Raw genomic sequence first — 55,916 nt, 5'->3', positions numbered from 1 at the left:
GCGAGCAAGCTTTGCTCCCACAGCCCAGTGTCCGAGCGCCATTCTGAAAAATTCTGTCCAGGATCCATTTAGCCCGCACCGCAACGACATACTCCCCCTCGACCACGGCCAAAACCGCCACCGTCCATGACGCTGGCGGTTTTTTTGTCGCTGGATTTGTTGCAGCACTCTGCTGTACTCAGCCCAGGTTCTGGAGATGAACCTGTCGTAATACTGCTGGATGCATAACCGATTATCACGACTGTTTTATCAAGGAAGCTTATGTCTTTACTCAAACGTTCAACGACTGAGTTGTTGGGTACGTTCTGGCTGGTATTGGGCGGCTGCGGCAGCGCGGTATTGGCCGCCTCCGGGATTGGCGTGCTGGGGGTTGCCCTGGCGTTCGGCCTGACGGTGTTGACCATGGCATTCGCCATCGGGCATATCTCGGGTTGCCACCTGAACCCGGCGGTGTCGGTGGGCTTGTACGTGGGCGGGCGGTTTCCGGCCAGGGAGTTGCCTGCCTACATCGTTGCCCAAGTCATAGGGGGTGTACTGGCCGCCGCATTGATCTACTTCATCGCCAGCGGCAAGGAAGGCTTTGACCTGGCCGCGTCCGGCCTGGCAGCGAACGGTTATGGCGAGCATTCGCCGGGTGGGTATTCGATGGCGACCGGTTTTGTCACCGAGCTGGTCATGACGGCAATGTTCATCCTGATCATCCTCGGCGCCACCGATAAACGCGCGCCCGCCGGGCTGGCACCGATTGCCATCGGCCTGGCCCTGACGCTCATTCACCTGATCTCGATTCCGGTCACCAACACGTCCGTCAACCCGGCCCGCAGTACCGGTCCGGCGCTGATTGTCGGTGGCTGGGCCATCGAGCAACTGTGGCTGTTCTGGGTAGCGCCGCTGCTGGGTGCCGTCATCGGCGGTGTCTCGTACCGCTGGCTGGGCCAGGAAAACCGCTGAGTCACACCCGCGAAAATCAGCACTGCCGATAAGGCAGTGCTGTTTTCGCCTCTTCGGCATACGCCAGCACACCCTCCTGTTCCCGGGCGAGAAAATCTTCGACCGCCGCTTTCAAACCAGGGTGGCGCAGGTAATGCCATGAGCGGGTAATCACCGGCTCGAACCCGCGAATCAATTTGTGCTCACCCTGGGCACCGGCGTCAAAACGCTGCAAGCCATGGGCAATCGCGTAGTCCATGCCTTGATAGAAACAGGTCTCGAAGTGCAGGCGGTCGAACTCCGCCAGACAGCCCCAATAACGTCCGTAGAAACTGTCGCCACCCACCAGGCTGAACGCCATCGCCACCGGCCGCGAACCTTGCTTGGCCAGCACCACGCGAATGGCCTCGGGCATGCGTTCGGCCAGCAGGCTGAAAAACGCTCGGGTCAAGTAAGGCGCCTGCCGTCGTATCGCGTAGGTGTTGGCGTAACAGGCGTAGACAAAATCCCACTGCGCCTCGTCCAACTGATGACCTTCGAGCCATTCGAACGCGATGCCCTGCCCCGCCACTTGCTCACGCTCCTTGCGCATCTGCTTGCGCTTGCGGGAACTGAGCGCATCGAGAAAATCCTGGAAGTCGCGATAACCGCGATTCTGCCAGTGATACTGGCAGCCGATCCGCTGCAGCCAGCCTTCTTGCCCGGCAAGCGCCGCGTCGGTGAAGGCATCGGTGAAGTTGATGTGGGCACTGGAAAGCCCTTCGATCTCCAGGTACCCCGGCAAGCTGCCCAGCAGCTCCAGGCCATCTTCCCCGCGCGCCGCCAGCAACCGCGGGCCACTGACCGGGCTGAACGGCACCGCCGTCAACAGCTTGGGGTAATAGTCGATGCCAGCGCGGGCGCAAGCGTCGGCCCAGGCGTGGTCGAACACGTATTCGCCGTAGGAATGCCACTTGCGGTAACTGGGCAAGGCCGCCAGCAGATGACCGTCTTCAATGTGCAGCAAATGCTCGGCTTGCCAACCGGATTGCGGGCCCAGGCTGGCACTGTCTTCCAGGGTGCTCAGGAAGGCGTGGCGCAGGAACGGTTGATTGGCGGGCACCAGCGCGTCCCACTCGGGCGGCGCGATGGCGGACAGGCTGTCCAAGACGTGAAGCGGCATGCGATTCCTCGATAGCCAGACGACGGATGGAGCGAGTATCGCCGATCCTGACCGGGCGCACATAAAAAAACCCCGCCAGAGGCGGGGTTCAAAGGAGCGCTTTAACGGATGAAGTCAGAGCGGTGTATCAAGTCAACGCGATTTAGAACACGTACTGGGCACGCATCACAAAACCGTCGCCATCGTCGTCGCCATTGGCGTTGGTGACTTTGTCGGTCTTGGCCTTGATGTAGGCAGCGGAGATTTTCACCGCTTCGTTGGCGTACCAGTTCACGCCCAGGTTGTGCACCTTGGCTTCGGCATCGCCTACTTCACGAGTCGCCGAGGCAGTGGTGATGTTGTCGTCTTCGACGGTCATGCTGTCGAAGCGGTAGAACACTTCCCAGGCGCCGATGGATTTGTTCTGAGGCTTGATCGCGTCAAACTTGCCGACTTTATAGCCGCGGGATTCACCGGTGAGGGTGTAGGCACCCTGGACGTAGAAGCCGTGGCCTTTGATGTCTTCGAAGGCGGCGCTGTCAGCCTTGGTCTTGCGGGAGATGTACTCACCCTGGATCGACGCAGGACCCATGGCGAAAGCGGCTTCCAGGCCGAAGGCGGTGTCAGTGTCGTACGAACCGGCCGGCGAGTTGTTGGCGCCGCCCAGGACCGGACGGTTGCCGTTAGGGCCGGCGTCGTTGCCACCCAGGGTTTCAACGCCACGCATGCCCAGGCGGGAGCGGTAACGTGCGTCGAACGCGGTGTCCGAAACGTCACGCGAGGCCACGTTCAAACCGAAGTGCAGCACGTTGCCGGCTTCGTGCATCGGTGCGAATACAAAGCGACCGTTGACTTGCTTGACGCTGTCGCCGTCGGTGTCGTCGGTGTCCTTGCTGAACACGCCAGCCGAGGCATAGAACGAATCGGCGAAGGTGCTGGAAGCCTGGATGCCCAGGCCGTTCTGATGGCTGTTGGCCCAGTCGATCAGGTCGTAGGCGGCGTTACGCTCAGGTGCAGTCACCCACTTGGAGCTGGTGGCTTTTTCCAGGCCGAAATCGGGGTCAAAACGACCGACCTTGATCGAGACCGGCTTGAAGCCGTTATAGGCCAGGGACGCTTCGTCGAAGTAGCCGTTATCGGAGTCGCCACTGTTGTGGGACATGTCGTAGTTGATGGTGTAGGCCCAATCCGTGTACAGCACGCCGGACAGTTCCAGGAAGGCGCGACGGATGTAAGCGGCGTCGGCCGATTTACCGTTGTCGGTGTAGATACCATCGAACTGGCTGTAGTCAGCCTGCAGACGACCACCGAGCTTGAAGCTGAACTCTTTGTCAGTGGTAGCGACCTCAAGGCCGCCCTTGGTTTTGACTACGATATCGGCGCCATCGGTAGTGACGGTGCCGGCGAAAGCCTGGGCGGTTACTGCCATTGCCAGTGCGCTGGCGGCAACACCTGCGAAGTGCTTGCGGATCATCGAAGAATTCCCCTGTTGGTAGTCTATGCGTTAGAAAACACGCGGAACTGGGCCCGCTGGTGTTGGGAGGGGATCTTGGCGATGGGTTGTGTCAGGCGAGTTGCTATCACATAAAGATTTTATGACAGCGGAACTTTTTACTTCGAATGGGAATAACAAATCCAGCCATGGAGAACCTGTGGGAGCGAGCTTGCTCGCTCCCACAGGGGGTTGGTGTATATCGCGGTTTAGCGGATGTTTCTGCGGCGCTCGGCGGCGAGTTTCTCGGCGAGGTGATCCAGGTCGGGGATCGGCGGTTGCGGCAGTTTCCTGAGGGTCGCCTGCATCAGGCGCATCTGGCGGATAAAACGCCGGCAGTTGGGGCAGAACATCAGGTGATGACGCACCATCAGGCGTTCACGAAAACTTAACTGGCCGTCGAGATAATCGCTGGAGCGCGCCACTTGTTCCTTGCAGGTCAGCATTCGCCGGTTTCCTCGAAATGTTCAACGGTCGCGAAGACTTTCAGCCGGGCGCGATGCAACAGCACTCGCACATTGGAGAGCGAAATATCCAGAAGATTACAGATTTCTTCCAGCTCCAGCCCCTGGCGTTCCCGCAGGTTCAGCACGCTGCCTTGCAGTTCCGACAGGCTGAGCAATGTGTGCTCCAGGCAATCGCGTAATTCCTCCATCGTGAGCAGCGCCTCAGGCGTGTCCTGGTGCCAGGCGAACGGCGCCAGCAGCCAATGACCATCGGCGGCGAAACGATCATCGCCGAGGATGCCATGGGGTGACGGCAGATCGTCGAGCAACACCTCCCGACGGTTCTGCTTGTAGCGCCCCTTGGCGGCGTTGGCGGTGATGGTCAGCAGCCAGGTCTTGAGGCTGGAACGCCCCTGGAACCCACTGAGATTGCGCACCACCGACAGCCACGCGTCCTGCACCACTTCGTCGACATGGCGACTGCCGACGATGGCATAGGCCACGGCGCGCATCGGGCTCTGGTAGGCGCTGACCAGTTCCCTGTAGGCCTGCTGCTCACCGGCCAGGAGACGTTGGAGCAGGAGGCTGTCATCGGTGACCGTCATTCAATGCCCTATTGCTGGATAGATCGCGGTTGTGGCGGGGACTTATGTGGGAGCAAGGCTTGCCCGCGATGAAGGTGACGCGGTCTTCCGGGAAACCGAGGCGCCTGCATCGCGAGCAAGCTTTGCTCCCACAGGTTCCACAAGCCATAGGCCATAGGCCAGCAGGAATAAATCCTCTGGCCGCTAAAGTGGATCAACGCTTGCGCAAAATCACGCTGCCAATCGAATAACCGGCGCCGAACGAACTGAGCACGGCGACCGAGCCGCTGGGCAGGTCATCCTGGTATTTGTGGAACGCAATCACCGAACCGGCCGAACTGGTGTTGGCGTAGCGGTCGAGGATCACCGGTGCTTCCTCTTCGGTGGCTTCGCGCCCCAGCAGTTTGCGCACGATCAAGTGGTTCATGCTCAGGTTGGCCTGGTGCAGCCAGAAGCGCTTCACCTCGCCTACGTTCAGCTGGTTTTCTTCCAGGTGAGCGCCGATCAGCTCGGCCACCATCGGGCAGACGTCGCGGAACACCTTGCGGCCTTCCTGGACGAACAACTTGTCGCGGCTACCGGCGCCCTCTTGCGAGGCGCGGTTGAGGAAGCCGAAGTTGTTGCGGATGTTGTTGGAGAACTTGGTCAGCAGCTTGGTGCTGACCACGTCGAACTGGTACGGCGAAGTCGCCAGGTCCGCCCGCTCGATGATCACGGCGGTGGCCGCGTCGCCGAAGATGAAGTGGCTGTCGCGATCGCGGAAGTTCAGGTGACCGGTGCACACTTCCGGGTTGACCATCAGGATCGCCCGGGCCTGGCCCAGTTGCACGCTGTTGGCCGCTGCCTGGATGCCGAAAGTGGCCGAGGAACAGGCCACGTTCATGTCGAAACCGAAACCTTCGATACCCAGGGCTTCCTGGACCTCGATGGCGATGGCCGGATACGGGCGCTGCAGGTTGGAACAGGCGACGATCACCCCGTCGATGTCGGCGACGGTGCGGCCGGCGCGCTCCAGGGCCTGCTTCGCGGCACCGATGGCCATTTCGCACAGCACCGACCACTCGTCGTTGGAGCGCTCGGGCAAGCGTGGGGTCATGCGTTGTGGATCGAGAATACCGTCCTTGTCCATGACAAAGCGGCTCTTGATGCCGGAGGCCTTTTCGATGAACGCCGCGTTGGATTCGGTCAAGGCCTCGACTTCACCGCGCGCGATGGCGTCGGCGTTGTCGGCGTTGAATTGCGCGACATAGGTATTGAAAGATTGCACCAGCTCTTCGTTGGAGATGCTGTTGGCCGGGGTGTACAGGCCGGTGCCGCTGATGACGACGTTATGCATGGTCGTGTCTCTGATCTGTTCAGGCAGAAAGCATTGGCACCGACGTACCAATACACAAAGGGACTTTTCCCATCCGGGGAAGCAGCCCTGGCATCGCTTTATTCCGATCCGCCCGGGGCATTGAAGCTCAAAACCACGGGACCGGCATTTATAGCCGCGAAGTTTGCCATAAACGCTGGCGTTTGGCCCATTCTCCCTTCACTACAACACCATACCCTGTGGGAGCGAGCTTGCTCGCGATAGCGCTGGTTCAGCCAGCATTGATGTTGACTGATACACCGCTATCGCGAGCAAGCTCGCTCCCACAGGGGTTTCACAGGAGTTGACGGGTTTTGCCATCAACCCTCCACCTGCCCCCACTGCTTGCCCAGGCGCTTGTCCGAGATCGGCACCTTGGTCCCCAGTTGCTGGGCGAACAGCGACACCCGGTATTCCTCCAGCCACCAGCGGTACAGCTCCAGTTGCGGATCGCGCTTGCCTTCCTGGGCATGTTTGCTGGCGCGGGCCTGGTATTGAGCCCAGAGGTTCGACAGCTCGCCGCTCCAGACCCGGTCCTTCTGCACCTGGCTACCGAGCTTCTCGAAGCGTTGCTCGATGGCCTTGAGGTAGCGCGGCAGTTCCTTGAGCCATTGATGTGGGGTTTCGCGGACGAAGCCCGGGTACACCAGGTGGCTGAGTTGCTGCTTGATGTCGTTCAGCGCCACGGCCTGGGCCAGGTCGATCTTGCCCTTGAAGCGTTTTTGCAGGCCATGCCAGAGCTTGAGGATGTCCAGGGTCAGCTTCGCCAGGCGTTCGGCGTGCTCGGTCCAGCCGCCGCGCTTGCGCTCGGCCAGGGTGGCCAGCGCGGCGCCGTCACGGGGCAGGCTCGCTTCGCCTTCAAGCACACAACTGTCGAGGCTGGCGAGCAGGATGTCTTCCACCAGGCTGTCGATGCGGCCCAGGTCGCGGTACAGCAGGCCCAGCTCCGTCAGCCCCGGCAGCTTGCCGCGCAGGAACTTGGCCGACTCGGCCAATTGCTGCATCAACAAGCGCTGCAAGGCGCGGCGATGCTGGAACTCGGCTTCGGCCGGCGTCGGGAAACGCCCTTCCTTGACCACGCCGCCCTCTTCCACCAGCGCCGGGTAGACCGTCATCGACAGCCCGGCGATCTTCTGTTGGGTTTTCTCGGCCACCGGGGCGAAGACCTTCGCCTCCACCGGTGCCTGGCTTTTCGCCGTTTGCGGTACGGCCAGGGCGGCCTGGCTGGCTTCGGCAAAACGCGCCGTCAGCTCGGCCAGGTCACGACCCTCGCCGAGGAACTTGCCTTGGCCGTCGACGATTTCCAGGTTCATGCGCAGGTGGCTTTCCACCTGCTGGGCCGCTTCGGTCCAGGCTTCGTCACTGACCCGCGCCCCGGTCATGCGCAGCAGCTCACGGCCCAGGGACTGCGGCAAAGAGCCCTCGGCGAAGGTGATGCGCTGCAGCGCCGCCTTGACGAAATCCGGCACCGGCACGAAGTTCTTGCGCAAGGCCTTGGGCAGGTTGCGCACCAGGGCGATGCACTTGGCTTCGATCACCCCCGGCACCAGCCATTCCAGGCGTTCCGGCGGCAGCATCGGCAGCAGTGGCGCCGGCACTCGCAGGGTCACGCCATCGCGGGGATGGTTGGGCTCGAAGTGATAACTCAGCGGCAAGGTCAGGTCGCCGACGCGCAAGGTGTCCGGGTAATGCGCGGCGGTGACTTCACTGGCTTCGCGGGCCAGCACGTCTTCTTCGCGCATGATCAGCAGTTGCGGGTCTTTCTGGCTGTTGATCCGGTACCAGCTGTCGAACGTCGCGGTCTGGTGGATCTCTGCCGGCAAGCGCGCGTCGTAGAAGGCAAACAGGGTATCCTCGTCCGCCAGGATGTCGCGGCGACGGGCCTTGGCCTCCAGCTCGTCGAGTTGTTCCAGCAGTTTGGTATTGGCACTCAGGCACTTGGCCCTGGACTGGATCTCGCCGCGCACCAACGCCTCGCGGATGAACAGTTCACGGGAGACCACCGGGTCCACCGGCCCGTAATGCACTGGCCGGCGACCGACGACGATGAGCCCGAACAGGGTGATTTGCTCATAGGCCACCACCTGCCCGCGCTTCTTCTCCCAATGGGGTTCGAAGTGGTTTTTCTTGATCAGGTGCCCGGCCAGCGGTTCGATCCAGTCCGGTTCGATCTTGGCGACCATGCGCGCATACAGCTTGGTGGTTTCCACCAACTCGGCGGTCATCAGCCATTGCGGACGCTTCTTGCCCAGGCCCGACGAGGGGTGGACCCAGAACCGCCGCTGGCGAGCACCGAGGTAGTCGCCATCTTCGGTTTTCTGGCCGATCTGGCTCAACAGGCCCGAGAGCACCGCCTTGTGCAATTTCGGGAAGTCGGCCGGTTCTTTGTTGAGGCTCAGCTGCATGTCGCGGCAGATCAGGCTCAACTGCCGATGGGAATCACGCCACTCGCGCAGGCGCAGGTAATTGAGGAAGTTCTTGCGGCACCAGTTGCGCAGCGGGCTGGCGGTCAGGGCCTGGCGCTGCTCTTCGAAACCGCGCCACAGGTTGACCAGCCCGGCGAAGTCCGAATCCGCGTCCTTCCACTGGGCGTGGGCCTGGTCCGCCGCCTGTTGGCGCTCCGGCGGACGCTCGCGCGGGTCCTGGATCGACATGGCGCTGGCGACGATCAGCACTTCCTGCAAACTGCCCAGCTTCGCCGCTTCCAACAGCATGCGGCCCATGCGCGGGTCCACCGGCAGGCGCGCCAACTGGCGACCGAGCGGGGTCAACTGGCTGTTGCGGTCCACCGCCGACAATTCTTGCAGCAGGTTGAAACCGTCACTGATGGCCTTGCCATCCGGCGGCTCGATGAACGGGAAATCGGTGATCTCGCCGAGACGCAGGTGCAGCATCTGCAGGATCACCGCCGCCAAGTTGGTGCGCAGGATTTCCGGGTCGGTGAATTCCGGCCGTCCAAGAAAATCTTCTTCGCTGTACAACCGCACGCAGATCCCCGGCTCGACCCGCCCGCAGCGGCCCTTGCGCTGGTTGGCGCTGGCCTGGGAAATGGCTTCGATGGGCAAGCGCTGGACCTTGGCCCGATAGCTGTAGCGGCTGATGCGCGCGGTGCCGCTGTCAATCACGTAGCGGATGCCCGGCACGGTCAGCGAGGTTTCGGCGACGTTGGTCGCCAGCACCACGCGACGGCCCGGATGGGACTGAAAGATCCGCTGCTGTTCAGCCGGCGACAGGCGCGCATACAGCGGCAGAATCTCGGTGTGCTTGAGCTGGGCCTTGCGCAGCATCTCCGCCGCGTCGCGAATTTCCCGCTCGCCCGGCAGGAACACCAGCACGTCCCCAGGGCTGCGCCGCTCGCTGCGCTCGTAGGCGGCGATTTCGTCGAGGGTGGCGAGGATTGCCTGGTCGACGGTCAAGTCGTCTTCGACCCGGTTGCCTTCCTCGTCTTGCTCCAGGGTCAGCGGGCGATACCAGGTTTCCACCGGGAAGGTGCGGCCCGAGACTTCCACGATCGGCGCGTCATCGAAATGCTTGGAGAAGCGCTCCAGGTCGATGGTCGCCGAGGTGATGATGACTTTCAGGTCCGGACGGCGCGGCAGCAGGGTCTTGAGGTAGCCGAGCAGGAAGTCGATGTTCAGGCTGCGTTCGTGGGCTTCGTCGACGATGATCGTGTCGTAGCGCTCGAGGTAGCGGTCGTTCTGGGTCTCGGCCAGCAGGATGCCGTCGGTCATCAGCTTGATCAGGGTGTTGGCGTCGCTCTGGTCCTCGAACCGCACCTGATAACCCACCAGCGCGCCCAACGGCGTGGCCAGTTCCTCGGCCACTCGGCTCGCCACACTGCGCGCGGCAATCCGCCGCGGTTGGGTGTGGCCGATCAAGCCATGCTGGCCGCGACCGATTTCCAGGCAGATCTTCGGCAACTGCGTGGTTTTGCCCGAGCCGGTTTCGCCGGCAATGATCAGCACCTGGTGCTTGAGCAGCGCGTCCTTGATTTCGTCGCGCTTGGCGGCAATCGGCAAATTATCGTCGTAGCGAATCACCGGCAGGCTCGCCTTGCGCGCCAGCACCTGATCGCACGACGCCTGCATGCGCGTCACCCACTGGGCCAGCTTGGCCTCGTCGGGTTTCTTGCGCAGCTCGAGCAACTGGCGCCGCAACCGGTGACGGTCGGCGAGCATGGCGTGGTCGAGGTTTTTCAGCAGCTTGTCGATAGCAGGGGCTTGGTCAGTCATCAGGTACGCAAGGGTCGTCGGTTTGAGCAGGGGGCGATTGTCGCAGATTTGCGTACATGTGGGAGCAAGGCTTGCCCGCGATGAAGATGACGCGGTCTCCCGGGGGACCGAGGCGCCTGTATCGCGAGCAAGCTTTGCTCCCACAGGTGTTGGCTTGTTCCCACGCTCCGCGTGGGAATTCCTCAACGGACACTCTGCGTTCGGCCCTTTGGGACGCGGAGCGTCCCAAAGGGTTATTCGTTGTCCAGGTCCTTGCGCCGATACGGGAACACATCGATCACCTTCCCCGCCCGGATCGCCTCTTGCAGGCCTTTCCAATAGTCGGCGTTGTACAACTCGCCGTGCAACTGGTCGAACAGCTTGCGCTGCCCGGCGTCGGCGAACAGGAACGGCGGGAACTCTTCGGGGAAGACGTCCAGCGGGCCGATGGAATACCAGGGCTCGGAGGCCATTTCGTCTTCCGGTGTACGGGGTTGGGGGATGTGGCGGAAGTTGGCTTCGGTCAGGAAGCAGATTTCATCGTAGTCGTAGAACACCACGCGGCCGTGGCGGGTCACGCCGAAGTTCTTGAGCAGCATGTCGCCGGGGAAGATATTGGCCGCCGCCAGTTGCTTGATGGCCAGGCCATAGTCTTCCAGCGCCTCGCGCACCTGGTCCTGGTTGGCGTTTTCCAGGTACAGGTTCAGCGGCGTCATGCGCCGTTCGGTCCAGCAGTGACGAATCAGCACCGTGTCGCCTTCCACCGACACCGTGGACGGCGCCACGTCCAGCAGTTCCTCCAGGCACGCCGGCTCGAACTTGCTCAGGGGAAAACGAAAATCGGCGAATTCCTGGGTATCGGCCATGCGCCCGACCCGGTCGACGCTCTTCACCAGGCGGTACTTCTCGATCACCGTGGCCCGGTCGACGTTTTTCGACGGCGAGAAACGGTCCTTGATGATCTTGAACACCGTGTTGAAGCCCGGCAGGGTGAACACGCTCATGACCATGCCGCGCACACCCGGGGCCATGATGAACTGGTCGTCGGTGTTCGCCAGGTGGTTGATCAACGCTCGGTAGAACTCGGACTTGCCATGCTTGTAGAAACCGATGGAGGTGTACAACTCGGCGATGTGCTTGCCCGGCAGGATGCGCTTGAGAAAGCCGATGAATTCCGCCGGCACTGGCACGTCCACCATGAAGTACGAGCGGGTGAACGAGAAGATGATCGACACCTGCGCCTCGTCGGTAATCAGCGCATCGATCTGGATACCCCGGCCCTCGCGGTGCAACAGCGGAATCACCAACGGCCATTGGTCCTCACGGGTATAGATCCGGCCCACCAGGTAGGCGCCCTTGTTGCGATAGAGCACTGAAGAAAACAACTCCACCGTCAGCTCAGGGTCCTTGCAGACCCAGTCCGGCAGGTTCTCGCGCAACTGCGCTTCGAGGCGCTGCAGGTCACCCGGCAAGTCGGCGTAGTCCTCGCTGAAACGGTAATCGGCGAACACGCTCGCCAGCATCCGATCCAACTGCCCCTGGGGTTTGTAGGTGCGGGTCTGGGCGGCACGGGCCCGGCGCAGGCTGGGCCGGGTGGTATGGATGAACATGGTGCCGTCGCTGATCAGGTCGTGGCTGAACAACCCGCAGAAGATCGAGTTGTACCAGGTTTCCGACAGCTCATCGTCGAAGCGCAGGTCGATCAGGCTGATGTAGGCGCTCTTGACCAGCGGCCAGCAGCTCACGTCCATCAGGGTTTCGTCATCGAAGGCCTTGTGCAGCCTGGCAACGGTTTCGAAGACTTTTTCTTCATACAAGTTGATGCGCGCCGCCGAAGCCGCTTGCGCCTCCAGCCACAGCGCCTGCTCGAACCGGGCGCGGGCGCCGTCGGTGATCTGCCGGAAATGCTCACGATAATCGTCGAAGCCGTCGAGTATCGAACGGGCGATTTCGATGGCGGGCCATGGCTGCGGCATAGGGTAAACCTCGGCGGGTCATGCTTGTTATTGGCGATTGAGCTTAGAGGCCAATCACGCGGCAACGCAACCATTGCCATCGCTATTCAGGGCGGCGACACTTGCCGCCCAATCAAGGAAGGAATGACTCGTGAACCTCGTCGATATCCTGCGTTTACTGTCACTGGCCGCTATCTGGGGCGCCAGTTTCCTGTTCATGCGCATTATCGCCCCCGTCATTGGCACAATCCCCACTGCTTTTTTTCGCGTGTCCATCGCCTTCGTCGGGCTGTTGGTGATCCTGGCCCTGATGCGCGTCGACTGGAATTTTCGCGGCAAGCTCAAAGTCGTGATGGGGCTGGGCCTGATCAACTCGGGCATTCCGGCCACGTTCTATTCGTTGGCGGCCCAGGTGCTGCCGGCCGGTTACTCGGCGATCTTCAACGCCACCACGCCGTTGATGGGGGTGTTGATCGGCGGCTTGTTCTTCAGCGAAAAACTCACCCCAGCCAAGGTCAGCGGTGTCTGCCTGGGCCTGCTCGGCGTCGGCATCCTGACCCGCGCCGGCCCGGTAGCGTTCGACCTGCAACTGCTGATGGGCGCCCTTGCCTGCCTGCTGGCCACGACCTGCTACGGCTTTGCCGGTTTCCTCACCCGGCGCTGGCTCGATCAGCAAGGTGGCTTGGACAGCCGTCTCTCGGCCCTGGGCAGCATGTTCGGCGCCACGGTGTTCTTGCTGCCGCTGTTTGGCTACAGCGTCATCAGCCAACCACCGGCCAGCTGGGGTGGCTGGAGCGTCTGGTTGTCGCTGCTGGGGCTGGGTCTGGTGTGTACTGCGCTGGCGTACATCCTTTATTTCCGCCTGCTCAGTTCCATCGGCCCGGTCAAATCCATGACCGTGACCTTCCTGATTCCGCCGTTCGGCGTGCTGTGGGGGGCGTTGTTGCTGGATGAGCCGTTGGGGATGGCGCATCTGTATGGCGGGGTGTTGATTGCGGCGGCGTTGTGGTTGGTGCTCAAGCCTGGGGTGGTGAAACCGGCTGAGGTGTCTGCCCGGTAATTCATCGGCGCGGCGCAAGATGCCATCGCGGGCAAGCCTTGCTCCCACAAGGACTACACATAACCTGTGGGAGCAAGGCTTGCCCGCGATGGCGGTTGCTCAGTCAACGAGCAGCCAAAGCTCAGCGACTTTTACGAAACACAAACACCAACCCCACGATGATCAGCACCATCCCCAGTAAGCTCAACAACGCCAGCCGGTTGCCAAACACCAGGTAATCCATGATCGCCGTCACCGCCGGCACCAGGTAGAACAGGCTGGTGACATTCACCAGGTTGCCGCGGGCGATCAGTCGGTACAGCAGCAATGTCGCCAGCACCGACACCACCAGCCCCATCCACAACACCGGCACGAAAAACCCCGTGCTGTACTCGAAGTGAAACGGTTGGAACGGCACGAACACCGCGCACAGCACCAGCCCGGCCAGGTACTGCACCGGCAGCGTGCCCAGGGGGTTGTCGGTGATGCGCTTCTGCATGATCGAACCAGCCGTCATGCTCACCAGCGCCAGCAACCCGCAGATCATCCCGGCCAGGGACATGCCGGCCAGGCCGATGCCCTGGTACACCACCATGATCAACCCGACCAACCCCAGCATCAGGCCGAACATCCGCGACCAGGAACGCTGCCGTTCCATGAGCACCACGGTCAGGATCGGTTGCACGCCCATCAGGGTTGCCATGACCCCCGGCGTGACACTCATTTGCAGCGCCAGCAGATAAAAAATCTGATAGGCGCCCAGCAGCACCAACCCGGTGGTCGCCGCGTACAGCATCGGCTTGCCGGTCTTGGGCAGCTTGAACTTGAGCAACGGAATCAACAGCACCAGCGCCGACAGCGCAATGGCAAAACGGATCAGCAAAAAGGCGAAGGGAGAAGCGTGGGCCAGGCCCAGCTTGGAAAAGATCGCCCCACTGCTCCACAGCAAAACGAACAGGCTCGTGGAAGCCGCCGCCAACAAGGCGTTTTTGGAAAGGGAAAACATGGATACCACCTGTAGTCAGGCAAAAAGCCAACTCAGCCGAGGCTGAAGTCCAGTAGTTTTTTCAGGCGGGCACAGGGGATAGGCAACCGTTGCCGATCAGCCCTGAATGCCAACACCCGGCGGTGATACGACGGCGTACACCGATGAGCTACGGACAGGTGGAGGGTATTGACCGATCTGCGCAGGCTGCTGGCTCCCACACGGCACGACGCCAGCGTTGAACGCTGGAACCACGACCGCGATGACAGGGGATGCAGGCATGAGCCGATCTCTTGAAGAGGTGGGTTCGAAAACCCGAAGAGCGCTGACTATAACCAGCGCCCGATGGACAACGCAATATTTAACCGAACAACCAATAGCCAAGCGCCGTCAGCACCACCACTGCCAACACGGGCCGCATCACCCGGTAGGCCTTGGGATGCTTGCGTTTGAATTGCTTGACCCGGCCACTGATGCCGTCGCTGAACGATTTGCTCCAGGCATAGGCCCGGTTGATGCCACCGACGTGTTCATCATCCAGATTCTGTGGCGCGGTGGCGCGGCCGAGGAACGCGCTGATGGTGCGGTTGAGACGGGTCATCAACCGGCTTTTCAAGGGCCGCTCGACATCACAGAACAGGATCACGCGGGTCTGCGGGGTTTCGTTCTTGACCCAGTGCACATAGGTTTCATCGAACATGACGTCTTCGCCGTCGCGCCAGGCGTAGATCTGACCATCGACGAAGATCCGGCAGTCGTCGGAATTGGGAGTGGACAGCCCCAGGTGATAACGCAACGAACCGGCGAAAGGGTCTCGGTGGGGATTCAGATGGCTGTCACCCGGCAGCAGGGCAAACATGGCGCCCCGGACATTGGGGATCTGGCTGACCAGCGCGACCGTCCTGGGGCACAGCAACTCGGCCGATGGCAGCGGTTTGTCGTACCACTTGAGGTAAAAACGCTTCCAGCCCTTCTTGAAGAACGAGCCGAAACCCGCGTCGTTGTTCTTCTCGGCAGCGCGAATGTAACCCTCGTCGAACAGGTGCATGGCCTCATCGCGGATGACTTGCCAGTTGTCCTTGAGCACATCCAGTTCGGGGAACTTGCTGCGGTCCAGGTAAGGTCTCGAGGGCACGCCAGAGAACAGGTACATCAAGGTGTTATAGGGGGCGAACAGCGCCGAGTGGTTGACGAACTGACGCAACACCGGCAAACGCGCCTTGCCACGCAAATGCACATACAGCGTACTGCCCAAAAACAGCAGCAACACCGAGGCCTTGGCGACGAACGAAACGGTCATTTTATAACTCCTTGTCCAAAAACACCTTACGTAACACCATCAGCCCAGCGCAGCGGCCGGCCATGTTATAGATCATGGCCTGGCCAGGAAACCGTCTGGCGCAACATTCACTGTTGAGGATTACGCAATAATTCCCTTCTTACCATGCGTGACCTGAACTGTGGCTGACGCCCGTCAACACCCCTTTCCAAATGCGATTTAAGCGCCTGCCACATCCTGCAGACAGTTACTGCTGGATCTCCTGCTCGGTAAACAGATCACTGAACAACATGCTCGACAAGTACCGCTCGCCCGAATCCGGCAGGATCACGACGATGGTCTTGCCCTGCATCTCCGGTTTTTCCGCCAGGCGCACGGCCACGGCCATCGCCGCGCCACAAGAGATCCCGCAGAGGATGCCCTCCTCCTGCATCAAGCGCAGGGCCATGGCCTTGGACTCGTCGTCAGAAACCCGCTCGACCAGGTCAACGATCGACAGGTCAAGGTTCTTCGGCACGAACCCGGCGCCGATCCCCTGGATCTTGTGGGGGCTGGGCTTGATCTCCTGGCCCGCCATCGCCTGGGTAATCACCGGCGAAACCTCGGGCTCGACCGCCACCGACAGGATCGGTTTGCCACAGGTGTTCTTGATGTACCGCGAAACGCCGGTGATGGTGCCGCCGGTGCCCACGCCGGCCACCAGCACGTCCACCGCGCCGTCGGTGTCGTTCCAGATTTCCGGGCCGGTGGTTTTTTCGTGGATCGCCGGGTTCGCCGGGTTATCGAACTGCTGCGGCATGAAGTATTTGGCTGGATCGCTGGCCATGATCTCGGTGGCTTTGTCGATGGCCCCTTTCATGCCCTTCGCCGGCTCGGTGAGCACCAGCTCCGCGCCCAGGGCCTTGAGCACCTTGCGTCGCTCAATACTCATGGAGGCGGGCATGGTCAGCATCAGCTTGTAGCCACGGGCGGCGGCGACGAACGCCAGGCCGATCCCGGTGTTGCCAGAAGTCGGTTCGACAATGGTCATGCCCGGCTTGAGTTTGCCCGAGCTTTCAGCGTCCCAGATCATGTTCGCGCCGATCCGGCACTTGACCGAATACCCTGGGTTACGCCCCTCGATCTTGGCCAGGATGGTCACACCGCGCGGGGCAATGCGGTTGATCTGCACCAGCGGCGTATTACCGATGGAATGGGCGTTGTCAGCGAATATACGGCTCATGGCTGGGTCCTTGATGCAGCGGGAATGTAAGCCTTTAAAGGTATGCCTGTTGCCCATGGGCGTCCAGTTGCACCGAACGTTCCCGTTGTTGCAGCAGTCAATGGCATTAGAAGGCGCTCCCTCAACAAACGCTGGAGACTGACTGACATGAAGCGTCGATACCGTTGGCCATTGTGGGTTTTCGCCGCCATCGCCGCGGTGCTGGTGGCCCTGCATTTCACCTTGCCTTATCTGGTACGCGACTACCTGAACGACAAACTCGCCGACATGGGCGATTATCGCGGCCGGATCACCGACGTGGACCTGGCCCTGTGGCGCGGTGCCTACCGGATCAATGGCCTGGAAATCGTCAAGGTCGACGGCAAGGTCCCGGTGCCGTTCGTCAGCGCACTGCGGGTGGACCTGTCTGTGAGCTGGCACTCGCTGTGGTATGACCATGCGGTGGTCGCCGAGGTTGAATTCGCCCGCGCCGAAGTGAACTTCGTTGACGGCGGCGCCAACCGCCAGAACTCCCAGACCGGCCAGGGCACCAACTGGCGCGAGCAGTTGGGCAAATTGCTGCCCATTACCCTCAACGAAGTGCGCATCCGGGATGGCAAGGTCACCTTTCGCAATTTCAACTCCAAGCCATCGGTCAACCTGCGGGCCACCGAGGTCAACGCCAGCTTCTACAACCTGACCAACGTGGTCGACACCAAAGGCAAGCGCGACGCCCGTTTCGAGGGCAAGGCCCTGGTGGCCGAACACGCGCCATTGGAAATGCAGGCCACCTTCGACCCCTTGAGCAACTTCGAGGAGTTCGATTTCCGCCTGCGGGCCAGGAACATCGAACTCAAGCGCCTGAACGACTTCGCCGCGGCTTATGGCAAGTTCGATTTCAATGCCGGCCACGGCGACCTGGTGATCGAGGCGCAAGCCGACAACGGCAAGCTCAGCGGCTACATCAAGCCATTGCTGCGCGATGTCGATGTGTTCGACTGGCAGCAGGACGTGGAAAACCAGAACAAGAACATCTTCCGCTCGGTCTGGGAAGCGCTAGTCGGCACGGGCGAAACGGCCCTCAAGAACCAACGCAAGAACCAGTTCGCCACCCGGGTGGAACTCAGCGGCAATGTTCACCAGCAGGACATCAGCGCCTTCGAAGCCTTCCTGCAGATCCTGCGCAATGGTTTCGTCGAGGCCTTCAATGCCCGTTATGAACAACCGCCGCCGACGACCGATTAGGGCTTGCGCGTGACGGTGTAGCGGCCGGGCGCTTCTGCTGCCGCTATTCCCGCTCCATGCTGCAATGAGTCCCAGCCCAGGCATGCCAAGGCCAGCGAACGCGGCACAGCCTCGCGACCGCTGCTGTAGCGAGTGATGCTGCGAGCGCTGACCCCAAGCGCTTCGGCGGCCTTGTTCAAAGACAAGCCGGTGCGGGCGCGCCAATTGATGAAGATGCGGGTATTTTCATCCACGGCGTTCTGCGCCAGTGCATCCAGATAAAGGGTATCGGCACCGATCTGGATATCCGGTTCGGGCCATTCCACGCTCCAGCCATCGTCCCCCAGACTCGCGCCTCCAAACGCGCCCTCTTCAAGCAAAGGCTGCAAGCCCGGATAACGTTGCACATCGGCGCTCATGTCCAGCGTCAGCCGCTGCCCATCAATGAACGTCAATTCGAGACTGAACGGTAATAAGACCTGCACAGCCGACAGCCGCGGCCGTTTCATGGGTAGCATCGTTGCCAATCCTCCAGCAGTTGCGCTTGATGGGCGCTGACCTAGTCCAGCGCTTCCTTGATGATCAATGTCGGCGCCCGGCCCGTCATCACTTCGACGGGGTCCAGCCTCAGGACTACGTCCAGCCCGCCACCGGTGAGGTGGACATGGGGCGGAGGATGGTCCCTTTCGCGCAATTGAATGCGGTAGGTATCTCTGAATCGATATTTAGTAGACATACGCCAAACATATAGCCAATTTGGCCATATGCAATACTGGCAAGGCGCCGAGACTGAGTCAACATGTGACGCCCCATTCAGAGACTGAATACAGCGTCTGCGTTCACAGTCGGCGGGGCGCCGCGTTATAGTCGGGCACGATATTTATTTAGCGCGCCCCGCCTCGCCAGGCCGGCGACACCGTTCGAGGAATTGCAGATGAAGTTCGAAGGCACCAGCGCCTATGTGGCCACCGATGACCTGAAACTGGCCGTGAACGCCGCCATCACCCTGGAGCGACCATTGCTGGTCAAGGGCGAACCGGGCACCGGCAAGACCATGCTGGCCGAACAACTGGCCGAGTCCTTTGGCGCGCGCCTGATTACCTGGCACATCAAGTCCACCACCAAGGCCCACCAGGGCCTCTACGAGTACGACGCGGTCAGCCGTCTGCGGGACTCGCAGCTGGGCGTGGACAAGGTCCACGACGTGCGCAACTACCTGAAGAAGGGCAAGCTCTGGGAAGCGTTCGAGTCCGAGGAGCGGGTGATCCTGCTGATCGATGAAATCGACAAGGCCGACATCGAGTTCCCCAACGACCTGCTGCAGGAACTCGACAAGATGGAGTTCTACGTCTACGAGACCGACGAAACCATCAAGGCCAAGCAACGGCCGATCATCATCATTACCTCCAACAACGAAAAGGAACTGCCGGACGCGTTCCTGCGCCGCTGCTTCTTCCACTACATCGCCTTCCCCGACCGCGTCACCCTGCAGAAAATCGTCGATGTGCATTACCCGGACATCAAAAAGGACCTGGTCAGCGAAGCGCTGGACGTGTTCTTCGACGTGCGCAAGGTACCAGGCCTGAAGAAAAAGCCTTCCACCTCCGAACTGGTGGACTGGCTCAAGCTGCTGATGGCCGACAACATCGGCGAAGCGGTGCTGCGCGAACGTGATCCGACCAAGGCCATCCCGCCGCTGGCCGGCGCCCTGGTCAAGAACGAACAGGACGTGCAATTGCTCGAGCGCCTGGCGTTCATGAGCCGTCGCGGCACTCGCTGATCCTCTTCGTCTAACAAGAGCGAGGGCGATTGCCATGCTGCTTAACCTGTTCAATGAGATGCGCGCCGCCAAGGTGCCCGTGTCGGTGCGCGAACTGCTGGACCTGATCAACGCGCTGAAACAGCGGGTGATCTTCGCCGACATGGACGAGTTCTATTACCTGTCCCGGGCGATCCTGGTGAAGGACGAACGGCATTTCGACAAGTTCGACCGGGCGTTCGCCGCCTACTTCAACGGCCTGGAGAAACTCGACGATCACCTCCAGGCGCTGATTCCCGAAGACTGGTTGCGCAAGGAATTCGAGCGTTCGCTGACCGACGAAGAGCGGGCGCAGATCCAGTCCCTCGGTGGCCTGGACAAGCTGATCGAAGAGTTCAAGAAGCGCCTGGAAGAGCAGAAGGAACGCCATGCCGGCGGCAACAAGTGGATCGGCACCGGCGGGACCAGCCCGTTCGGCTCCGGCGGCTTCAACCCCGAAGGTATCCGGGTCGGCGACGCCGGCAAGCGCCAGGGCAAGGCCGTGAAGGTCTGGGACCAGCGCGAGTACAAGAACCTCGACGACCAGGTGGAATTGGGCACCCGCAACATCAAGATCGCCCTGCGCCGCCTGCGCAAGTTCGCTCGCCAGGGTGCGGCCGAAGAGCTGGACATCGACGGCACCATCGACCACACCGCCCGCGATGCCGGCCTTTTGAACATCCAGATGCGCCCGGAACGACGCAACACCGTCAAGTTGTTGCTGCTGTTCGACATTGGTGGCTCGATGGATGCCCACGTGAAGATCTGCGAAGAACTGTTCTCGGCCTGCAAGACCGAGTTCAAGCACCTGGAGTATTTCTACTTCCACAACTTCGTCTATGAATCGGTGTGGAAGAACAACCTGCGCCGCACCTCGGAGCGCACTTCGACCCAGGACTTGCTGCACAAGTACGGCGCCGACTATAAAGTGATCTTCATCGGCGATGCCGCCATGGCGCCTTATGAAATCACCCAGGCCGGCGGCAGCGTCGAACACTGGAACGAAGAAGCCGGTTATGTGTGGATGCAGCGCTTCATGGAAAAGTACAAGAAGCTCATCTGGATCAATCCGTACCCCAAGGACACCTGGGGCTATACCGCCTCGACCAACATCGTCCGCGAGTTGGTCGAGGACCGGATGTACCCGCTGACCTTGCGGGGGTTGGAGGAAGGAATGCGGTTTCTTTCCAAGTGATCTTTGGTGCCCTTTAGGGCCTCATCGCGAGCAAGCCCGCTCCCACACTGGATCTTCGTCACACTGAGATTCCCTGTGGGAGCGAGCTTGCTCCGAGCGGCGCTCCGACGAAGCTTCTAGCTGTGATGAAAATACCGCAGGCACTCAACCTGCTGCCGATGCGCAACCTCCTGCACCACCGGCCGCAACCGCACCTGCGCCCCCGGCAGGCATTGCGCCAGCCGGGCCAGGGCCAACGGGGTCAAGGCGCCCAGGCGTGGATAACCACCAATGGTTTGCCGGTCGTTGAGCAGCACAATCGGCTGGCCATCCGGCGGCACCTGCACGGCACCGAGCGGGATGCCCTCGGAAATCATCGCCGGCCCCTGGTACTCCAACGCCGTGCCCAGCAAGCGCATGCCCATGCGGTCGGCGCGACTGTCCAGCGTCCATGGGGTGTTGAACGCGTCGAACAGACTCTGCCCGCTGAACGCACCGTTCTGTGCTCCCAGGATCAAGTCCAGCGGCTGCGCTTGCTGGAAGTCCGGAATCCGCGTGTGCGGCATGGGCCGAGGCGTCACCGCGCCTGAATAGCTCAGGTGCTCGCCGCGACTCAGCGCCCGCCCTCGCCCGTCCAGGCCACCGAGTTCCTCACGCACCACCGTCGCCCGGCTGCCCAGCACCGCAGGCGCATTGAAACCGCCGGGGGCTGCCAGGTAGGCCCGGGCACCGAGCACGGGCTGGGTGAGCGCCAGCACCTGACCTTTGCGCAAGCTGAAGAAGCGCCACGACGCCACCCCCTGGCCGTCTATCCGTGCGCCCAGGTCCGCCCCGGCCAGCGCCAGCACGCAATCCTCTTCGGCCATCACGGTGAAACCACCGAGGGTAATCTCCACCACCGCGGCTCCCAGGACATTGCCGAGCATCCAATTGGCCCAGGCCATCGACAACCAGTCCGCCGCGCCACCTTGGGTCACGCCCAGATGCCTCACGCCGAAACGGCCGGCGTCCTGCAACAGGCACAGCGGGGTGCTGGCCTCGATCAACAACCGGCTCATGCCTGGGCCTCCAACGGTGTGTCGTCGCCACCCAGCGCGATGAATTCGGCATGGTCCACGGGAGCAAAACGCACCGTGTCCCCCGGCTGCATCAGGCTGTAGCCATCGCGCTCGCGATCAAACAGTTTGGTCGGGGTGCGACCGATCAGGTTCCAGCCACCGGGCGATATCACCGGATACGCCGCGGTCTGGCGCTCGGCAATACCAACGCTGCCCGCTGCCACGCGCTTGCGTGGCGTGTCGAGGCGCGGTGCGGCCAGTTCCTCGTCCACCAGCCCCATGAAGGCGAAGCCGGGAGCGAAGCCCAGGGCAAACACCTGGTACTCGCGTTCGCTATGGCGGCGGATCACCTGGGCGACCGTCAACCCGCTGCGGCTCGCCAGCAGCTCCAGCTCCGGCCCGACACGGAGGTCGTACCACACCGGCAGCACGTGGCATTGGCCGGCGGACCGGGCATCCGGTGAAAGGTTATTCAACGCCTCGTCGATCAACTCACGAGCCTGCACCGGGTTCAGGGCGAGCAAATCGTAGTGCACCATCAACGTGGTATAGGACGGCACCAGGTCAATCAGATGCTCGGCAAACACCGCTCGCAAACGCTCGCTGGCGGCGAGCATCCAGGGCATGTTGGCCTCGGCGATCTCATCGAACAGGCGCACCATCAAGCAGTCCACCGCCACCACTTCCAAGCGTGGTCTCATGGCGCACTCTGCCGGTCCAGGGCTTCGCGGATGCGTTGCACGGCCGCCACGGAGCTGGCGTTGTCGCCGTGTACGCACAAGGTGTTGGCCATAAGGCTCAAGGCGCTGCCGTCACTGGCGGTCAACGCATCGCCGCGGGCGATGGTCAGGGCCTGCCCGATAATCACCTCGGGATCGTGGTGCACCGCACCCGGCGCTTGCCGCGAAACCAGGCGACCGGCACTGTCATAGGCGCGGTCGGCAAAGGCTTCGAACCACAGGGTCAGGCCGTACTCGTCGCCCAAGGCCTGGGCGGCGCTGTTGTCCCGGGTCGCCATGAGCATCAGCGGCAGTTGCCGATCATAGGCCGCGACGGCCTGGATCACCGCGCGCAGTTGCGCCGGATTGGCCATCATGTCGTTGTACATCGCGCCATGGGGCTTGACGTAGCTGACCCGCCCGCCTTGCGCCCGGCAGATGCCGTCGAGGGCGCCGATCTGGTAGTGCAGCAAGTCCTGCAATTCCTGGGCACCGTAGGCCATGGAACGCCGGCCGAAGCCCGCCAGGTCCTGATACGCCGGATGCGCGCCGATTCGTACGCCGTGGCTCAGGGCCAGGCTGACGGTCTTGCGCATGATGCTCGGGTCGCCGGCATGAAAGCCGCAGGCGATGTTGGCGCAATCGATGAAGGGCATGACCTCGGCGTCCAGACCCATGGTCCAGCTGCCGAAGCTTTCGCCAATGTCGCAGTTCAATAGCAGGCGGCTCACGGTGAACGCTCCTGTAGGTTCTTTCTTCGTTTAACTGTGGGACACGTGCCCGCAGGTTATCAGTTACTCAGCTTCCAATTGCTTGCCTTGGGTTTCCGGCAGGCTCAACGCCGCGAGGATCACCACGCCATAGGACACTGCGGCGAACGCTCCGATACCCACGCTCAGCGGCACTTTCTGGCTCAGCAGGCCGATCAATAGCGGGAACGTTGCCGCCAACGCGCGACCGATGTTGTAGCAAAAACCCTGGCCCGAACCCCGAATGCGGGTCGGGAACAGCTCGGTGAGGAAGGAGCCCATGCCGCTGAACATGCCCGAAGCGAAGAAACCCAGGGGAAAGCCCAGCCAGAGCATCACGTTATTGCTCACATGCAGTTGGGTATACAGCAGCACGATGGTGAAGGAGCCGATGGCGTACAGGACGAAGTTCTTTTTCCGACCCAGGATATCCGACAGGTACGCGCTGATGACGTAACCAACGTAGGAACCGACGATCACCATCGCCAGGTAGCCACCGGTGCTCAACACGCTCAAGCCACGCTCATTCTTGAGGAACGTTGGCAACCAGGAGGTGATGGCGTAGTAACCGCCCAAGGCACCGGTGGTCAGCAACGAGGCACGAAGGGTGGTGAAGAGTATGCCGGGGGCGAAGATCTCGTAGAACTTCGCCGGATTGCTCGGCGTTTGCCGGGCCTTGGCCTGGCTATAGACTTCCGGGTCCTTGACCAGGCGCCGGACGAATATCACGAATATCGCCGGGACAATACCCAGGATAAACAAGGCGCGCCAGGCGTCTTCCGGCGGCAATACCGAGAACAGCAGCGCATACAGGATCGCCGTCATGCCCCAGCCCAGGGCCCAACCCGACTGCACCATGCCCACCGCCTTGCCGCGGTCCTTGGCGCGGATCACCTCGCCCATCAACACCGCGCCGGCAGTCCACTCGCCGCCGAAGCCAAAGCCCATCAGTGTGCGGGAGATCAACAGTTGTTCGTAATTCTGGGCAAAGCCGCACAGGAAGGTGAAGAAGGCGAACCACAGCACCGTCAGTTGCAGGGTGCGCACCCGACCGATGCGGTCCGAGAGAATGCCCGCCACCCAGCCGCCAATGGCCGAAGCGATCAAGGTACTGGTGTGGATCAGGCCTGCCTGGCCAGTGGTGATGCCCCACATCGCGATCAGGGTCGGCACCACGAAACTGAGCATCTGCGTGTCCATGCCGTCCAGGGCGTAGCCGATCTTGCAGCTCCAGAAGGTGCGGCGTTCCTGCTGGTTGATGTTGCGATACCAGTCAAATGGGCCGGAACGGGCCTGGGGTTGGGGGACGCCGAGCGTGTCGGGTGCACTCATGGTGGTTCTCCGCAGTTTTATTGTTGTAAGTCTCGACGACGCTGACGTGGAGACCGATGCGTCGATTCTTGAGCGCGCGGCCGATCCCGTCCAACGAATAAAACCTTGGCTGGGTCATAAGAAAAACTTGATTGGGTGGGATTGAGGGCCTGGCTGAACGCCGTTGTGACAACCGCGATCGATTGTTCCCACGCTCCCGCGTGGGAACACCGCCAGGGACGCTCCGCGTTCCGCTTCTGGAAGGTGACGCAGAGCGTCACGGGATGCATCCCTTTGCTGCGCGTGGGAACGATCAGTCGTGCGGTCAGAGCCCGCGCAGGTCGCGCTCTTCAATCGGCCGGCCCTGGCGCAGGCGCTTGCCGCCCAGCACCACCCAGTCGATCAGGCGGAACAGGCATTCCAGGCCGAACGACAGCAACAACGCACCGCTGATGCCCCAGATCATGGCCTCGGGGGTCAACAGGATCTGGTAGCTGTAGCCATTCCAGGTTTCCTTGCGGATGTCCGGATCGGCGGCCAGTGCCACTTGCAGCATGCGGATGTACCACGGGCCTTGCATCGCCTGGAATTGCTTGTCCAGAGCCTGCTGGCGCATGAGCAAGGTGTTCAGGCTGTCGGCGTCGCTGCGAAAGATCGGGTCTTCGCTGGCGCGGTAATGGGCCACCAGGGCTTGCATGTCGCCCTTGAAGAACTGGTTGGCGGTGCCCTGGAACCCTTGCAGGCCGGTCTGCGCCTCGATCAGGTGCGCCTCGACCCGCTTGGCGTAATCATTGATGAAGCCCGGCACCTGGACCCCAACCAACAGGCCCACCGCGAACAACACCAGCCGTAGATAACTGAGCAACATAACGTGACGTCCTTATTCGGTCCGGCCGTGGCTGACGCATTCACCGCGTCGCCACAGGCTCCATTGACCAGGTTCGTAGCGGGTCCAGGTTTCGTTTTCGGTCAACGGTTCGGTGGCGATCACCGTGACCACGTCGTTGGGCGTGGTTTCAGCCTGGAAATCGACAATCACATCCACATCCTTGAGCCGCGCCGGGCCGAACGGCGCGCGACGGGTGATCTGGGCCAGTTTGGTCGAGCAATAGCAGAACAGCCAGTCACCATCGCTGAGCAAGCAGTTGAACACGCCTTTGCTGCGGTATTCGGCGCAGGCCTCGATCAGCGACGGGAGCAATTGTTCCACCTCCACCGGTTCGGGGAAGGCCTGGCGCACGCGGTTGAGCAGATCGCAGAAAGCCGCTTCGCTGTCGGTATCGCCCACCGGGCGGTAGAAGCTCACGCCCGGCTGGAAATCGGCGAGCTGGCCGTTGTGGGCAAAACACCAGTTGCGGCCCCACAACTCACGCACGAACGGGTGCGTGTTGGACAGGCAGACCTTGCCGACGTTGGCCTGGCGAATATGCCCGATCACCACTTCGCTCTTGATCGGATAGCGCTGCACCAGGTTCGCCACTTCCGATTCGCTGCTGGCGGCCGGGTCCTGGAACAGGCGCAGGCCACGACCCTCATAGAAGGCGATGCCCCAGCCGTCCCGGTGCGGCCCGGTCTTGCCGCCGCGTTGCATCAGCCCGGTGAAGCTGAACACGATGTCGGTCGGCACATTGGCGCTCATGCCCAATAACTCACACATGCTCGAACTCTCGCTTCAAGGGGCAGGCCCGGTTACAGGCGCGGTTCGATACGCGAACGCTGGGGGTTGCTCGGCACGGGCGGGCGACCGTAACGGTCATCACCGGCCACGCCGAACGGTGGCTCGTCCTCCGGCTCATCGGCCGCGGCGGCGGCTTTTGCGGCGGCGGCCCGTTCCTTGCGCGCGTTGGTGGCGCGCTCGATGGGGAAGCGGATCAGCACGATCACCAGGTAGAGGCCGAAGGCGATCATGCCGTACATGAGCAGATCGGACGCCGCCCGCCAGACGTTGTTGCCGACTTTGAACAACACGTCCAGGGCAACAATGGCCAAGGCCGGGGCGGCCCTGTCCTTCACCGGATCAACGATGGTAGGGCAAAACAGCAGCACCGCCATCAGCAACCGCAGCGGTTCGCGCAACCAGCGCCACATCCAGCGGGTCATGCGCATCCACACCAGCAGGCAGCCCAGGGCGGCAAAGGCGTAGAGGCCCCAGGCGATCAGATAGTCATTCTCGGTCATGGTGTCCATGGCAAGGCAGGCAAAGAGACGCTTATAGTAACGGCTTTTCGCTCGTCAGGCTGCCCCGGCGTCTGGCGAATGGCCCGCGTGGTTGATTCTGTCCGGGCCACGTGTCCCTTTTCGTACAACGTTCGAGAGCCTTTCATGTCCCTATCTGCCCACGTTTCCAACGCCCCGATTGCCCGCAGGGACCCCGGTGTTGACCCATACGCCTGGCTGCAGGAACGCGACACCGACGCCGTGCTCGACTACCTCAAGGCGGAAAACAGCTATCAGGAAGCGCAACTCGCCGACCAGGCCGAACTGCGCGAAACCCTGTTCCAGGAGATCAAGGGCCGGATCCTCGAGACCGACCTGTCGCTGCCCTCGCCCTGGGGCCCGTACCTGTATTACACCCGTACCACGGCCGGTGACGAATACCCGCGCCACTACCGCTGCCCGCGTCCGGCCGATGACAGCCTGAGCGTGGATGAAAGCCGCGAACAACTGCTGCTGGACCCGAACGTGCTGGCCGGCGGTGGTTTCTTTTCCCTGGGCGCCTTCAGTATCAGCCCCGACCACCAGCGCCTGGCCTACAGCCTGGACACCACGGGCGACGAGATCTACACCCTGTTCGTGAAGGAATTGTCCAACGACAAGGTCAGCGAACTGTCCTTCGCCGATTGCGACGGCAGCATGACCTGGGCCAATGACAGCCTGACGCTGTTTTTCGGCGAGTTGGACGACACTCACCGCCCCCACAAACTCTGGCGCTATCGCTTGGACGGCACTGCCGCCGAGGAAGTGTTCCATGAGCCGGACGGGCGTTTCTTCCTGCACTGCTACCGTTCAAGCTCGGAAAAGCAGTTGATCCTGTCCCTGGGCAGCAAGACCACCAGTGAAGTCTGGGTGCTGGACGCCGCGCAACCGCAGCGCCCCTTTACCTGCCTGGCGCCCCGCGTGGAAAACCATGAATACGACGTCGACCACGGCCTGCTCGATGGCCAATGGACCTGGTTGATCCGCAGCAACCGCGACGGGATCAACTTCGCCCTGTACCAGGCCGCCGACACGGGTGTGGCGCCGACCGAGACCGACTGGCAGAACCTGATCCCCCACAGCGACACGGTGATGATCGACGGCCTGAGCCTGAACGCCGGAGCCATGACCTTGAGCCTGCGCGAAGGCGGCCTGCCGATCATCGAGGTTCACCCGCAAGGCTTGCCGGCCTATCGAGTGCAACTGCCGGATGCAGCCTATAGCCTACATGTGCAGAACAGCCTGGAGTTCGTCAGCGACCGCATCCGCCTGCGCTACGAGGCCCTGAACCGTCCGGCGCAGATCCGTCAGTTGGACCTGGCCAGCGGCGCACAGATAGTGCTCAAGCAAACCCCGGTACTGGGCCCGTTCGACGCCGATGCCTACGTCAGCCAGCGGCTTTGGGCTACAGCACCGGACGGCACCCAAGTGCCCATCAGCCTGGTGGTCAAGCGCGAAGCCCTCGGCCAGCCGGTACCGCTGTACCTGTACGGCTACGGTGCCTATGGCGAAAGCCTCGACCCGTGGTTCTCCCATTCGCGGCTGAGCCTGCTTGACCGCGGCGTAGCATTTGCCATCGCCCATGTGCGCGGCGGCGGCGAGTTGGGGGAAGCCTGGTATCGCGCCGGCAAGCAGGAACACAAGCACAACACGTTCAGCGACTTCATCGCCTGCGCCGAACATTTGATCAGCAACGGTTTCACCACCGCCGAGCAACTGGCAATCAGCGGCGGCAGCGCCGGTGGCCTGCTGATCGGTGCGGTGCTCAATCAACGCCCGGAGCTGTTCAAGGTTGCGATTGCCGAGGTGCCGTTCGTCGACGTGCTCAACACCATGCTCGACCCGGACTTGCCGCTGACCGTCACCGAATACGACGAATGGGGCAATCCGGAGGAGCCGGACGTTTATGATCGGATCCGGGCCTACGCCCCGTACGAAAACGTCAGCGCCCAGGCCTACCCGGCGCTGCTGGTGATCGCCGGTTACAACGACAGCCGTGTGCAGTACTGGGAAGCGGCCAAGTGGGTGGCGAAATTGCGTGCCACCAAAACCGACGACAACCCCCTGCTGCTCAAGACCGAACTGGGCGCCGGCCATGGCGGAATGAGTGGGCGCTACCAGGGATTGCGTGACGTAGCGCTCGAATATGCATTTGTCTTGAAGGTTTTGAGGGTGGCCTGAGGAACTCTGTGGGATGGCCGGGTCTTAGCTGCATGCGCCGGGCCTTGCTGTAACCCAGCCCAATGTGGGAAAGGCCTTGCTCCCACAAGAGCCTGTCCCACGGATCTCTTACACCCGGGCCAGCCCGAACCTGTAGAAAACACAAGAAAAAGACCGTGCCGACATGTCAGAACCAACCTTACTGAATAAAGAAATCCGCGACTGGTTGATGGACTGCGGTCTGTTCGACCAGTTGCTGCCTGTCGACTTCGCCGCGGCGTCGGGCTATTTCAGCATCAGCGCCATCGCCGCGGGTGAAGCGATTTTCCGCGAGGGCGATGCCGGCAGCTTCATGTGCATCATCCACACCGGCCAGGTGGCCGTGCAGAAAACCGGCCCCGACGGCCAGCCCGTGACCATCGCCACGCTGCGCAGTGGCCGGGCATTCGGCGAAATGGCCGTGCTCGACGGCGAACGGCGCTCGGCCAGTTGCATCGCCGCCAGTGATTGTCAGTTGCTGAACCTGGGCAAGGATTCCCTGGAAAAAATGCTCAACGATGCTCCCAAGATCGCCGCCAAGATCATCCGCGCCCTCGCCGTCTCCCTGTCCAAGCGCCTGCGCATGGCTGATGGGCAGTTGTTGTCGCAGCAGGTCTGACCTCCCTCTGTCAGTTGAAACACAGAACCTGTGGGGAGCCTGTGGGAGCAAAGCTTGCTCGCGATAGCGGTGTTGCATATGTCGACGTCATCGCGAGCAAGCTTTGCTCCCACAGAGTCCACCTCAATGCCCTAACTCACAGGTTTTTACCATTCAGTTGTTTCACCGACGGGCTTCAGGTCTACCCCCCCGGCGACTTGGCCTTCACCGGCTTGGGCTCCATACCCGGTATCGACTGGTCCTTGGGCGGCTTGGGCATTTCGATGGGGGGCAGCAAGGGCGGCCCGCCGCTTCCGGGGCCAGCCTTGGGCACACCGTTGGGCGTAACCGGCGGATAGGGCATGGGAGTGGCGGTGCCAGGCGACCCGGGAATGCTAGGCGGGTTGACCGGAATCGTCGGTTGTTGAGCCTGGGCGCAACTAATTGAGAGCGCCGCCAGGGCAATGGCCGTTAGAATGATGCACTTCATCAATGGCTCCGTGGCTATTGTCTGCTTTAAGGCTAGTCGTTACCGCGCGGTTTGCCCTCCTACGAGATTTCCATGAAACGTTTCGTTCTGCTCGACACCACACCCATCCCTGATAACGGCGGTGCCCTGTGCCTGTTCGAGTACGGCGAAGACTTCGTCATCAAGATCCAGGGCGGTGACGGCGGGCAGTTGATGAACACCCGCATGCACGGTTCCGAAGACGCCCTGGCAGAGATCCCCTGCCGCAAGGTCGCCGGTCGTCCTGGCTCGCGCGTGCTGATCGGCGGCCTCGGCATGGGGTTCACCCTCGCCTCGGCCCTCAAGCACCTGGGCAAGACCGCCGAAGTGGTGGTGGCCGAACTGGTGCCCGGCGTGGTGGAGTGGAACCGTGGCCCACTGGGTGAAAAAGCCGGGCGGCCGCTGTCGGACCCGCGCACAGTTATCCGCATGGAAGACGTGGCCAAGGTGCTGCAAGCCGAACCCCAGGGTTTCGACGCGATCATGCTCGATGTCGACAACGGCCCGGAAGGCCTGACCCAGAAAGCCAACAGTTGGCTGTATTCGGCGGGAGGCTTGGCCGCCTGCGCCAAGGCCCTGCGACCCAAGGGCGTGCTGGCGGTCTGGTCGGCCAGCGCTGACCGGCAGTTTTCCGACAAGCTGAAGAAGGCCGGTTTCAAGGCCGAAGAGGTGCAAGTGTTCGCCCATGGCAACAAAGGCACCCGCCACACCATCTGGATTGCCGAGAAGCTCAAGGGCTGAGCTAAACTCTGTCCAACCGTCATCCGTCTTGTCTACAAAGGTGAACCCATGAGTTCGTCAACGCCACCGTCCAACACCGCCAAGCTGGACCGCATCCTCGCCGATGCCCAGCGCGACCGGGAGATGGGCTACCGCGACAAAGCCCTGAAAATGTACCCCCATGTCTGTGGCCGCTGCGCCCGTGAGTTTTCCGGCAAGCGCCTGAGCGAACTGACCGTTCACCACCGCGACCACAACCACGACAACAACCCGCAGGACGGTTCCAACTGGGAACTGCTGTGCCTGTACTGCCACGACAACGAACACTCGCGCTACACCGACCAGCAATATTTCGGCGACGGCTCCCTGAGCACCCCGAAAATCGCCAAGGCGACCCACAACCCCTTCGCCGCACTGGCCGGGTTGATGAAGAAAGACGAGTAACTGGCCGTTGTGGCGAACCGGTCTATCTTGCGCTGCAAAGTGTTGCTCCACAGATCCAATCCTCTCACCCGACTGTGGAGCGGCTGCCTGGGCCGCTTCATGGCCCCGCTGACAAATCTGCAATGCCCCCGTCAGGTCGCTGACAGCTTCGCACCTTTAGCATGCCCGCTACTTCCCTCATTTGCAGGTGAAGTAAGCCAAGGTTGATGAATATCAATCTGCCAGAGCCCTCCCTGCCTATTCTGTGGTTATCGGTGGCGGTGGCTCGCCCGGCCTGAAGGAGCGAAACCATGAGCACTCATCAACCCTCAGCGGGCGCAACGCCATTCTGGCGGGGCAAGACCGGCATTGTCTTGATCATGTTGTTGGCCATTGGCCTCTTCTATCTGGCGCGAGAACACTTCAGCCACATCGCGGCGAATTGGCCGTACCTGATTCTCCTGATATGTCCCTTGATGCATATCTTCGGACACGGACACGGCCATGGCGGTCATGGACGACATGGCGAACCACCCGTCAACCGCAGGGATCAGGAAGGTTCCTAGCCATGCCCGACACTCCAGCGCACGTTCACCACAGTGCTTCAGCGCCCAGCGGCGACATGGCGACTGAATACACCTGTCCCATGCACCCGGAAATACGCCAACCCAGCCCCGGCATCTGCCCCAAGTGCGGCATGACGCTGGAGCCGGTGATGCCCGCGCTGGAAGAAGAGGACAATCCAGAACTCAAGGACTTCACCCGCCGCTTCTGGTGGTCCCTGCCGTTGACGGTCATCGTCACCGTGCTCGCCATGGCGGGGCACGCCTTGTCGCTGTTTCACGGTGCAACACAAAATTTCGTCGAGTTTTTCCTGGCGACACCCGTGGTCCTGTGGGCAGGCTGGCCGTTCTTTGTGCGGGCAGTGGCCTCTGTTCGCCAGCGTAGCCCGAACATGTGGACCCTGATTGGCCTGGGCACCGCGGCGGCCTATCTCTACAGTGTCGCAGCCACGTTTTGGCCCGGAGCTTTTCCCGCCACGTTCATGCAGGAGGGGCGGATCGGCGTCTACTTTGAAGCCGCCGCGGTGATCATCTCTCTTACCTTGCTGGGGCAGATGCTGGAGCTCAAGGCACGCTCGCAGACGTCGGCCGCCATCAAGTCGCTGCTGGGGCTGTCACCCAAAACCGCGCGCCGGATCAATGCCGACGGCCAGGAACAGGACATCCCCCTGACCCACGTCCATCAGGGTGACCGCCTGCGGATCAGGCCCGGTGAAAAGGTCCCGGTCGACGGTGCGGTGCTCGAAGGTGAAAGTGCCGTTGACGAGTCGATGCTCACTGGCGAGCCGGTTCCGGTGATCAAACGCGCCGGGGACAGCCTGATCGGCGCCACGATCAACACCCACGGCAGCTTGGTGATGACGGCGCAGAAGGTCGGCGCCGAGACCGTCCTGGCGCAAATTGTCCAGATGGTCGCCCGGGCCCAGCGCTCGAAAGCTCCTATGCAGCGCATGGCCGACGTGATCGCTGGCTATTTCGTCATGGGCGTGATTGCCATCGCCGTACTGACCTTTTTCGGCTGGGGGCTGTTAGGTCCCGAACCCGGCTGGGTCTTCGGGCTGATCAATGCCGTCGCCGTGCTGATCATCGCCTGCCCCTGTGCGCTGGGGCTCGCAACCCCCATGTCGATCATGGTGTCCACCGGCAAGGCTGCCAGCCTGGGCGTGCTTTTCCGGGACGCCAGCGCCATCGAGAACTTGTGCAGGATCGACACGCTGATCGTCGATAAGACCGGCACCCTGACCGAAGGGCGCCCGGCCTTTCACAGCGTGAAAGCCACCCAGGGCTTCGACGACCGCCAGGTGCTGCTGTTGGCCGCCAGCCTCGACCAGGGCAGCGAGCATCCCCTGGCCCACGCCATCGTCGATCACGCACGAGCCGAACATCTTGAATTGATCAAGCCGGCTTCATTTGAGTCCGGCAGCGGCATCGGTGTCAGTGGCCAGGTGGACGGCAAGCAGGTCCACTTGGGCAATACCGCCCTGATGAAAGCCGCCAGCATCAGCGTCAGCCCACTGCAACAACAGGCCGAGCAGCTACGCGCGCAAGGCATCAGCATTATCTACATGGCAGTCGACGGTGTACTGGCCGGGTTGCTGGCCGTCTCGGACCCGATCAAGCCGACCTCCAGAGAAGCGGTCAGCCGGCTCAAGGCTCACGACATAAAAATCATCATGGCCACCGGCGACGGCCTCACCACTGCACGCGCCGTGGCCAGGGAGATGGGCATTGAGGAGGTCCATGGCGAAGTCAAACCCGAGGACAAGGAGCGCCTGGTGGCGGACCTGCAGCGCGATGGCCGCCAGGTTGCGATGGCGGGTGACGGAATAAACGATGCGCCCGCCCTGGCTCGGGCGAACGTAGGCATTGCCATGGGAACAGGTACGGACGTGGCGATGAACAGCGCCCAACTGACCTTGATAAAAGGCGATTTGATGGGGATCTTGCGGGCCCGCACCCTTTCGGTGGCAACCGTTAGAAACATGCGCCAGAACCTCGGCTTTGCCTTCCTCTACAACTCGATGGGTATTCCGCTGGCTGCCGGCCTGCTGTATCCCCTGACCGGTCACTTGCTTTCGCCCATGATTGCCGCCATCGCCATGAGTGTGAGTTCGGCATCGGTGGTGTTCAATGCCTTGAGGTTGCGTAACACGCCAACACAATAATCCGCGCAAAAAACAGGCGCCTCCAGGGCGCCTGACCGTCTCAAAACCAAAGGAGAACAAACGAGACGGTAATCAACCGCCATTCGGACAGTTATCACCCAGGAGCCTATATTCCACGGTATTGAGCTTGCCGTTCGAGTCTTCGTAAGTCATGCGCGACGGTCCGACACCACAGCCTTTATTGGCCGGCGTAATGCTCACCACTTTTTTTACATCGAGGTTCATGCCGTATTCGTAATGAACGATTTCGGCGACGGCTTTGCCGTTTTCTGCGGCGTATCGCGCCATGGCCAGTTGATTGTTCTGGATCATCTGGCCATAAACCCGGTCACCTCCGCCTTCCGCCAAGGCAAGGGAAGAAAGAGACAGGATCGAAACGGCGAGCAAGGCATCAAGGGTCTTCATGAGGAACTCCGGCAGTCATTTGTCAGGCAAACCATAACGACTGGTGCCTTTCACGACGCTGGCGGGGACGTTACCGATTGGTCAGGTTCGTGAATGGGTAACCAACCATCAGCCCCACTCACAAACTGAACACACAGCCCCATTCCCCGTATAATCGCGCCTTTTCCCCAAAGGCACCCCGCCCGTGGCCAACAAACGCTATAGCTGCATCGGTCTGTTCAACCCCAAGTCACCGGAAAACGTCGGTTCGGTCATGCGTGCCGCCGGCTGCTACGGCGTGGCGTCGGTGTTCTACACCGGCAAGCGCTATGAGCGTGCCGCCGACTTCGTCACCGACACCAAGAAAGTCCACTACGACATCCCGCTGATCGGTATCGACGACCTGAAGAAAATCCTGCCCCTGGGCTGTGTGCCAGTGGCCGTGGAACTGGTGGAGGGCGCTCGCCCACTGCCCGAATACACTCACCCGGACCGGGCGCTGTATATCTTCGGCCCGGAAGACGGTTCGCTGGACAAGGACATTCGCGACTGGTGCGAAGACGTGGTGTACATCCCCACCACCGGCTGCATGAACCTGGCCGCCACCGTCAACGTCGTGCTGTATGACCGCATGGCCAAAGGCAACAACACCCGTTCGGGGCCGCAATTCCGCTGATCGGTGCAACATTCGATTGAACAAGGCAATCGCTCGGGCAGTCAGTTTTATACCAATTCCCACACTGGAGACAGATCATGAGCGATAACAATCCGTTCGAGCCGATTGAGACCACCCCTTTCCAATCCCATCCGCCACAAAACGTGCATGGCTGGGAACGCATTGGCTCACTGGCTGGCGGTGTGCTGATGATCGGCAAGGGCTTGCGCCGTGGCGGTGTGCTCGGCCTGGCTCAACTGGCGATCGGCGGCATGGCGCTGGCGCGGGGGATCACCGGGCATTGCTCGGCCAAGGCCTTGTTGGAAAAGAACCGGCAGAACCTCAGCAACGCCCGCGCTCGCATCGAACAGGCCGGTGATGAGCTGAGTCGCCTGAAGGCCAATGCCGAGGCGGCGACTGGTACGGCTACGGTGACGGGGAATGATTCGCTGGATTCGCCGAAGGTTGGGCTCTGATTTTTTTGTGGTGAGGCTGATGGCCTCATCGCGGGCAAGCCTTGCTCCCACACTGGATCTTCGCCGGATGAGATATTTGGTACGACTCAATCCTGTGGGAGCAAGACTTGCCCGCGATAGCGGTATTACTGAATTAACTTGGTATCCAGCACAGTAGAGCTCCCATCCAGGACACTTTCACTGAGCTGAACGAACTCCTTGGTATCCACTGTCTCCAGCCGCATCGCCCCCTGCAGCACATCATCCAGCGAACGCTTGTTACGGGTTTTCAGGCGAATCTCGCGGTCCAGTTCCTGCAATAGCAACACCGCCTTGGCCACTGCCCCGGGGCTGATCTGTTCGCCGCGCAAGGTGGTGACGCCCTTGCTGTCGCGGGCGAGCCGGTCATTGAGGGTCTGATAGCGCTCATCACTCAGGCCACCGGCGCGGCGCAGCAGTTCGATGGCGTAGTACTCGGTCAGCCCCTCGCTGATCCAGTCGCTGCGATCATGATCATTGACCCGAGCCAGCGCCTGCACCAACTCCCGCAACAACGGGCTACTGCCCCGCTCGCTGACCAGCGGCGGACGGCTGTGCAGGTAGATCGAATCGTGACCGGCCTGGGCGCCACGCCACAACGGATCACCGGCACCGACAATCAGCAACTTGGCCGGATGGCGCGGCACCAGCGCTTGTACCTGCGGCCAGACGAATGTCAGCAGCGTCAGCACATCCATCCGGCGCATGCCCTGGCCTTGGGGCGAGGCCACCGTCACCTCCGTTTCGCCCAGGCGGGTGCGGCGGCTGCCCAGTTTGCCGGCGAGCATCCAGCCCGTGGGGCGGTCGAACAGGCGCGAGGGGTTGTCGATGCGAAAACGTTGCTTGCCGATGCGCGGCCAGGGCGTCTCGATGCTTTTCCAGCCATTGGGCAATTCAACTTCAAGACGGGCTACCAGTTCGACGCCGTCCTGCTGGTCGAGCTTGGCCGACGGGACCAGGTCGTCGCCGCGCAGTAACGCCCACGTCGGGGTCATGCGGGTTTCGAAGGTGGCGTTCTTGCGCGCATGGCTGATGTGCACGCGGTAGCTCAGGCTGGCCTTGTCGGCTGCCGGCCGCCAGACACCTCGCGCCTCTTTGCCGGGGGTGAGTTGCCACTGGCCGTCGGCCTTGAAATCGCTGTAGCGACTGCCGTCGCCGAGGTCGAAATCCAGGCTGCGCACCGCCGCTCCCCGGGCCAGTGTCAGGCGTACTTCGGCCTGATCGCTCTGGGGCAACAGGTGCACGTGATAATCCAGATCGACTTTCTGCGCCGCCCACAGCGGCCCGCACATCGCCAGCAGCCCGGCGGCCAGCATCCGTTTCAATCCTGCAGCCATGGGTTCTCCCTGGGGCGCGCCGCCCGGCGGCTCAGCCGGCGCGGAAAATCAGATGATCTTCCCAATCGTCTTCCGGCACGCTGCCTTCGGCCAGCATACGCCCGGACTGGGAAATGCGTTCGTGGTGCACGGCATCGCGATCACCGCAGACCAGGTGGTGCCACAACGGCAAGTCCTTGCCCTCGCTGACCAGCCGATAACCGCAGGTCGGCGGCAGCCATTTGAACTCATCGGCCTTGCCCGGCGTGAGCTGGATGCAGTCGGGGACAAAGTCGCGGCGGTTGGGGTAGTCGGTGCACTGGCAGGTTTTCAGGTCCAGCAGTTTGCAGGCGATGCGCGTGTAGTAGACGCTGTTGTCGTCTTCGTCTTCGAGTTTTTGCAGGCAGCACAGGCCACAGCCGTCGCACAGCGATTCCCACTCCTGCGGATCGAGCTGATCGAGGGTTTTGCGTTTCCAGAACGGTTCGACTTTGGCGGCCATGGCTCAAGCATCAACATCAGGTGGTGAAAAGGCCGACAGTCTAGTGCCCGGGCCTCTTCAGGCCAAGCATTGGCGACTGTCGGTAGGCAGGGACTTGTCAGGCCGGGCGGCGGGACGTAGGTTGCTTCATTGAGTTTCCAAACCCCAGCCAGGTAAGCCCATGAGTGCCAATCCCCGCATTGCCGATTACGCGATTCACCCTCAATTCATCGAGCGCTGGTCGCCCCGCGCCTTTACCGGCGAGACCATTGCCGAAGAAACCCTGCTGGGCTTCTTCGAGGCCGCACGCTGGGCGCCGTCGGCGTACAACTCCCAGCCGTGGCGTTTCCTGTATGCGCGCCGCGACACGCCGAATTGGGAGCGTTTCCTGGGCCTGCTCAATGAATTCAACCGCGGCTGGGCCCAACACGCCTCGGCACTGGTGATCATTGTTTCGAAAACCACCTTCGCCGTGCCCGGCGCCACCGAAGAAACCCCAGCGCAGTCCCACACCTTCGATACAGGCGCGGCCTGGGGCCACCTGGCGCTGCAAGCCAGCCTCAGCGGCTGGCATACCCACGGCATGGCCGGTTTCGACCAGGAACTGACCCGCAAGGAACTGAAGATCCCGGAAGGCTACGCCCTGCACGCCGCCGTGGCGATTGGCAAGCTAGGGGACAAATCGACACTGGCCGAATACCTCCAGGCCCGCGAAACCCCAAGCCCGCGCCGGCCGTTGAGCGAACTGGTGGCAGAAGGCGATTTCAGCCTGTAACCCTGTTTTGTGATCACTGAAATAACCACCGTGGGAGCGAGCTTGCTCGCGATGGCGTCAGGTCTGCCAACATTGATGTCGACTGATGCACCGCTATCGCGAGCAAGCTCGCTCCCACAGTTTGATCGGGGATGGCTTCAGTAGCCCCGGGTGAAGTCCACTTCACCGCGCAGCGCGTCGCCCGCCTGGTAGGCCCGCAGGTTTTCCAGGAACAACTGCACCATCATCGGCGGCGAGGTCGGTGCCGAGCTGTGGCCAGTCAACAGCAGGCCCCAGGCGGTCCAGAAGGGGTGGCGCTGCGGCAGCGGCTCCTGGCGGCAGACGTCGATCACCGCACCGGCCAGGTGCCCTTCCTTCAGGGCTTGCACCAGGTCCGCATCCACCACCGCGACGCCACGGCCGACGTTGATGAACAAGCCGGTCGGCTTGAATTGCTTGAACAGCGCCGCGTCGTACACATCATGGGTATCGGGTGTGTTGGGCAGCAGATTGATCACGTAATCCGCCTCGCCCACCAGGCGTGGCAGATCCTTCAGCGCCCCGACCTCGATGAACGGCGCCAACGCCCGGGCTTCGCGGGCAACGCCATACAACTGCACACCGAACGGCACGAGGAACTGCGCCACACGCTGGCCGATATCCCCTGTCCCGACGATCAACACCTTGCGCCCGGCCAGGCCTTGCCCCTGGCGGTTGTCCCACTTGCGCTCGACCTGGCTGACCAGACGTGCCAGCACCTCGCGCTCATGGCCGAGCATGTAGGTCAGCACGTACTCGGCCATCACCTGGCCGAAAATGCCCACCGCACGGGTCAGACGGTAATTGCGCGTCAAACCCTCGGCCAGCAACGGCGTGATGCCTGCCCAGGTCGATTGCAGCCAGCTGGGTCTATGGCCCTGACGCAACAGGGTGGCCAACAGATCAGGCTGGCCGAGCCAGACCGGGCAATCGGTGGCCAGTCGCGACAGTTCGGCGGAGTCGCCGCTGGTCAGGACTTCAATATCGGGTGCCGCCTGACGCAGAAGCTGGGCGTACACCGGGTGGTCGTGTTCGGCAATCAGAACGCGCATGAATCAAACCTTTCAAAAACAGTGCAGACAATCGCCGACAGAGTGTCGCTCCATCCCTGCGATCGTCGTCAATAAACCATTCCAGTGTGTTTAAGGAGGCACCCAGGACAGATGCCTCCAATAGCGTCAGACCGGGTCGTTGCGGCGCAGCAACTCTTCGGGCAAATGCTCGATGTACTCGTCTTCGGCCGGCGGCATCTGCAAGTGATAGCCCTGGGTGTCGAGGTTTTCCAGCACTTTGTTGATGTCTTCCCGGGACAGCGCCCGCTCGGGGCTCAGCACCAGGTCGAAGGCATGGATCGCCTTGCCAAAGGCGGCCATCAACGGCTCAGGTACACGCTCCAAGGCATCGCTCTTGAGCACATACAGGTACATCTCGTTTTTCTTCGAGCTTCGGTAGATGGAGCAGATACGTTTCAAGGCTGTTCTCCGGCAGTGGCCAGGCTGTCGAGCAGCGCCTGGCCCATCAATTCGCGGCGCCAGCCACGCAACGAATCGGGCAATTGGTAAGGGCCCTCGGGGAAGCCGCTCTTGATCAGCGCTTCGAGGGTTTTCTTGCGCAGCATCAGCTCCGGGGCAATTTCCAGGCGCTCGGCTTCAGCCTGCCCCAGCGCCCGCAGACGCTTGACCAGGGCCGCGGCCTCGATGGGCAAAGGCTCGGCCACCGCCGGCGGCCATTGCTCGGGCGGCACGCTGGCGGCGCGCTGGATCAGGTCCAGCAGAAACTGGCCGTCCTGGCGCACGGTGCGCGGGTGCATGTCTTCGATCTTCGCCAACGCGCCGAGGTTATCCGGCTGGGTACGGGCCAGGGGCCACAGCGAATGCTCGCGAATGATGCGATTGCGCGGCAGGTCACGGGCCCGCGCCTCGCGTTCGCGCCAGGCGCACAGCTCGCGCAGCACGGCCAATTGGGCGCGGGACAGTTTCCAGGCGAGCTTGGCCTCGCGGTAGACCTCGTACGGGTCGACTTCGCGACGCAGGTTGGCCACCAGTTCGGCGCCGTCTTCCAGGACCCAACGGTATTTTTCGTCGGAAAGCTTCGGGCGCAGCAGTACGAAAACTTCTGCCAGGTGCACGGCATCCTCTGCCGCGTAGCTGATCTGTGTCTCGGACAGGGGCCGTTGCAGCCAGTCGGAACGGGTCTCACCCTTGGGCAACTCGATACCCAGCACTTCCTGCACCAGCCGCGAATAGCCCATGGAGAAACCCAGGTTCAGGTAGGCAGCGGCCAATTGAGTATCGAACAGCGGCGCAGGCAGGCTGCCGGTCAGGCGCAGCAGCACTTCAAGGTCTTCGCTGCAGGCGTGCAAAACCTTGAGCACCGCCGGGTTTTCCAGCAGTGCGGCCAAGGGTTGCCAATTGTCGATGGTCAAGGGGTCGATCAGGTAGGCGCGCTTGCCGTCGCCGATCTGCAATAAACCGGCAATCGGGTAAAAAGTGTCGACCCGCATGAATTCGGTGTCGAGGGCGACGAATGGCAACTGCTGCCACTCGGCGCAAAACTGACCGAGGCTATCGTTGTCGCGAATCCAGTGAATATCGATGGCCACACGGCTCTCCCTTGAAGAATGGCGCGCAGTATATATCGCCGCCGGCGATTGCGAGCATCCATAGAGCAGCAGCCTAAGAGAAATCGCCTGCGAAAAAGCAAGAATAGTCCTACATCAGGACTTAACCGGTCTTACGCAATACATAAACACGCGTCAGCGCGAAACCGGGCAGGAAATCCTGATGCCAGAGCACGTTAAAACCGGTCTGGCGAAACTCGGCTTCGAGATTGGCCTTATCGGCCAGGCTCCGTTGCGGCGCCTGGCCGATCTTGAGACGTCCTTCGATTTGCACCGAAATGATCACCGTGTCGCGACTGACCCGATGAAATTCGCGCAACAGCGCCAGGCGATGCTCGCTGGCGCTGACGTGGCGAAACAGTTGCAGACAACAAATACAATCCACCGCGTTGGCCGACAGCCCGATGGTGAACGCTGAACTCGGGAAGGTCTTGACCCGTTGGAGCAACGCGCCGCCATGGTGGGTGAGCGCATGGTCGAGCATGTCCGGCGACGGGTCCGCCGCCAGGATCACCCGGTTGGCGTGCTCGGCCAGCACCGGCCAGAACCGCCCCGCGCCACAGGCTACATCCAGCACCAACCCGGGTTCGCCCGCCACCTTCAGGGCGTTACGCACCATGTGTTCGTCGCGCCAGAACGCCAGGCGCAACCGACGAGGCGTCGGCCGACAGCAGACCTGAGCATGCTCCTGGTCATGCTGCCTGGCGAACTCAAGCTCGACGGTGGATGGGGGTAGCCCGGACATACGAACGGCTCTTGGGATTGGATGGATGACAGGTTAAACAACGCTGCGTGAAAAAAAGGTCCAGGCCGTCACTCCCGCGCCAGGACACCGTCAATCACCGCACCGCGGCAGTTGGCGAACAGGTCCAGATCCCGGTTGTAGACCTGGCTGTTGACTTCCAGCAGCCCGAGCATCGAGTGAAACAGGTTGTCCTGGCTCAATGGCTTTTGCCGACTCATTTGCAGGCAATGGGTGTCGACCGAAAAAGACTTCTGATAACTGTCGGAAAACCAGGCAAGCATCGCCACGTGCTTCTGTTGCTCCGGGGCGAGCATGTAGGGCGTGCCGTGGAGAAACAGGTTGTATTCGCCCAGGGACTCGCCATGGTCCGACAGGTACAGCATGGCCGTATCGACCTTGTCCTGGTTGGCCCGCAGCAGATCGATCAGGGTCGAAAGCACATGGTCGGTGTACACCAGCGTGTTGTCGTAGCCGTTGACGATGCTCTCGCGGCTGCAATTGTTCAGCGCGTTGCTTTCGCAGACCGGGGTGAAATGCTCGTACTCCTTGGGATAGCGCTTGAAGTATTCCGGCCCGTGGCTGCCCATCTGGTGCAGCACCAGCACCGTGTCCTTATCGAGGGTGTCGATGAAATGCTGCAGCCCCTGGAGCAGGATTTCGTCACGACATTCGCTGCTCGCACACAGGGTTGGATCCTTCAGATTGCTCACATCCTGCACGGTTACCCGGTCGCAGGTGCCCTTGCAGCCAGACTGGTTGTCCCGCCAGATCACCTCCAGCCCGGCGCGCTTGAGCACATCCAGCAACCCCTCTTCATTCTTGGCGACGCTGGCGTCGTAGTTCTTGCGCCCCATGTTGGAAAACATGCAAGGCACCGACACGGCGGTTTCAGTGCCGCAGGACTGCACGTCGGTGAAGGCGATCAGGCCGGCCTCTTTGTCCAGTGTCGGTGTGGTGTCGCGGTTATAGCCGAGGATGCCGAAGTTCTCGGCCCGGGCACTCTCGCCCACCACCAGCACGGTCAGGGATTTGCGGCCGTGGGTTTGCCAGGCGGGGTTGCGGCTCGCGTCCTCGCCCAGGGTGATGAACGGCTGCTTGGCCGACGCGACCTGCTCACGCAAGTAGCCGAACGAAGCACCGATGTAATTGCTCGGCACGACCATCAAGCGCAACTCGTGGTGGTTGCGAAACAACGAAGACAGGCCTTGGTAGTTGGCCAGGGCGACCATGCCAATCACCGCGGCCGAGGCCACACCGACCAGCAACTTACTTAATAACTCTTTGGGCCAGCGACGGTAGCTGATCGGGGTCTTGAACAATAACCAGCAAGGCAGCACCCCCAATAATCCGAGATACATGAATAACTTCAGCGACAATAGGTCGCGGACTTCCGTGGCATTGGTTTCAGCAAAGTTGCGCAACATGCCCGCATCGATCAATACGCCGTATTGGGCCATGAAATACGCCACGCCAGCACTGATCAGGAACAACAGCATCAGCACGGGCTTGAGCAGCGGACGGAAGGCCACGAGCGTCAACACCAGGTTGAACGCGCAGAAAATCATCAGGCCAAACGCCAGGCACATCAGCAGGCCACGAGCATCAGCCGTGGTGATCGCCAGCAGGTGTTGCCAGAGAACGATGTTGAAACCCACTAACAAAAAGGCACTGGCGGCCAGTGTCACCCACTCGGGGCGCACGGCTTTAATGGTCAGCATGATGGTTGACGATTTCCTGAAAGTTGCTCTTTGAAAAAGAAGTGCCGCAGGAAAATGTGAAAAATTCATTTCCTACGGCAGCACAAACTTTAGGTAGCCCACCATCAATTTTTCGTGAAAAAGTTGCTACTAAATAATTATTTAAGAAACCGCTGGCCAGCCGTCTTCACGCCTGGTTCAGATACCAGCGCCAGTCCTGCTCCCCGACTTCCCCAATGAATTGACGGTATTCGGCGCGCTTGACCGCCAGATAAACGCCAAGAAACTCATCGCCAAACGCTTTCCGCGCCCAGGCCGATGCCTCAAGGGCACGCAGGGTGGTGAGCCAGTCGGTGGGCAGCAACTCGGTCGCCTGGGCGTAGCCGTTGCCTTCGACAGGCTTCCCGGGATCGCACTGTTCACGCAGGCCGCGATGAATGCCGGCCAATATCGCCGCCGCAGCCAGGTAAGGGTTGGCATCGGCGCCGCAGATACGATGCTCGATGTGCCGCGAGAACGCCGGGCCACCCGGCACCCTCAGGCTCACCGTACGGTTGTCCACACCCCAGGTCGCCGCCAGCGGTGCGTAGCTGTTGCTTTGGAAGCGCCGGTAGGAGTTGGCGTTCGGACAAAACATCAACAGCGAATCGAGCAAGGTGTCGAGCATCCCACCCACTGCCTGGCGCAACAGCGGCGTACCATCGGCGGCTTCACTGGCAAACAAATTGTGGCCATCGCGGTCCGCCAGGCTGACATGCATGTGCATTCCGGAGCCCGCCAAGTGATCGAACGGCTTGGCCATGAAGCAGGCCTGCATGCCGTGCTTGTGGGCCACGCCCTTGACCAGTCGCTTGTAGCGCACCGCTTCATCCATGGCTTGCAAGGCATCACTGCGGTGTTCGAGGGTGATCTCCACTTGTCCGGGTGCGTATTCGGAAATGGCGGTCCGGGCCGGAATGCCTTGCAGCTTGCACGCAGCGTACAGGTCGACCAGGAACGGCTCGATCTGCTCCAGCTCGCGCAAACCGTAGACCTGGGTAGCACGCGGTCGGCCACCGTCGGCATCGCGCGCCGGTTGTGGCCGGCCTTGGCTGTCGCGTTGCGCGTCCAGCAGATAAAACTCCAGCTCCGCCGCCATCACCGGGTAATAACCGTCGGCCTGCAAGGCCTCGATCACCTGACTGAGCAGATAACGTGGATCGGCGATTGTCGCCGGCATTCCTTCCCGGGGATGCATGCTGACCTGCACGGCGGCCGTGGGAATCAGTCGCCACGGCATGCGCTGCAAGCTGCCGCTGAGGGGATAGGCACGGCAATCGATGTCACCGACGTCCCACACCAGCCCGGAATTTTCCACATCATCGCCATTGACGGTCAGCCCGAGAATCGTACTGGGCAGTGGCCGACCACTTTCGAAGACCGCCAGCAACTCGTCCCGATGCAACAACTTGCCCCGGGGCACGCCGTTGTTGTCGAGAATGAACAGCTCGAACAGTTCGATATCAGGGTTCTGCGCGAGGAACGCCTGGGCGTGTTGCACGGGGGCGAAAGAAATCTTGGCAAGGCTCATGGGAAGGCTCGTATTTCCATGTCGGACGGGCGACAAGGCACCGTCAGTCTGTGCTCGCCATTGAGCGAGCACTGCGAATGATCAACAGGTAATACGAGTATCTGGAGGACGGGCGTGACGGCAATGCCAGAGCGCCCAAAAGGCTAGCTCGGAAGGCAACGCACTAAGAGTTGGGGCCATGGCAGGCGTGAACCGGCCGACCGGATCGACCGCGGCAGATGAAGGGTATTGGAATGCCAGGAGCCAACCGTCCATGAGCGCATCACAGGAAACACATCGAGCAAGCGTCCCACGGCACCCCGGGAGGTTAAACCTGGATTTGATGGAGCTTGGATCGCAGCGAACTAAACATAGGCAAACCAAACAGTCGTTGATCGACACGTCGTGTTCCCTACATTATCTGTCCCGTTCCCGACCATGAAAGCGCCTGCCCGGCATTCTCTTGGCACGATCGTTCCGTTAGGATCGTCAGCCTGGTTTGCGCAAAATCGCGCAAGGAGCACAGCGAGAGACAGAACGGATGCTGAACAGTAACTCCCTCAGAAAGCTCGACATGCAAGACCTCATGGTGTTTAGCGCCGTGTACGAGCAAAGCAGTGTCACCGGCGTGTCCGAGGCATTGTGCGTCAGTCAGTCAACCGTCAGTTATTGCCTCAAGAAACTGCGAACCTGTTTCGAAGACGAGCTATTCATCAACACCCGCACCGGCATGCGCCCCACCTATAAGGCCGAGGGCATGTACGACCATGTGCGCGCCATTTTGCAAAGCATCAACCTGTGCCATGCCGGTACACCCACCTTCGATCCGACCCGGCAAGCCATTACCTTCAATATCTGCGCACCGGAATATTTCGAACAACTGATCCTGCCGCAACTGCTGCAAGGCTTCGATTACGCCAATCTGCCGGTGGTGGTGAACGTGCACAAGCTCGAAGCCGACATCCCCGCCGAAGAGTTGCGCGACGGCAGCCTGGACCTGGTGATCTGCTTCGGCCCGAACTTCCACAGCAACCATGCCGATTTCAAATCCCGGCAGTTGCTGGAGGAAGACCTGGTTTGTGTCGTGGATAAACGGGCGACGCCACTTGAGCCGCAACTGAGCCTTCAGTCTTTCGTACGGCGTCGACACGTGTTTCCGACACCCTGGTCGTCAGCGACCAACATGGTGGACGGCTGGCTGTCGCAGCAGGCGCATCAACGCCAGATTGCCGCCCGCGCCAACAGCTACAGTGCCGCACTGAAGATGATCACCGGCACCGACTTCATCCTGACCCTGCCCCGCCGTATCCAGAAACTGCTGGCCAACGAGGCGATCTTCAATCATCACGAAGTGCCCCAGGGCCTGCCGGGGTTCACCCTGAACATGCAGTGGAGCCTGGCCGTCGATCAGGACAGTGCCAACACCTGGCTGCGCGAACAGATCATCAAGGCCTGCGCCGCCCGCGACACCTGATCGTCATTGACCGATCAAGGCCTTGGCATACGGGCCTCGATCGATGTCGAGGATTTCCACGCACAGTTGCACGCTAACGTCGGCCGGCCATGGCCCCAGTTCCTGGATCACGGCCAGCAGGCTATCGGCCAGTTGCTTCTTGATTTCCGGCGAGCGACCGCTCAGCAAGGCCAGCTTCACGTGGACGAAACCCCGCTCGCCCAACCCCGTGCCCACCCGGAAAGTCTCGAGTTTCACGGCCCGGCTCTTGATGTCCAGCTCGGCAGCGAACTGACCGGAAGCCACCAGTGCATTGTTCAGGCGCAGCAATGCGACATCGGCCTTCAGCTCGGGCAGGTTGGCGGTGTACTCCATGTGCAGGTGAGGCATGTGTTCGACTCCGATTCGAAAATATGACAAGGGGATTTCAGCCGTCACAACCTTACCTCGACTTTAAACGTTGGGGCAGGTTTTGTTTCGCAGCGGGCCCGGTCAGGGTTGCGCCAAGACCCCACGCTCGCCCATGAAGGCCTCCAACCGCGACCGCAACCAGCGCTCGGCCGGGTCACTGTCGACATGGCTCAGCCAGACCATGGACAAATCCAGGGTCGGGGTCTTGAAAGGAAAGGGTTCGTTGAACAGTTGCCCCGAAGCCGCCATGGCGGCGGCGGTATAGTCCGGCAGGCTGGCGATCAGGTCCGTGCCGGCCAGCAACGCCGGCAATGCGCTGTACTGCGGCACCGATAGCACGACCTGGCGCGTGCGTCCGATCTCGGCCAGCCACTCATCGGCAAACCCGGCGACGTTCGCGGTATGGGACACCAGCACATGAGGCCGTGCGCAATACTCGTCCAGGGTCAGCGGCGTGTCCGACGCATCGGCGCGCAACACGCGGGGCTGGATGTGTCGCAACAACTTGCGCTTGGCATTGGCCGGCAGACCGCGCGTCTGGCTGATGCCCACGGTGATGTCGCCCGATGCCAGCAAATCGGGGATGCGCCAGTAATCGACGTGCTGCACCACAAACACGATTTGCGGCGCCTCTTGCCGCAGGCTGCTCAACAGGGGCGGCAACAGGCCGAACTCGACGTCGTCCGACAGGCCGATGCGGAACGTCATGGTGCTGCTGCTGGGATCGAAATCGTGGGTCAGGCTCAAGGCCACCGACAGCGAATCGAGCGCCGGAGATAGATGCCGGATGATTTCTTCAGCCCGGGCCGTCGGCTCCATGCGGTGGCCGACGCGAATGAACAACGGGTCGTTGAACATCTTGCGCAAACGATTGAGGGCCGAGCTGATGGTCGGTTGGCCCAGGAACAGTTTTTCCGCCACCCGTGTCACGTTACGCTCAAGCATCAGCGTTTCGAAAACCACCATCAGGTTGATGTCGGCCTTGCGCAATTCGTTGCGGTTCATCCACTGCCCTCGATCCTTGATTGGATGCAGTGTAGAAACGCCAGGGGCTGCGCGTCTATGCGCAAAAAGGCTCACTTCACCGCCAGGAACTTCAGTCCCCGGGCTTTTTCGGTCAGGCAAAGCAAGGACATAAACGGTCGCCTGTTCGATCCGGGTTCTGCCAGCAATATTTGATAACCAATGGAAACGAATTTCCCGTAGCCAAAACCACCCACTTGGCTAGGCTGGCAGCCACATGCCCAACGCATGTCTTGACTGAATGAATCGCAGGGAGCGAACCGATGTATTTTGAAATCTATCGACAGACCCGAGGCACCCAGAGCAGCGGCAAAGGCCAGTGGCGCTGGCGCTTGAGAGCCGGCAACCACGAAACGATCGCCAGTGGCGAATCCTATGTGAACAAGAGTGACTGCCTCCACGTCATCGGGCTGATAAAGAACGTCCAGGGTGAAACGCCTGTTAAGGAGATCTGACAGCGCCACGAGGGCTCTGTAGGAGCTGGCGAAGCCTGCGATCTTTTGGTCTTGATCTTTCGCTTGAGATTCAAGTGTCTGGGGAAAGATCGCAGCCTCGTTGCACTCGACAGCTCCTACACCGGTTCAGCTTTTTTTGCGGTAGGGTATGCGGACAAAAGCAGGAGGCTGGTGCAATGACTCGATCAATCCATAATCGCGACTGGCTGGTACGCGCGCCCGAATCGAGGAAAATGGAACGCATCGAGGCCTATTTCAGCGGGCATGGCTACACCACCCATCGCCATGACACCTACGCCATCGGGATCACCCTTTCCGGCGTGCAGAGCTTCAACTATTGCCACAGCAAACGCCACAGCCAGCCCGGCGGCACCATCGTCCTGCACCCGGACGAGGTGCACGATGGCGAAGCCGGGACCAGCGAGGGTTTTCGCTACAGGATGTTCTACATAGAACCCTCGGTGATCCAGCAAGTGCTGGGGGGCAAGCCATTGCCCTTCATCGAAGGAGGATTGTCCAACGACCCTCGCCTCAATATCGCGACCCGTCGACTATTGAACGGCCTGGATCATCCCCTCGACCCGTTGGAGGAAGAGGACGCCATCTACGATGTGGCCCAGGCACTCGACATCGCGGCCGGCAGCCGCCGTGGGCGGCGGCTGATCGACTACCCGGCGGCGGAGCGTGCCCGCCTGTTCATCCACGATGCCCTCCACCAGGCGATCACACTGGATGACCTGGTGCAGGCCAGCGGCCGGGATCGATGGAGCCTGTCCCGGGATTTCCGGGCACTGTACGGCACCAGCCCCTATCGCTACATCACCCTGCGCCGCTTGAACGAAGCCCGGCGCCTGGTATTGCATGGCATGCCGTTGAGCGAAGTGGCCCTGGCCAGTGGTTTTTTCGATCAGAGCCACATGACCCGACTGCACACCCAGGCCTTCGGTATTTCACCGGCACGCTGGCTGAAAATGCTGCGCTGAAGGCTGAGGCCGCGCACGGCAAAAAGCTGCACGATCATCCAATACGCACCCAGGCTCCGACAGTAAGGTACAGCTCACCACCCACCTGAGGAGCATGACTCGATGACCCGCTACGCCCCCATCAACTTCGCTCAGAAATACGCATTGTTCCACGAACAATGGGCACCGAAAGTCGTGGCCGAAATGAATGACTACCAATTCAAGATCGCCCGGCTCGAAGGCGAATTCATCTGGCACACCCACGCCGACACCGATGAAACCTTCATCGTGCTGGAGGGCGAGTTGCGTATCGACTTTCGCGACGGTGCGGTAACCATAGGCCCGGGCGAAATGTACGTGGTCAAAAAAGGTGTCGAGCACAAGCCCAGCGCCGCACACGAAGTGAAACTGCTGCTGATCGAACCCCGTGGTGTCCTCAATACCGGCGAGGAAACCAACGAGCGAACGGCGGTCAATGATGTGTGGATCTGACTGAGCCAGGCTCAATCGTATTCAGCTTCCTGGTGATCGCCCAATAACCGCCGCTGACGAGGTGTCGCGGCGGCCAAGACCACAGGGTTGAACTGCCAGTGCAGATAAGGTGAGAACTTCTGCGCGACCATCCGCCGGCCGTAGTGCACCTGGAGCATGTAGCGCGTGCGGTCGGCGGTGCGGTTGTCGCTACCGGCGTGCCATAACTCACTGCGCAGTATCAACACATCGCCCGCCCGGCACAGCACCGGCTGCGCAGAGCGCCCTTGCCACTGTGTTTCGCCCTTCACCGGCGCCCGGCCGGCCTTGTGACTGCCCGCAATGACCTGGGTCGGGCTCAAGTCGGCGTCGATGTCATCCAGGTAAAACTGCGCGGTAAAAACCTGCATCGGCAGTTCAAAGGCAGGGTCGGCCAACAGCCCTGGCGGCAATTGCATCGCCAGATAATCCAGGTGCAACGGCGCCCCGGTAAAACCGGGATGGCAGCGCCAGGCTGTCTGGCCAATGACATGGCAATCATCACCCAGGGCCGCCTCGGCCAGCTCGATCACCCCGGCCACATCCAGGAACGGCAGCCAGAACGGATTGCGATTGAACACGCATTTGTAATGATCAATGACGCCGCTGTAATCCCAATGCTGGGGCTTCAACTGGTCGATGGCATGGCGCAGGTCGGCGATCTGTCGGGCATCCAACACACCGGGCATCAGGACGAAACCGTCCTGATGCAGGGCTTGCAGCTGCTCGTCAGTAGACACGATACCCCCTGTTTCAGGTGCGGAAACGGCCGGTCAGTTCTGCCAGGTTTCTCGACAGGCTGGACAGCTGTTGGCTGGCCTGCATGCTCTGGGCAGAGTTCGCTGCCGCTTCGTTGGACAAGTCGCGGATGTCGGAGATGTTGCGGGCGATCTCTTCGGTGACGCTGCTTTGCTCCTCGCAGGCGTTGGCGATCTGCGCAGCCATGTCGTTGATCCGCAGAATCGAGCCGCTGGCGCCACTGAGCACCTGATCGACCCCCGCCGCACGTTCGACACTGTCACGGGCCTTGCTGCTGCCGACATGCATGGCTTGCACGGCCTTGGCGACACCGCTTTGCAGCCGTTCGATACGCACCTGAATGTCCTTGGTCGAATCCTGGGTGCGCGCCGCCAGGGCCCTGACTTCATCGGCCACGACAGCAAAACCGCGGCCTTGCTCGCCCGCCCGGGCCGCCTCGATGGCAGCGTTCAGTGCGAGCAGGTTGGTCTGTTCGGCAATGCCCCGGATGACCTCAAGCACGGCACCGATGCTGGAGGTTTCCAGGGCCAATGCCTCGATGGTGCCCGAAGCGCTCTCCACTTCCTGGGCCAACTGACGGATCGATTCGATGGTGCTGTTGACAACCGCGGTGCCGTCGCGAGACTGACTGCTGGCTTGCTGGGCGGCGTCCGACGCGTTCACGGCATTGTGTGCCACCTCATGCACTGCGGCACTCATCTGGGTCGCCGCCGTACTGACCTGGTCAAGCGCCGCGTGTTCGCTGCTGATCAACTTGTCATTGGTCGCGGCCATATTGGCCATGGCCCGCGCGGCGGCATCCACCTCCCCGGTCACGCGGCCCACTTCGGCAATCAACGGCTGCAGCTTATCGAGGAAACGGTTGAACGCACTGCCAAGCTGGCCCAGCTCGTCAGCCGAACGCACCTCGAGACGGCCCTTCAGATCCCCACCGCCCTCGGCGATCTGTTCGACACGGTGCAGCAGCCGACGCATCGGACGCAGCACGACCATTGGCAAGGCCACAATCAGCAGGATGCAACCCAGCAGACCCACCAACAAGATACCGCCCTGCTGCACCCCAACCGCCTGGCCATGGTCAATCGCCGCTTGCCCCTCGCGCAGAGACGCTTCGTCTTCCAGTTCACCGAGCTTGTCGATGGCATCGCGCATGGTGTCGAACTTACTTTCACCGTCACCAAAACTCAGCGCACTGGCCGCCTGGGGATTGCTCGCGGCCTGCTCGACCACCTGCCGCGAAACCTGCGACCACTGTGCGAAACGGTCATTGAACTGACTGACCAGCGCCAACGCCTCGGCACTTGGCTGCATCGCGGCATATTTCTGCACACGATCATAAGCTTGCTTCAGATTGTCCCGATGACTGGCACGCAGCGCCTCGGAATGACTGCCCGTATTGCCCCCAAGCAGGCTGCGCTCGGCAACAAAGGCCTGGTAGAGATCACGATCAGCGTTGAGCAACAGGCTGATGGCCGGCAGGTAGCGCTTGGTCAATTGCGTGCTGGACTCCGTCACCTGACCGATGCCACGCATGCCCGACCACCCCATCAGCACCAACAGCAGTGCCAGGAACCCAATGGGCAGGGTGATTTTCCAGCGAAAGCCCAGATCGGCAAAAAACCGCGGCATGGGGTGACACTCCTTTCATGGGGATTAACTTGCCTATCGGCAGCCATGCCTTGAGCTATAGACCATTAGTCCAATTGTTACAAAGCTTTGGGTCTGGCGGACACCGGGGTTATGCAGGTCGCGGAGGGGGTTGAGCGGGATAAAAAAGGTGGGTGGAGGCAATAGCTGCGGGGAATTTTCTGACATTTCCCGCCCACATAATTTAGGGAGTTTTCTGACTCATCATCTGATTGATGATTTCTCCAGAAGGGCTCTATAGTCCAAACGTCGCTCGTAAGAGCGGCTTGGGTTTGGCGACTCGATAACAAATGGTAAGAAGACCCTCAATCAAATGGTGTTTGAAATGAATAGATACATGGCTCTTACCAGTAATGCCGACGATCAACCCCTCTTCGTCGATACCTGCGCGCCTTTGCACATCCTGCTCGACACGGCGGGCTATAGAATTCGCGCGGTTACCCAGCTTTTAGAGAACCTCGCCATGCGAGGGGACATTCCGAGCGACTCAGTGGTCCTTCAGGACTTTGCACAGCTGTGCTGCATTCCCTTGAGGGATGGTTGCGACGTGCTCGATGTCATAGCGCGACGCTTGGATGCGGAACCTGCCTAGGGATAATACTTGTCAGCTAGAGATAAAGTCTGTGGGAGCAAAGCTTGCTCGCGATAGCGGTAGAGTCGCCAATATCGTTGTTAGCTGGCTTACCTCAATCGCGAGCAAGCTTTGCTCCCACAGGATTTACGCCAGACTGACAGATGACGAAAACGAAAAAGCCCCTGAAATGTTCAACCATTTCAGGGGCTTAGTCATACACAATAATGGCGGAGAGATAGGGATTTGAACCCTAGGTACTGTCGCCAGTACAACGGATTTCGAATCCGTCCCGTTCGGCCACTCCGGCATCTCTCCAGTGGCGCGCATCATACCAGCACATTCGCCGGAAGCGAACCCCCGAGCGAAATTTTTTCCGTGCTATCAGATGCTTGCGTCGATTACAGCGGCACACCCAGACGCTGGGCGACTTCTTCGTAGGCTTCGATGACGTCACCGAGGCCCTGGCGGAAGCGGTCCTTGTCCATCTTCTTCTTGGTGTCCTTGTCCCAGAGGCGGCAGCCGTCCGGGCTGAATTCGTCGCCCAGGACGATGGAACCGTCGCTGAACACACCGAATTCAAGCTTGAAGTCCACCAGCAGCAGACCGGCGTCGTCGAACAGCTTGGTCAGCACTTCGTTGACCTTGAGGGACAATTCCTTCATGCGAGCCAGTTGCTCGGCGGTGCCCCAACCGAATGCCACGACGTGGGATTCGTTGATGAACGGGTCGCCCTTGGCGTCGTCCTTCAGGAACAGTTCGAAGGTGTAAGGGTTGAGCTTCAAGCCCTCTTCCACGCCCAGGCGCTTGACCAGGCTGCCGGCGGCGTAGTTACGCACGACGCATTCGACCGGGATCATGTCCAGCTTCTTGACCAGGCATTCGTTGTCGCCCAGCAGCTTGTCGAACTGGGTCGGCACGCCGGCGGCTTCGAGTTTCTGCATGATGAAGGCGTTGAACTTGTTGTTCACCATGCCTTTGCGGTCCAACTGTTCGATGCGCTTGCCGTCGAACGCCGAGGTGTCGTTGCGAAACAGCAGGATCAAGCGGTCAGCGTCGTCGGTCTTGTAAACCGACTTGGCTTTGCCGCGGTAGAGTTCTTCACGTTTTTCCATGATGGGCTCCGCTTGCTAAGTAGTGGGCTAGGCGATATGTCGCCAGTCGAGCCCTGAATCTTGATCGGCCAGTTGCAGCCAGTCCGGGTCGCACCCGAGGGTGTCGACAAAACATTGCCGGGCCAGCTGCGGCAGGTTGTTCTTGCTGCTCAGATGGGCCAGGACCAGGTGTTGCAGGCCTTGCCAGCCCAACTCGGCCACCAGGAACGCTGCCTGGTGGTTGTTCAAATGTCCGTGTTCCCCGCCTACCCGCTGCTTGAGGAAGTACGGGTAGTAACCACGCGCCAACATGTCGCGGCAGTGGTTGGACTCGATCATCAACGCATCGAGGTCCCGGTAACTGTCCATCACCCTGTCGCAATACGACCCCAGGTCGGTCAGCAGCCCAAAGCGCCGCTCGCCGTCACTGAACACATATTGCGTCGGTTCCCGGGCATCGTGCGCCACGCTGACCACGCTGATATCCAGGCAACCGATGCGCAGTTGCTCGCCACCGGCCACGAACCCGGCCGGCTCGATGGGCTTGCGCAGGCCTTCCAGTGTCCCACGGCTCAGGTACACCGGCAGATTGTAGCGCCGAGACAGCAAACCCACGCCATGCACGTGGTCGGCATGTTCGTGGGTCACGAGTATCGCGCTCAATTGCGCCGGGTGCACACCCAGGCGCAACAGGCGCTTCTCGGTTTCCCGCAGGGAGAAACCACAATCGACCAACACATACGTGCCGGCGCTGGCTACCAGCGTGCCGTTCCCCTGGCTACCGCTGCCGAGAACGGCAAAACGCATCGGATCAGCCCAGGTTGTCCTGAATCACACTCAACACCTTGCGGGCCACATCGGCCGGCGCCACGGTGTTGATGTTCTTCTCGACGGTGACCTGGACGCTGTCGCCGACCTTGCTCAGGCGAACCTGGTAACGCTCGGCGCGGGCTTCGATTTCTTCCTTGTCCGGCTTGCTGCCGAACAGGCCACTGAAGAAGCCAGGCTTCTCGTCTTTCTTCTCGGCCTTTTCAGCGAGGTTGATGTAGTACAGGCCCAGGCTGCGGTTGATGTCTTCAACGCGCCATTCGCCCTGCTCCAGCGCACGGCCAACGCTCGACCAGGCACGGTCCAGGTCGGAGCCGACGTTGAGCACCGGGTTGCCGCTGCCGTCTTCGCTCAGGCTGACGCGGCTCGGCGCATCGAACTCCTTGGACGCCAGCATCGAGACCGAACCGCCCTGCTCCGCGGTACGACTCATGCTGGCAAGCATGTCGTCCACCAGTGCAGCGTCGAGGCCGGTATTGACCGAACGGTTGGTGAAGGCCACGTCGGCGGTGCTGCCGGCAGGTCGCTCGGCGCTGACCACATAGACTTCACTGGTGTTGCGCTGCACGCCCGGCTCGATACGCACCCGCACGCGGGTTTCGCTGTCGGCCGCGACACCGGCGGCGCTCATGCGCTTGGCCATGCTGGCGGACAGTTCATCGGAGCGCTGCCAGGTGGTGGTGAACTCGCCAGTTTGCGGGCGCTGTTCGTCCAGGCGGAAACCGTTGTCCTGGAAGAACTGGATCGCCACAGGCCAGACTTCGGCCGGTGGATGCTGGCCCATGACCCAACTGGAGTCGCCACTCTTCTGCAGGGTGTAGTCGCTGGCATCGGCCACGGCCGACAGCGGCTGTGGACGTGGGACGATGTATTCGCCCTTGACGCTGTCGTCGGCTACGTTGCGCGGGATCGGCAGCAGCGGATCCAGACGCTTGGCAACGTTGACGTCTTGCGGCATTTGCATCGGTGCAGTCTGTTGCGCCTGCAGGTAATCGCTACCACGGTCGCGGAAGTAACCTTCCGGTCCCCAGATCCATCCGCAGCCGCTGGTGCTGGAGATAATCAAGGCAAGTGCGGAAAGTCCGGCCATTCGCTTCATGCGTTGTACTTCCTCAATTAAACCAGGACGCCGGACTGGCGCATGGCCTGCCGCAGCGGTTCTTGACAGGGGGTGCTCAGCCAGGTCAGTGGCAGGCGGATGCCTTCGTGCATCAGGCCCATTTCAACCAAGGCCCACTTCACCGGAATCGGGTTGGCCTCGATGAACAGGTCCTTGTGCAACGGCATCAGTTTTTCGTTGATTGCCCGTGCAGTCTCGGCGTCGCCCTTGAGCGCGGCCTCGCACAGGTCGGCCATTTCACGTGGGGCAACGTTGGCGGTGACGGAGATGTTGCCCTTGCCGCCCATCAGGATCAGCTCGACCGCTGTCGGATCATCGCCAGACAGC

At 61.3% G+C, this 55,916-nt stretch carries 56 protein-coding genes, 1 tRNA gene and 1 pseudogene (1 of these 58 cut by a window edge); 19 read left to right on the top strand and 39 right to left on the bottom strand.

The window, feature by feature from the left end; genetic code table 11:
• Positions 1-261: 261 nt before the first annotated feature.
• Complete coding sequence (gene aqpZ / locus KGA89_RS04665; protein ID WP_028236988.1) at positions 262-951, top strand: aquaporin Z; 690 nt, start codon at positions 262-264, stop codon at positions 949-951.
• Between the two features lie 16 nt (positions 952-967).
• Here the strand turns inward: aqpZ and KGA89_RS04660 are convergent, their stop codons facing one another.
• The 7 genes from KGA89_RS04660 to aceK form a co-directional block, all read right to left on the bottom strand.
• Entirely contained in the window at positions 968-2,092 is a 1,125-nt protein-coding gene (locus KGA89_RS04660) for a GNAT family N-acetyltransferase (RefSeq protein ID WP_003198914.1), read from the bottom strand.
• A 142-nt stretch (positions 2,093-2,234) separates the two neighbouring features.
• Positions 2,235-3,545, bottom strand: a complete 1,311-nt coding sequence (locus tag KGA89_RS04655) for an OprO/OprP family phosphate-selective porin (RefSeq protein ID WP_003198912.1) — start codon at positions 3,543-3,545, stop codon at positions 2,235-2,237.
• A 227-nt stretch (positions 3,546-3,772) separates the two neighbouring features.
• On the bottom strand, positions 3,773-4,009 hold the full coding sequence (locus KGA89_RS04650) for an anti-sigma factor family protein (protein WP_003198910.1): 237 nt from the start codon (positions 4,007-4,009) through the stop codon (positions 3,773-3,775).
• Positions 4,003-4,614: an RNA polymerase sigma factor gene (locus KGA89_RS04645; RefSeq protein WP_223470744.1), complete on the bottom strand. Its 612-nt coding sequence runs from the start codon at positions 4,612-4,614 to the stop codon at positions 4,003-4,005. Before KGA89_RS04645 ends, KGA89_RS04650 begins: the two co-directional genes overlap by 7 nt.
• Positions 4,615-4,807: 193 nt before the next feature.
• Positions 4,808-5,929 (bottom strand): beta-ketoacyl-ACP synthase III, encoded by a 1,122-nt coding sequence (locus tag KGA89_RS04640; protein ID WP_223470743.1) that lies wholly within the window; start codon positions 5,927-5,929, stop codon positions 4,808-4,810.
• Positions 5,930-6,267: 338 nt separating this feature from the next.
• Positions 6,268-10,179 (bottom strand): ATP-dependent RNA helicase HrpA, encoded by a 3,912-nt coding sequence (gene hrpA, locus KGA89_RS04635; RefSeq protein WP_223470742.1) that lies wholly within the window; start codon positions 10,177-10,179, stop codon positions 6,268-6,270.
• 233 nt (positions 10,180-10,412) lie between these two features.
• Positions 10,413-12,134 (bottom strand): bifunctional isocitrate dehydrogenase kinase/phosphatase, encoded by a 1,722-nt coding sequence (gene aceK, locus KGA89_RS04630; protein ID WP_223470741.1) that lies wholly within the window; start codon positions 12,132-12,134, stop codon positions 10,413-10,415.
• Between the two features lie 130 nt (positions 12,135-12,264).
• Here aceK and KGA89_RS04625 point away from each other — a divergent pair, with 130 nt between their 5' ends.
• A complete protein-coding gene (locus KGA89_RS04625) occupies positions 12,265-13,173 on the top strand; it encodes a DMT family transporter (RefSeq protein WP_223470740.1) in 909 nt (302 codons plus the stop codon).
• A 121-nt stretch (positions 13,174-13,294) separates the two neighbouring features.
• On the opposite strand, the gene KGA89_RS04620 is transcribed toward KGA89_RS04625, so the two are convergent.
• From KGA89_RS04620 to cysK, 3 genes are all read right to left on the bottom strand, one after another.
• Complete coding sequence (locus KGA89_RS04620) at positions 13,295-14,158, bottom strand: DMT family transporter (protein ID WP_013692498.1); 864 nt, start codon at positions 14,156-14,158, stop codon at positions 13,295-13,297.
• Positions 14,159-14,498: 340 nt separating this feature from the next.
• Entirely contained in the window at positions 14,499-15,437 is a 939-nt protein-coding gene (locus KGA89_RS04615; protein WP_003198894.1) for an aspartyl/asparaginyl beta-hydroxylase domain-containing protein, read from the bottom strand.
• A gap of 226 nt (positions 15,438-15,663) precedes the next feature.
• A complete protein-coding gene (gene cysK, locus KGA89_RS04610; RefSeq protein ID WP_003198893.1) occupies positions 15,664-16,638 on the bottom strand; it encodes a cysteine synthase A in 975 nt (324 codons plus the stop codon).
• A 147-nt stretch (positions 16,639-16,785) separates the two neighbouring features.
• On the opposite strand from cysK, the gene KGA89_RS04605 reads away from it, so the two are divergent.
• Positions 16,786-17,862, top strand: coding sequence for a DUF748 domain-containing protein (locus tag KGA89_RS04605; protein WP_223470738.1), 1,077 nt, complete (start codon positions 16,786-16,788; stop codon positions 17,860-17,862).
• Here KGA89_RS04605 and KGA89_RS04600 read toward each other — a convergent pair.
• On the bottom strand, positions 17,859-18,359 hold the full coding sequence (locus tag KGA89_RS04600; protein ID WP_003198890.1) for a DUF2442 domain-containing protein: 501 nt from the start codon (positions 18,357-18,359) through the stop codon (positions 17,859-17,861). The two genes, KGA89_RS04605 and KGA89_RS04600, sit on opposite strands and share 4 nt — an antisense overlap.
• A 41-nt stretch (positions 18,360-18,400) precedes the next feature.
• A complete protein-coding gene (locus tag KGA89_RS04595) occupies positions 18,401-18,577 on the bottom strand; it encodes a DUF4160 domain-containing protein (RefSeq protein ID WP_223470737.1) in 177 nt (58 codons plus the stop codon).
• Positions 18,578-18,775: 198 nt separating this feature from the next.
• Here KGA89_RS04595 and KGA89_RS04590 point away from each other — a divergent pair, with 198 nt between their 5' ends.
• The gene (locus tag KGA89_RS04590; protein ID WP_003184225.1) at positions 18,776-19,621 is read left to right on the top strand and encodes an AAA family ATPase; all 846 of its coding nucleotides are present in this window, start codon (positions 18,776-18,778) and stop codon (positions 19,619-19,621) included.
• A 34-nt stretch (positions 19,622-19,655) separates the two neighbouring features.
• Complete coding sequence (locus tag KGA89_RS04585; RefSeq protein WP_003198888.1) at positions 19,656-20,834, top strand: vWA domain-containing protein; 1,179 nt, start codon at positions 19,656-19,658, stop codon at positions 20,832-20,834.
• Positions 20,835-20,950: 116 nt separating this feature from the next.
• Here KGA89_RS04585 and KGA89_RS04580 read toward each other — a convergent pair whose 3' ends face one another.
• From KGA89_RS04580 to KGA89_RS04550, 7 genes are all read right to left on the bottom strand, one after another.
• On the bottom strand, positions 20,951-21,871 hold the full coding sequence (locus KGA89_RS04580; protein ID WP_223470736.1) for a biotin-dependent carboxyltransferase family protein: 921 nt from the start codon (positions 21,869-21,871) through the stop codon (positions 20,951-20,953).
• On the bottom strand, positions 21,868-22,572 hold the full coding sequence (gene pxpB / locus KGA89_RS04575; protein WP_223470735.1) for a 5-oxoprolinase subunit PxpB: 705 nt from the start codon (positions 22,570-22,572) through the stop codon (positions 21,868-21,870). The genes KGA89_RS04580 and pxpB overlap by 4 nt, the downstream gene beginning before the upstream one ends.
• Positions 22,569-23,321: a 5-oxoprolinase subunit PxpA gene (locus KGA89_RS04570; protein ID WP_223470734.1), complete on the bottom strand. Its 753-nt coding sequence runs from the start codon at positions 23,319-23,321 to the stop codon at positions 22,569-22,571. Before KGA89_RS04570 ends, pxpB begins: the two co-directional genes overlap by 4 nt.
• 63 nt (positions 23,322-23,384) lie before the next feature.
• Complete coding sequence (locus KGA89_RS04565) at positions 23,385-24,671, bottom strand: MFS transporter (protein ID WP_223470733.1); 1,287 nt, start codon at positions 24,669-24,671, stop codon at positions 23,385-23,387.
• Positions 24,672-24,975: 304 nt separating this feature from the next.
• A complete protein-coding gene (locus KGA89_RS04560) occupies positions 24,976-25,518 on the bottom strand; it encodes a DUF2937 family protein (RefSeq protein WP_223470732.1) in 543 nt (180 codons plus the stop codon).
• 12 nt (positions 25,519-25,530) lie between these two features.
• A complete protein-coding gene (locus tag KGA89_RS04555) occupies positions 25,531-26,307 on the bottom strand; it encodes a class II glutamine amidotransferase (protein ID WP_003198875.1) in 777 nt (258 codons plus the stop codon).
• Between the two features lie 32 nt (positions 26,308-26,339).
• Positions 26,340-26,837, bottom strand: coding sequence for an MFS transporter (locus KGA89_RS04550; protein ID WP_223470731.1), 498 nt, complete (start codon positions 26,835-26,837; stop codon positions 26,340-26,342).
• Positions 26,838-26,972: 135 nt separating this feature from the next.
• Here KGA89_RS04550 and KGA89_RS04545 point away from each other — a divergent pair, with 135 nt between their 5' ends.
• Positions 26,973-29,027: a S9 family peptidase gene (locus tag KGA89_RS04545; RefSeq protein ID WP_223470729.1), complete on the top strand. Its 2,055-nt coding sequence runs from the start codon at positions 26,973-26,975 to the stop codon at positions 29,025-29,027.
• Between the two features lie 163 nt (positions 29,028-29,190).
• Positions 29,191-29,664, top strand: a complete 474-nt coding sequence (locus tag KGA89_RS04540; RefSeq protein ID WP_003198869.1) for a cyclic nucleotide-binding domain-containing protein — start codon at positions 29,191-29,193, stop codon at positions 29,662-29,664.
• A gap of 181 nt (positions 29,665-29,845) precedes the next feature.
• On the opposite strand, the gene KGA89_RS04535 is transcribed toward KGA89_RS04540, so the two are convergent.
• A complete protein-coding gene (locus KGA89_RS04535; RefSeq protein WP_223470727.1) occupies positions 29,846-30,133 on the bottom strand; it encodes a hypothetical protein in 288 nt (95 codons plus the stop codon).
• Positions 30,134-30,205: 72 nt separating this feature from the next.
• On the opposite strand from KGA89_RS04535, the gene KGA89_RS04530 reads away from it, so the two are divergent.
• The 4 genes from KGA89_RS04530 (at position 30,206) to KGA89_RS04515 (ending at position 34,022) form a co-directional block, all read left to right on the top strand.
• Positions 30,206-30,892, top strand: a complete 687-nt coding sequence (locus KGA89_RS04530) for a spermidine synthase (RefSeq protein WP_003184244.1) — start codon at positions 30,206-30,208, stop codon at positions 30,890-30,892.
• Between the two features lie 48 nt (positions 30,893-30,940).
• Positions 30,941-31,315 carry a YajD family HNH nuclease gene (locus KGA89_RS04525; protein ID WP_003184246.1) on the top strand — a complete coding sequence of 125 codons (375 nt, stop codon included), beginning with the start codon at positions 30,941-30,943 and terminating at the stop codon, positions 31,313-31,315.
• Between the two features lie 290 nt (positions 31,316-31,605).
• Positions 31,606-31,860, top strand: coding sequence for a DUF2933 domain-containing protein (locus KGA89_RS04520; protein WP_223470725.1), 255 nt, complete (start codon positions 31,606-31,608; stop codon positions 31,858-31,860).
• 2 nt (positions 31,861-31,862) lie between these two features.
• The gene (locus KGA89_RS04515) at positions 31,863-34,022 is read left to right on the top strand and encodes a copper-transporting P-type ATPase (RefSeq protein WP_411740643.1); all 2,160 of its coding nucleotides are present in this window, start codon (positions 31,863-31,865) and stop codon (positions 34,020-34,022) included.
• Between the two features lie 72 nt (positions 34,023-34,094).
• Here the strand turns inward: KGA89_RS04515 and KGA89_RS04510 are convergent, their stop codons facing one another.
• Entirely contained in the window at positions 34,095-34,427 is a 333-nt protein-coding gene (locus tag KGA89_RS04510) for a DUF2790 domain-containing protein (protein ID WP_039010821.1), read from the bottom strand.
• 184 nt (positions 34,428-34,611) lie between these two features.
• Between KGA89_RS04510 and KGA89_RS04505 the strand changes: the two genes are divergently transcribed.
• Both KGA89_RS04505 and KGA89_RS04500 read left to right on the top strand, forming a co-directional pair.
• Positions 34,612-35,082 carry an RNA methyltransferase gene (locus tag KGA89_RS04505; RefSeq protein WP_003198862.1) on the top strand — a complete coding sequence of 157 codons (471 nt, stop codon included), beginning with the start codon at positions 34,612-34,614 and terminating at the stop codon, positions 35,080-35,082.
• Between the two features lie 77 nt (positions 35,083-35,159).
• Positions 35,160-35,537 carry a DUF2892 domain-containing protein gene (locus KGA89_RS04500; protein ID WP_223470723.1) on the top strand — a complete coding sequence of 126 codons (378 nt, stop codon included), beginning with the start codon at positions 35,160-35,162 and terminating at the stop codon, positions 35,535-35,537.
• Positions 35,538-35,662: 125 nt separating this feature from the next.
• On the opposite strand, the gene KGA89_RS04495 is transcribed toward KGA89_RS04500, so the two are convergent.
• Entirely contained in the window at positions 35,663-36,892 is a 1,230-nt protein-coding gene (locus tag KGA89_RS04495; protein ID WP_223470721.1) for a hypothetical protein, read from the bottom strand.
• A gap of 31 nt (positions 36,893-36,923) precedes the next feature.
• Positions 36,924-37,373: a YcgN family cysteine cluster protein gene (locus KGA89_RS04490; protein WP_003198858.1), complete on the bottom strand. Its 450-nt coding sequence runs from the start codon at positions 37,371-37,373 to the stop codon at positions 36,924-36,926.
• Positions 37,374-37,533: 160 nt separating this feature from the next.
• Here KGA89_RS04490 and KGA89_RS04485 point away from each other — a divergent pair, with 160 nt between their 5' ends.
• Positions 37,534-38,127, top strand: coding sequence for a nitroreductase family protein (locus KGA89_RS04485; RefSeq protein WP_003198856.1), 594 nt, complete (start codon positions 37,534-37,536; stop codon positions 38,125-38,127).
• 137 nt (positions 38,128-38,264) lie between these two features.
• Here KGA89_RS04485 and KGA89_RS04480 read toward each other — a convergent pair whose 3' ends face one another.
• The 6 genes from KGA89_RS04480 to KGA89_RS04455 form a co-directional block, all read right to left on the bottom strand.
• A complete protein-coding gene (locus KGA89_RS04480; protein WP_003198855.1) occupies positions 38,265-39,197 on the bottom strand; it encodes a D-2-hydroxyacid dehydrogenase in 933 nt (310 codons plus the stop codon).
• 126 nt (positions 39,198-39,323) lie between these two features.
• Positions 39,324-39,617, bottom strand: coding sequence for a YcgL domain-containing protein (locus tag KGA89_RS04475; RefSeq protein WP_003198853.1), 294 nt, complete (start codon positions 39,615-39,617; stop codon positions 39,324-39,326).
• Positions 39,614-40,747, bottom strand: a complete 1,134-nt coding sequence (gene rnd, locus KGA89_RS04470) for a ribonuclease D (RefSeq protein ID WP_223470719.1) — start codon at positions 40,745-40,747, stop codon at positions 39,614-39,616. The genes KGA89_RS04475 and rnd overlap by 4 nt, the downstream gene beginning before the upstream one ends.
• Positions 40,748-40,868: 121 nt before the next feature.
• The gene (locus tag KGA89_RS04465) at positions 40,869-41,510 is read right to left on the bottom strand and encodes a class I SAM-dependent methyltransferase (RefSeq protein ID WP_223470717.1); all 642 of its coding nucleotides are present in this window, start codon (positions 41,508-41,510) and stop codon (positions 40,869-40,871) included.
• A 68-nt stretch (positions 41,511-41,578) separates the two neighbouring features.
• Entirely contained in the window at positions 41,579-43,228 is a 1,650-nt protein-coding gene (locus KGA89_RS04460; RefSeq protein WP_223470715.1) for a phosphoethanolamine transferase, read from the bottom strand.
• Positions 43,229-43,394: 166 nt separating this feature from the next.
• Entirely contained in the window at positions 43,395-44,762 is a 1,368-nt protein-coding gene (locus KGA89_RS04455) for a glutamine synthetase family protein (protein WP_223470754.1), read from the bottom strand.
• A gap of 535 nt (positions 44,763-45,297) precedes the next feature.
• On the opposite strand from KGA89_RS04455, the gene KGA89_RS04450 reads away from it, so the two are divergent.
• Positions 45,298-46,230: a LysR family transcriptional regulator gene (locus KGA89_RS04450; protein WP_223470714.1), complete on the top strand. Its 933-nt coding sequence runs from the start codon at positions 45,298-45,300 to the stop codon at positions 46,228-46,230.
• A 3-nt stretch (positions 46,231-46,233) separates the two neighbouring features.
• Here KGA89_RS04450 and KGA89_RS04445 read toward each other — a convergent pair whose 3' ends face one another.
• The gene (locus tag KGA89_RS04445; RefSeq protein WP_003198841.1) at positions 46,234-46,599 is read right to left on the bottom strand and encodes a 5-carboxymethyl-2-hydroxymuconate Delta-isomerase; all 366 of its coding nucleotides are present in this window, start codon (positions 46,597-46,599) and stop codon (positions 46,234-46,236) included.
• Positions 46,600-46,701: 102 nt separating this feature from the next.
• Complete coding sequence (locus KGA89_RS04440) at positions 46,702-47,625, bottom strand: LysR family transcriptional regulator (protein WP_223470713.1); 924 nt, start codon at positions 47,623-47,625, stop codon at positions 46,702-46,704.
• Positions 47,626-47,906: 281 nt separating this feature from the next.
• Here KGA89_RS04440 and KGA89_RS04435 point away from each other — a divergent pair, with 281 nt between their 5' ends.
• The 3 genes from KGA89_RS04435 (at position 47,907) to KGA89_RS04425 (ending at position 49,552) form a co-directional block, all read left to right on the top strand.
• Positions 47,907-48,098 (top strand): YegP family protein, encoded by a 192-nt coding sequence (locus tag KGA89_RS04435; RefSeq protein WP_069971090.1) that lies wholly within the window; start codon positions 47,907-47,909, stop codon positions 48,096-48,098.
• A gap of 176 nt (positions 48,099-48,274) precedes the next feature.
• Complete coding sequence (locus tag KGA89_RS04430; protein ID WP_223470712.1) at positions 48,275-49,081, top strand: helix-turn-helix transcriptional regulator; 807 nt, start codon at positions 48,275-48,277, stop codon at positions 49,079-49,081.
• A 102-nt stretch (positions 49,082-49,183) separates the two neighbouring features.
• Positions 49,184-49,552, top strand: a complete 369-nt coding sequence (locus tag KGA89_RS04425) for a cupin domain-containing protein (RefSeq protein WP_223470711.1) — start codon at positions 49,184-49,186, stop codon at positions 49,550-49,552.
• Positions 49,553-49,563: 11 nt separating this feature from the next.
• On the opposite strand, the gene KGA89_RS04420 is transcribed toward KGA89_RS04425, so the two are convergent.
• From KGA89_RS04420 to KGA89_RS30660, 3 genes and pseudogenes are all read right to left on the bottom strand, one after another.
• Positions 49,564-50,310 (bottom strand): phytanoyl-CoA dioxygenase family protein, encoded by a 747-nt coding sequence (locus KGA89_RS04420; RefSeq protein WP_013692485.1) that lies wholly within the window; start codon positions 50,308-50,310, stop codon positions 49,564-49,566.
• A 13-nt stretch (positions 50,311-50,323) separates the two neighbouring features.
• Positions 50,324-51,103 carry a methyl-accepting chemotaxis protein gene (locus KGA89_RS30665; protein WP_411740667.1) on the bottom strand — a complete coding sequence of 260 codons (780 nt, stop codon included), beginning with the start codon at positions 51,101-51,103 and terminating at the stop codon, positions 50,324-50,326.
• Between the two features lie 78 nt (positions 51,104-51,181).
• Positions 51,182-51,958: pseudogene (locus tag KGA89_RS30660) on the bottom strand (MCP four helix bundle domain-containing protein); the annotation flags it as partial.
• Between the two features lie 343 nt (positions 51,959-52,301).
• Here KGA89_RS30660 and KGA89_RS04410 point away from each other — a divergent pair.
• Entirely contained in the window at positions 52,302-52,568 is a 267-nt protein-coding gene (locus KGA89_RS04410) for a hypothetical protein (RefSeq protein ID WP_053162077.1), read from the top strand.
• A 207-nt stretch (positions 52,569-52,775) separates the two neighbouring features.
• Here the strand turns inward: KGA89_RS04410 and KGA89_RS04405 are convergent.
• The 5 genes from KGA89_RS04405 to dapA form a co-directional block, all read right to left on the bottom strand.
• Positions 52,776-52,865: transfer RNA gene (locus tag KGA89_RS04405), tRNA-Ser, on the bottom strand.
• 83 nt (positions 52,866-52,948) lie between these two features.
• Positions 52,949-53,662 carry a phosphoribosylaminoimidazolesuccinocarboxamide synthase gene (gene purC / locus KGA89_RS04400; RefSeq protein WP_223470709.1) on the bottom strand — a complete coding sequence of 238 codons (714 nt, stop codon included), beginning with the start codon at positions 53,660-53,662 and terminating at the stop codon, positions 52,949-52,951.
• A gap of 27 nt (positions 53,663-53,689) precedes the next feature.
• The gene (locus KGA89_RS04395) at positions 53,690-54,448 is read right to left on the bottom strand and encodes an MBL fold metallo-hydrolase (RefSeq protein ID WP_003198811.1); all 759 of its coding nucleotides are present in this window, start codon (positions 54,446-54,448) and stop codon (positions 53,690-53,692) included.
• Between the two features lie 4 nt (positions 54,449-54,452).
• Entirely contained in the window at positions 54,453-55,568 is a 1,116-nt protein-coding gene (gene bamC / locus KGA89_RS04390; protein WP_003198809.1) for an outer membrane protein assembly factor BamC, read from the bottom strand.
• 17 nt (positions 55,569-55,585) lie between these two features.
• On the bottom strand, positions 55,586-55,916 hold the 3' end of the coding sequence (gene dapA, locus KGA89_RS04385; RefSeq protein WP_003198806.1) for a 4-hydroxy-tetrahydrodipicolinate synthase. 548 nt of this gene lie beyond the right edge of the window; the window shows 331 of its 879 coding nt (coding positions 549-879); the start codon falls outside the window, past its right edge; the stop codon is at positions 55,586-55,588.

Origin of the sequence: Pseudomonas sp. A-RE-22, from assembly GCF_019956035.1 — a bacterium.
Taxonomy (GTDB): domain Bacteria; phylum Pseudomonadota; class Gammaproteobacteria; order Pseudomonadales; family Pseudomonadaceae; genus Aquipseudomonas; species Aquipseudomonas brassicacearum.
This window is presented reverse-complemented; position numbering and strand designations above follow the sequence as displayed.

Coding starts and splice junctions, on each gene's coding strand:
- aqpZ (WP_028236988.1), top strand. CDS start 262: ATGTCTTTACTCAAACGTTCAACGACTGAGTTGTTGGGTACGTTCTGG.
- KGA89_RS04660 (WP_003198914.1), bottom strand. CDS start 2,092: ATGCCGCTTCACGTCTTGGACAGCCTGTCCGCCATCGCGCCGCCCGAG.
- KGA89_RS04655 (WP_003198912.1), bottom strand. CDS start 3,545: ATGATCCGCAAGCACTTCGCAGGTGTTGCCGCCAGCGCACTGGCAATG.
- KGA89_RS04650 (WP_003198910.1), bottom strand. CDS start 4,009: ATGCTGACCTGCAAGGAACAAGTGGCGCGCTCCAGCGATTATCTCGAC.
- KGA89_RS04645 (WP_223470744.1), bottom strand. CDS start 4,614: ATGACGGTCACCGATGACAGCCTCCTGCTCCAACGTCTCCTGGCCGGT.
- KGA89_RS04640 (WP_223470743.1), bottom strand. CDS start 5,929: ATGCATAACGTCGTCATCAGCGGCACCGGCCTGTACACCCCGGCCAAC.
- hrpA (WP_223470742.1), bottom strand. CDS start 10,179: ATGACTGACCAAGCCCCTGCTATCGACAAGCTGCTGAAAAACCTCGAC.
- aceK (WP_223470741.1), bottom strand. CDS start 12,134: ATGCCGCAGCCATGGCCCGCCATCGAAATCGCCCGTTCGATACTCGAC.
- KGA89_RS04620 (WP_013692498.1), bottom strand. CDS start 14,158: ATGTTTTCCCTTTCCAAAAACGCCTTGTTGGCGGCGGCTTCCACGAGC.
- KGA89_RS04615 (WP_003198894.1), bottom strand. CDS start 15,437: ATGACCGTTTCGTTCGTCGCCAAGGCCTCGGTGTTGCTGCTGTTTTTG.
- cysK (WP_003198893.1), bottom strand. CDS start 16,638: ATGAGCCGTATATTCGCTGACAACGCCCATTCCATCGGTAATACGCCG.
- KGA89_RS04605 (WP_223470738.1), top strand. CDS start 16,786: ATGAAGCGTCGATACCGTTGGCCATTGTGGGTTTTCGCCGCCATCGCC.
- KGA89_RS04600 (WP_003198890.1), bottom strand. CDS start 18,359: ATGCTACCCATGAAACGGCCGCGGCTGTCGGCTGTGCAGGTCTTATTA.
- KGA89_RS04595 (WP_223470737.1), bottom strand. CDS start 18,577: ATGTCTACTAAATATCGATTCAGAGATACCTACCGCATTCAATTGCGC.
- KGA89_RS04590 (WP_003184225.1), top strand. CDS start 18,776: ATGAAGTTCGAAGGCACCAGCGCCTATGTGGCCACCGATGACCTGAAA.
- KGA89_RS04585 (WP_003198888.1), top strand. CDS start 19,656: ATGCTGCTTAACCTGTTCAATGAGATGCGCGCCGCCAAGGTGCCCGTG.
- KGA89_RS04580 (WP_223470736.1), bottom strand. CDS start 21,871: ATGAGCCGGTTGTTGATCGAGGCCAGCACCCCGCTGTGCCTGTTGCAG.
- pxpB (WP_223470735.1), bottom strand. CDS start 22,572: ATGAGACCACGCTTGGAAGTGGTGGCGGTGGACTGCTTGATGGTGCGC.
- KGA89_RS04565 (WP_223470733.1), bottom strand. CDS start 24,671: ATGAGTGCACCCGACACGCTCGGCGTCCCCCAACCCCAGGCCCGTTCC.
- KGA89_RS04560 (WP_223470732.1), bottom strand. CDS start 25,518: ATGTTGCTCAGTTATCTACGGCTGGTGTTGTTCGCGGTGGGCCTGTTG.
- KGA89_RS04555 (WP_003198875.1), bottom strand. CDS start 26,307: ATGTGTGAGTTATTGGGCATGAGCGCCAATGTGCCGACCGACATCGTG.
- KGA89_RS04550 (WP_223470731.1), bottom strand. CDS start 26,837: ATGGACACCATGACCGAGAATGACTATCTGATCGCCTGGGGCCTCTAC.
- KGA89_RS04545 (WP_223470729.1), top strand. CDS start 26,973: ATGTCCCTATCTGCCCACGTTTCCAACGCCCCGATTGCCCGCAGGGAC.
- KGA89_RS04540 (WP_003198869.1), top strand. CDS start 29,191: ATGTCAGAACCAACCTTACTGAATAAAGAAATCCGCGACTGGTTGATG.
- KGA89_RS04535 (WP_223470727.1), bottom strand. CDS start 30,133: ATGAAGTGCATCATTCTAACGGCCATTGCCCTGGCGGCGCTCTCAATT.
- KGA89_RS04530 (WP_003184244.1), top strand. CDS start 30,206: ATGAAACGTTTCGTTCTGCTCGACACCACACCCATCCCTGATAACGGC.
- KGA89_RS04525 (WP_003184246.1), top strand. CDS start 30,941: ATGAGTTCGTCAACGCCACCGTCCAACACCGCCAAGCTGGACCGCATC.
- KGA89_RS04520 (WP_223470725.1), top strand. CDS start 31,606: ATGAGCACTCATCAACCCTCAGCGGGCGCAACGCCATTCTGGCGGGGC.
- KGA89_RS04515 (WP_411740643.1), top strand. CDS start 31,863: ATGCCCGACACTCCAGCGCACGTTCACCACAGTGCTTCAGCGCCCAGC.
- KGA89_RS04510 (WP_039010821.1), bottom strand. CDS start 34,427: ATGAAGACCCTTGATGCCTTGCTCGCCGTTTCGATCCTGTCTCTTTCT.
- KGA89_RS04500 (WP_223470723.1), top strand. CDS start 35,160: ATGAGCGATAACAATCCGTTCGAGCCGATTGAGACCACCCCTTTCCAA.
- KGA89_RS04495 (WP_223470721.1), bottom strand. CDS start 36,892: ATGGCTGCAGGATTGAAACGGATGCTGGCCGCCGGGCTGCTGGCGATG.
- KGA89_RS04490 (WP_003198858.1), bottom strand. CDS start 37,373: ATGGCCGCCAAAGTCGAACCGTTCTGGAAACGCAAAACCCTCGATCAG.
- KGA89_RS04485 (WP_003198856.1), top strand. CDS start 37,534: ATGAGTGCCAATCCCCGCATTGCCGATTACGCGATTCACCCTCAATTC.
- KGA89_RS04480 (WP_003198855.1), bottom strand. CDS start 39,197: ATGCGCGTTCTGATTGCCGAACACGACCACCCGGTGTACGCCCAGCTT.
- KGA89_RS04465 (WP_223470717.1), bottom strand. CDS start 41,510: ATGTCCGGGCTACCCCCATCCACCGTCGAGCTTGAGTTCGCCAGGCAG.
- KGA89_RS04460 (WP_223470715.1), bottom strand. CDS start 43,228: ATGCTGACCATTAAAGCCGTGCGCCCCGAGTGGGTGACACTGGCCGCC.
- KGA89_RS04450 (WP_223470714.1), top strand. CDS start 45,298: ATGCTGAACAGTAACTCCCTCAGAAAGCTCGACATGCAAGACCTCATG.
- KGA89_RS04445 (WP_003198841.1), bottom strand. CDS start 46,599: ATGCCTCACCTGCACATGGAGTACACCGCCAACCTGCCCGAGCTGAAG.
- KGA89_RS04440 (WP_223470713.1), bottom strand. CDS start 47,625: ATGAACCGCAACGAATTGCGCAAGGCCGACATCAACCTGATGGTGGTT.
- KGA89_RS04435 (WP_069971090.1), top strand. CDS start 47,907: ATGTATTTTGAAATCTATCGACAGACCCGAGGCACCCAGAGCAGCGGC.
- KGA89_RS04430 (WP_223470712.1), top strand. CDS start 48,275: ATGACTCGATCAATCCATAATCGCGACTGGCTGGTACGCGCGCCCGAA.
- KGA89_RS04425 (WP_223470711.1), top strand. CDS start 49,184: ATGACCCGCTACGCCCCCATCAACTTCGCTCAGAAATACGCATTGTTC.
- KGA89_RS30665 (WP_411740667.1), bottom strand. CDS start 51,103: ATGGCCGCGACCAATGACAAGTTGATCAGCAGCGAACACGCGGCGCTT.
- KGA89_RS04410 (WP_053162077.1), top strand. CDS start 52,302: ATGAATAGATACATGGCTCTTACCAGTAATGCCGACGATCAACCCCTC.
- purC (WP_223470709.1), bottom strand. CDS start 53,662: ATGGAAAAACGTGAAGAACTCTACCGCGGCAAAGCCAAGTCGGTTTAC.
- KGA89_RS04395 (WP_003198811.1), bottom strand. CDS start 54,448: ATGCGTTTTGCCGTTCTCGGCAGCGGTAGCCAGGGGAACGGCACGCTG.
- bamC (WP_003198809.1), bottom strand. CDS start 55,568: ATGAAGCGAATGGCCGGACTTTCCGCACTTGCCTTGATTATCTCCAGC.